The 43,845-nt window shown below is 72.0% G+C and carries 30 protein-coding genes, 1 tRNA gene and 2 rRNA genes (1 of these 33 running past the window's edge); 11 read left to right on the forward strand and 22 right to left on the reverse strand.

All coding sequences use genetic code 11. The features are described 5' to 3' along the window. From recA to AC069R_RS16880, 5 genes are all read right to left on the reverse strand, one after another. A protein-coding gene (gene recA, locus AC069R_RS16860; RefSeq protein WP_478767547.1) for a recombinase RecA crosses the window boundary here: on the reverse strand, positions 1–281 show its 5' portion. It extends 841 nt beyond the left edge of the window; 281 of the gene's 1,122 nt are visible here — the first part of the coding sequence; the start codon lies at positions 279–281; the stop codon falls past the left edge of the window. Positions 282–538: 257 nt separating this feature from the next. Further along, positions 539–1,813 carry an AI-2E family transporter gene (locus AC069R_RS16865; protein WP_478767548.1) on the reverse strand — a complete coding sequence of 425 codons (1,275 nt, stop codon included), beginning with the start codon at positions 1,811–1,813 and terminating at the stop codon, positions 539–541. Between the two features lie 135 nt (positions 1,814–1,948). Continuing rightward, positions 1,949–2,143: a DUF3046 domain-containing protein gene (locus tag AC069R_RS16870; RefSeq protein WP_397983680.1), complete on the reverse strand. Its 195-nt coding sequence runs from the start codon at positions 2,141–2,143 to the stop codon at positions 1,949–1,951. Positions 2,144–2,395: 252 nt separating this feature from the next. Next, positions 2,396–3,508 (reverse strand): 4-hydroxy-3-methylbut-2-enyl diphosphate reductase, encoded by a 1,113-nt coding sequence (locus tag AC069R_RS16875; protein ID WP_478767549.1) that lies wholly within the window; start codon positions 3,506–3,508, stop codon positions 2,396–2,398. 180 nt (positions 3,509–3,688) lie between these two features. After that, positions 3,689–5,158: a hypothetical protein gene (locus AC069R_RS16880; protein ID WP_478767550.1), complete on the reverse strand. Its 1,470-nt coding sequence runs from the start codon at positions 5,156–5,158 to the stop codon at positions 3,689–3,691. A 213-nt stretch (positions 5,159–5,371) separates the two neighbouring features. Here AC069R_RS16880 and AC069R_RS16885 point away from each other — a divergent pair, with 213 nt between their 5' ends. The 8 genes from AC069R_RS16885 (at position 5,372) to AC069R_RS16920 (ending at position 14,061) form a co-directional block, all read left to right on the forward strand. After that, positions 5,372–6,355: an ACP S-malonyltransferase gene (locus tag AC069R_RS16885; RefSeq protein ID WP_478767551.1), complete on the forward strand. Its 984-nt coding sequence runs from the start codon at positions 5,372–5,374 to the stop codon at positions 6,353–6,355. A gap of 64 nt (positions 6,356–6,419) precedes the next feature. Beyond that, positions 6,420–8,270, forward strand: a complete 1,851-nt coding sequence (locus tag AC069R_RS16890; protein ID WP_478767552.1) for an acyl-CoA dehydrogenase family protein — start codon at positions 6,420–6,422, stop codon at positions 8,268–8,270. Continuing rightward, entirely contained in the window at positions 8,267–9,364 is a 1,098-nt protein-coding gene (locus AC069R_RS16895) for a 3-oxoacyl-ACP synthase III family protein (RefSeq protein WP_478767553.1), read from the forward strand. The genes AC069R_RS16890 and AC069R_RS16895 overlap by 4 nt, the downstream gene beginning before the upstream one ends. Beyond that, positions 9,361–10,287, forward strand: coding sequence for an SDR family NAD(P)-dependent oxidoreductase (locus AC069R_RS16900; protein WP_478767554.1), 927 nt, complete (start codon positions 9,361–9,363; stop codon positions 10,285–10,287). Before AC069R_RS16895 ends, AC069R_RS16900 begins: the two co-directional genes overlap by 4 nt. Positions 10,288–10,297: 10 nt before the next feature. Beyond that, positions 10,298–11,389, forward strand: coding sequence for a beta-ketoacyl-ACP synthase III (locus AC069R_RS16905; RefSeq protein WP_478767555.1), 1,092 nt, complete (start codon positions 10,298–10,300; stop codon positions 11,387–11,389). Continuing rightward, on the forward strand, positions 11,386–11,655 hold the full coding sequence (locus tag AC069R_RS16910; protein WP_478767556.1) for an acyl carrier protein: 270 nt from the start codon (positions 11,386–11,388) through the stop codon (positions 11,653–11,655). Before AC069R_RS16905 ends, AC069R_RS16910 begins: the two co-directional genes overlap by 4 nt. After that, the gene (locus AC069R_RS16915; RefSeq protein WP_478767557.1) at positions 11,652–12,875 is read left to right on the forward strand and encodes a beta-ketoacyl-[acyl-carrier-protein] synthase family protein; all 1,224 of its coding nucleotides are present in this window, start codon (positions 11,652–11,654) and stop codon (positions 12,873–12,875) included. The genes AC069R_RS16910 and AC069R_RS16915 overlap by 4 nt, the downstream gene beginning before the upstream one ends. 181 nt (positions 12,876–13,056) lie before the next feature. Further along, positions 13,057–14,061: a hypothetical protein gene (locus tag AC069R_RS16920; protein WP_478767558.1), complete on the forward strand. Its 1,005-nt coding sequence runs from the start codon at positions 13,057–13,059 to the stop codon at positions 14,059–14,061. A gap of 129 nt (positions 14,062–14,190) precedes the next feature. On the opposite strand, the gene AC069R_RS16925 is transcribed toward AC069R_RS16920, so the two are convergent. The 3 genes from AC069R_RS16925 to AC069R_RS16935 are packed head-to-tail and all read right to left on the reverse strand — an operon-like array spanning position 14,191 to position 16,389. Further along, positions 14,191–14,499 carry an AzlD domain-containing protein gene (locus AC069R_RS16925; protein WP_478767559.1) on the reverse strand — a complete coding sequence of 103 codons (309 nt, stop codon included), beginning with the start codon at positions 14,497–14,499 and terminating at the stop codon, positions 14,191–14,193. Next, positions 14,496–15,323, reverse strand: a complete 828-nt coding sequence (locus tag AC069R_RS16930; RefSeq protein ID WP_478767560.1) for an AzlC family ABC transporter permease — start codon at positions 15,321–15,323, stop codon at positions 14,496–14,498. Before AC069R_RS16930 ends, AC069R_RS16925 begins: the two co-directional genes overlap by 4 nt. 22 nt (positions 15,324–15,345) lie before the next feature. Then, positions 15,346–16,389, reverse strand: coding sequence for an AraC family transcriptional regulator (locus AC069R_RS16935; protein ID WP_478767561.1), 1,044 nt, complete (start codon positions 16,387–16,389; stop codon positions 15,346–15,348). Positions 16,390–16,498: 109 nt separating this feature from the next. Here AC069R_RS16935 and AC069R_RS16940 point away from each other — a divergent pair, with 109 nt between their 5' ends. Both AC069R_RS16940 and AC069R_RS16945 read left to right on the forward strand, forming a co-directional pair. After that, complete coding sequence (locus AC069R_RS16940; RefSeq protein ID WP_478767562.1) at positions 16,499–21,466, forward strand: ATP-dependent helicase; 4,968 nt, start codon at positions 16,499–16,501, stop codon at positions 21,464–21,466. Positions 21,467–22,182: 716 nt separating this feature from the next. After that, complete coding sequence (locus AC069R_RS16945) at positions 22,183–23,028, forward strand: Fpg/Nei family DNA glycosylase (protein ID WP_478767563.1); 846 nt, start codon at positions 22,183–22,185, stop codon at positions 23,026–23,028. Positions 23,029–23,091: 63 nt separating this feature from the next. On the opposite strand, the gene AC069R_RS16950 is transcribed toward AC069R_RS16945, so the two are convergent. The 10 genes from AC069R_RS16950 to AC069R_RS16995 form a co-directional block, all read right to left on the reverse strand. Beyond that, positions 23,092–23,385 (reverse strand): hypothetical protein, encoded by a 294-nt coding sequence (locus AC069R_RS16950; protein WP_478767564.1) that lies wholly within the window; start codon positions 23,383–23,385, stop codon positions 23,092–23,094. Positions 23,386–23,444: 59 nt separating this feature from the next. Further along, positions 23,445–23,915, reverse strand: a complete 471-nt coding sequence (locus AC069R_RS16955; RefSeq protein ID WP_478767565.1) for a Dps family protein — start codon at positions 23,913–23,915, stop codon at positions 23,445–23,447. Positions 23,916–24,101: 186 nt separating this feature from the next. Further along, a complete protein-coding gene (locus AC069R_RS16960; protein ID WP_070026017.1) occupies positions 24,102–24,476 on the reverse strand; it encodes a helix-turn-helix domain-containing protein in 375 nt (124 codons plus the stop codon). 109 nt (positions 24,477–24,585) lie between these two features. Next, on the reverse strand, positions 24,586–25,131 hold the full coding sequence (locus AC069R_RS16965; RefSeq protein ID WP_478767566.1) for a CinA family protein: 546 nt from the start codon (positions 25,129–25,131) through the stop codon (positions 24,586–24,588). Next, positions 25,128–26,000 carry a CDP-diacylglycerol--glycerol-3-phosphate 3-phosphatidyltransferase gene (gene pgsA, locus AC069R_RS16970; RefSeq protein ID WP_478767567.1) on the reverse strand — a complete coding sequence of 291 codons (873 nt, stop codon included), beginning with the start codon at positions 25,998–26,000 and terminating at the stop codon, positions 25,128–25,130. The genes AC069R_RS16965 and pgsA overlap by 4 nt, the downstream gene beginning before the upstream one ends. Then, complete coding sequence (rimO, locus tag AC069R_RS16975; protein ID WP_478767568.1) at positions 25,997–27,469, reverse strand: 30S ribosomal protein S12 methylthiotransferase RimO; 1,473 nt, start codon at positions 27,467–27,469, stop codon at positions 25,997–25,999. Before rimO ends, pgsA begins: the two co-directional genes overlap by 4 nt. Positions 27,470–27,562: 93 nt before the next feature. Beyond that, the gene (locus tag AC069R_RS16980) at positions 27,563–28,405 is read right to left on the reverse strand and encodes a helix-turn-helix domain-containing protein (RefSeq protein ID WP_478767569.1); all 843 of its coding nucleotides are present in this window, start codon (positions 28,403–28,405) and stop codon (positions 27,563–27,565) included. 336 nt (positions 28,406–28,741) lie between these two features. Beyond that, the gene (locus AC069R_RS16985; protein WP_478767570.1) at positions 28,742–31,543 is read right to left on the reverse strand and encodes a DNA translocase FtsK; all 2,802 of its coding nucleotides are present in this window, start codon (positions 31,541–31,543) and stop codon (positions 28,742–28,744) included. A 124-nt stretch (positions 31,544–31,667) separates the two neighbouring features. Further along, positions 31,668–32,348, reverse strand: coding sequence for a two-component system response regulator (locus AC069R_RS16990; RefSeq protein ID WP_397983703.1), 681 nt, complete (start codon positions 32,346–32,348; stop codon positions 31,668–31,670). Positions 32,349–32,622: 274 nt separating this feature from the next. Continuing rightward, complete coding sequence (locus AC069R_RS16995) at positions 32,623–38,082, reverse strand: HAMP domain-containing protein (RefSeq protein ID WP_478767571.1); 5,460 nt, start codon at positions 38,080–38,082, stop codon at positions 32,623–32,625. 409 nt (positions 38,083–38,491) lie between these two features. On the opposite strand from AC069R_RS16995, the gene AC069R_RS17000 reads away from it, so the two are divergent. After that, the gene (locus tag AC069R_RS17000) at positions 38,492–41,254 is read left to right on the forward strand and encodes a SpoIIE family protein phosphatase (protein WP_478767572.1); all 2,763 of its coding nucleotides are present in this window, start codon (positions 38,492–38,494) and stop codon (positions 41,252–41,254) included. Positions 41,255–41,327: 73 nt separating this feature from the next. On the opposite strand, the gene AC069R_RS17005 is transcribed toward AC069R_RS17000, so the two are convergent. The 4 genes from AC069R_RS17005 to AC069R_RS17020 all read right to left on the reverse strand — a co-directional run. After that, positions 41,328–41,400: transfer RNA gene (locus AC069R_RS17005), tRNA-Thr, on the reverse strand. An 84-nt stretch (positions 41,401–41,484) separates the two neighbouring features. Further along, a complete protein-coding gene (locus tag AC069R_RS17010; RefSeq protein ID WP_478767578.1) occupies positions 41,485–42,147 on the reverse strand; it encodes a DegT/DnrJ/EryC1/StrS family aminotransferase in 663 nt (220 codons plus the stop codon). A 114-nt stretch (positions 42,148–42,261) separates the two neighbouring features. Continuing rightward, positions 42,262–42,378: ribosomal RNA gene (gene rrf / locus AC069R_RS17015) — 5S ribosomal RNA — on the reverse strand. Positions 42,379–42,454: 76 nt separating this feature from the next. After that, positions 42,455–43,845: ribosomal RNA gene (locus AC069R_RS17020) — 23S ribosomal RNA — on the reverse strand; the annotation flags it as partial.

Genomic DNA, 43,845 nt, shown 5'->3' on the forward strand with positions numbered 1-43,845 from the left:
TCCACGAACGCGACCTGGCCGCCGGCCTTCTGTGCGTTCGCCACGGCGTGCAGCGTCAGGGTCGTCTTACCGGAGGACTCCGGTCCGTAGATCTCCACGACGCGGCCGCGCGGCAGGCCGCCGACGCCGAGGGCCACGTCGAGCGCGGTCGAACCGGTCGAGATGACCTCGATGGGCTCCTTCGACCGCTCGCCCATGCGCATGACCGCGCCCTTGCCGAATTGCCGTTCAATCTGTGCGAGGGCGGCGTCGAGCGCCTTCTCGCGGTCGGTTCCTGCCATGGGTTCCACCCGGTTTGCTTGAGTCGATCGCTTCACGTCAAAGACGCTAGCGCCTGCCACTGACAATGCGTCCCGACGTCGGCCCGGCCTGTGGATAACCAGGGTGCATATCCACCCAAACCACAACCAAAACCCCGGTCCACAGCCGCGCCGGAGCCTTCATAAGAATGGATGTTCGATTTTCGTGTCAAGCGACACCCCGAGCGGTGCCAGAGCGAAGACGAACCGCTTGCGACCCCGAGCCGGGAAGGGCGGCGCTAGCGCCGGGTGCGCGTGGTTCTGAGGCGGGCGAGGAGGCCGGGGGTGGTCTGGGGGCGCGGGCGGTGTCCGTGTACGCGGGGGTCGTCGGTGACGTCGTAGCGCTTGACGTAGGCGCCCAGGAAGGCCTGGAGGGTGGCCACCGCGGGGATGGAGATCAGCGCGCCGACGGCGCCCAGCAGCGCCGTACCCACGATGACCGAGCCGAAGGCGACGGCGGGGTGGATGTCGACGCTCTTGGCGGTCAGCTTGGGCTGGAGCATGTAGTTCTCGAATTGCTGGTAGATCACGACGAAGACCAGCACCCACACCGCGTACCAGGGGGCGACGGTGAACGCGATCAGCATCGGCAGCGCGCCCGCGAGATAGGTGCCGATGGTGGGGATGAACTGCGAGACCAGCCCCACCCAGACACCGAGCACGGGCGCGTACGGCACGCCCAGGGCTTGCAGCAGGATGTAGTGCGCGATGCCGGAGACGAGCGCCATGAGGCCGCGCGAGTAGAGGTAGCCACCCGTCTTGTCGACGGCTATCTCCCAGGCGCGCAGCACCTCGGACTGGCGCGCGGGCGGCAGCACCGAGCACAGGGCGCGGCGCAGCCGGGGGCCGTCGGCCGCGAAGTAGAACGAGAACAGCGCGATGGTCAGCAGCTGGAAGAGGCCGCCGAGCACCTGCTGGGACACGTCGAGGACACCGGCCGCGCTGTTCTGCGCGTACTTGCGCAGCCAGTCGGAGTGGAGCAGCCCCTCCTGGACGTCGACCCGTCTGAGGTTGGCGTGGAAGGTCTGGTTGATCCAGTGGATGAGCGAATCCAGATAGTCCGGGAAGCCCTCGATCATCTTGATGATCTGGCCGGCCAGCATCGAGCCGAGCAGGGTGACGAATCCCGCGGCGGCGATGGTGAGCAGGAAGAAGACGAGGAAGGTGGCGAGGCCCCTGCGCATGCCGCGGGCGGCCATCCGGCTCACCGCGGGCTCGACCGCCAGGGCCAGGAAGAACGCGATCAGGATGTTGATCAGCAGCCCGGTGAGCTGGTGGAAGGCCCAGCTGCCCAGCTGGAAGGCGGCGATCAGCGCGAGCGCGAGCACCATGGCGCGCGGCAGCCAGCGCGGCATGCGACCGTCCGCCGCAGGACCATCCGACATGCGGCCGTCGGTCATGCGACCGTCCGGCGTGACGGCGCCCGGAGCCGGCGGCCGGTCGGTCGTCGCCGTCGGGCCGGCCGGTGCCGTGGGCCGGGTCGGCTGCTCGGTGTCCTCGTCAGTGCGTGCCACGCGCCAAGTCTCGCCCACCCCACCGACAAACGGCGCCCACCTGCGGCTTTCGTGACCGATCAGTGCCGTAGCGTCGACTTCACATCGGACTTACGGCGTATTTCGCCCAAGGCCGCCAGGGATTCGGCGACAGTCTCAGCGCCGCTCCCCCGGCACGTCCATGACCGCGCACACCACGCGCCATACGTCCTTGGCGTCCCAGCCGGCGTCCAGCGCCTCGTTCACCGTGCGGCCGCCCAGTTCCGACATCACGTGATCGCGGGCGAAGGTCTCGGCGTACCCCTGACCGAAGTGTTCCGCCATCCGCTGCCAGAAGACCGTCAACCGCATGAATCCCGCTCCATACCCGCTGTGACCTGAACGTTTCCCGCCTCTCGCACCCTCGCTCGCCCGCGTCGGGCAGGAAGCGCGTGTCTGTACGCAGCGAAGAACGCGTGTACGTAGGAAGCGTAGAACGAGAGCGGGCGTACAGAGGGGCGCGGGAGGCGGGCGGCTCTCGCCGGGGAGGCGGCACCCGGCCACCGTCGAGCCCGCGCGGATGGCGCGGGCGTGCGGCGGGGCCCCGTGGCCGGGCTCGCGAGGTCAGCGGGCGGCGGACGAGCGGGGCGCCAGGAGTGGCTCCGGGTAGGAGCGGACCTCGCGGCGGATGTGGCTCGCGGGGCCCAGGCCGTTCATGATCCGGCCGATCTCCCGCCGTCCGCGCCCGTCGGGCGTGGCGTCCACGAGGGTGATCGTCGCCGCGTCGATGTCCTGCGGGCGCAGGCTCGTCGGCGTGGTGACGTCGTGCACCCGCAGCTTGGCCTCGGCGGCCTGGGACACGGCGGTCCGGACGGCGGGTGCCGAGCGGCCTCCGGCGACCAGCAGGGTGTCGGACTGGCTCAGCGCCGCGGCGACCGCCGTGTGGAGGTCCTCCATGGTGTAGCACCACTCCGAGGGGTGCTGGCCGCGCAGCCGGGGGTACCGCCGTCGCAGCACCTTGAGGATGGCCGCCACCTCGGAGACGACGGACCCCGGTGTCACCACGAACGCGAGCCGGTCCGGATCGCCGATGGCGACGGACTCCGCCTCCTGCCGGGAGCGCACCGCGACCGGCGCGGCACCGGTGGTCCGCGCCTGCCAGGGCGGCGGTCCGGCGGCCTGGGAACCCACGACGACGATCTCGTCCCCCCGGTCCGTGAACCGGTGCAGCGCGCTGTTCGCGTTCCGTGTCGCGGGGCACGCGCGGGTCGCCGGGCACCCGCACGACTCCCAGGAGGGGGCGGCGGCCTGCGCGGGCACGGAAGCCGCGGACGGCCGGGTGTCGGCGGTGGTCGTCGGCGCCATGACGTACAGCAGCCTGCGGGTCCGCAGGACGGCCCGGAAGGAGTCGATCTGCCGGCCCGCGAAGGCCAGCGCCGCCGAGTCCTTCGCGTCCGCCGCCAGGGCCAGGCCGTGATGGCCTCCCTCGGGTCTCTCGTAGGTGACGGCGAAGACCGTGGTCGCGGCGTCGGACAGGTGTGTGTGCAGACACGCCGCCGGCAGGGCCCGGTTCCGCGGCACGAGCCCGCTGTTGCGGGTCAGTGCCGCGAGCAGGCCGTGGGCGGGGCAGTCGACCCGGCCGCGCGCGGGGTGGGTGAAGGACGTGGCGACCGTGAGAGTGCCGGGAGGGACGCGCAGGGTGGCGCGGAAGACTTCGGACAGGACGCTGCGGTTCATTTTCCTGCTGTCGTACGAAGGGATGAGTGGCCGGGGTACGGCGCTGCCATCCAACCGGCGTGATCGTCCGTCCCTCCACCGCCGATCCGGTTTTCACCCTCCCGGAGCAGTCGGGCGGGGACATGGGCGGGGTCTCGTGCTATGGGATCGGACCAGGGGCTCGGCGGCCGGTCCACGACATCAACGGTCGGTCCGCGTATGCCCCTTGCCGCTGCCGTTGCCACCGCCGCCACCGCCACCCCCGTTCCGGTGGCCCTGGCCGGTCCTGGAGTGGGCCACGCGCGCGCGGGCCAGCACCGCCGCCGCGGCGGGGTGGGCCGAGTGCGGCCGGAGCGCGGCGTGCAGGGCGCGCAGCCGGTCGTCGGCGCGGGCGCTGTGGATGTGCGGGTACACGTCGAGGAAGTCCTGCCACGTGTTGCAGGCCTGGTCGAGGTGGCCCGCCGAGAGCTGGGTCTCGGCCAGTTCGGCGGCCGCCAGCGCCGCGGACCGCCACTCCTCGGCGGGCCGGTACCGCCGGGAGAGCTGGAAGGCCCGGACGGCGGCGTTCAGATCGCCCGCGCTCCTGGCCACGACGGCCTGCTGGAGCGCGAGGGAGCCCTGGTGGAAGGCGCCGACGGAGGTGGCACCGCTCGCGGATCTCTCCAGGCACCGTTCGGCCGAGGTGAGGAGCCCGGCGGCCCCCGAGCCGCCGGCCGCCGCGCGTGCCACCGCCAACTGGCCGTAGAGGAAAGCCTGCTGGTGCGGGGGTACGTACCGGACGCCGATGTGTACGGCGTTCTCGGCGAGGTCGCGGGCCTCGGCGAACCGCCCCAGGGCGTGCGCCTGCACGCTCAGGCCGCGCAGACCGAGCGCCCGCCCTACCGGGTCGCCCGCCTCGGCCGCCAGCTGAATGCTCGTCAGGTATAAGCGCTGGGCGGCGACATGGTGGTTCATGTCGAAATGGGCGAACGCGCACAGGTAGGCGAGCTGGGCGGCCACGGTGAACAACTCCCGCCGTACGGCTGGTTTCATGTCGCATCGCAGCCAAGGCAGCAGCGTGGTCGACAGGTACTGGCGCAGCGGGACCCGGACCGCGCCGGAGCCGAAGGTGCTGTCCGTCCGCGAGAAGAGGGCGAGGAGTTCCCGCGCGGAGGCCACCTGGCTCATACCGATGCGGCCCGGCGAGTCGGAGGCGAGGGCAGAGGCGAAGACGGGGGCGGTGGCAGGGCCGGTGGCGGGATCCGGCGGCTGCGGTTCGATGGGCGGGAACGGCTCGTGCGGTCCGGCCGCCGTCGGCAGGGCGTAGGGATCGGCCAGGACGAGACCACAACGGCAGGTGCCGTGCAGTATCCGGTCCAGGCGTGCCACGGCGCCTCCTTCGCCCGTGCTCTCCCCGTCGGGGCTCGGCCGGCCGGGGGCGAGGAGCCCAGTGTCCTCCGCCCGTACCCGCCTGTCGAGGCGTCGCGAGAGGGCCAGCGCGACGAGCTGGGGCACGGGAGGGCGCGGGCGGCTGCCCGCCAGCCAGTGGGCGACCGTCGTGCGGTCGTAGTGGTACGGGGTTCCCTGGGCGGCGCCCAGGGCGTTGACCTCGCGGGCGAGCCGGGCGCCGCTCCAGCGCGCCTCGGCCAGCAGGATCCGCAGGGCCTGGTTCGGAGTACGGGGCGATCGCACGTTGCTTGTCCTGTCCCGAGCGACCGGTCGTCAGTACGAACGTTCAACGCCATTTCGCGTTCAACAGGTTCGCCCCCTTGCGGGGCCATATTCACGCGTTCGGTTCCGGCAGGCTCGAAACGCGCCAAGAGCCGCGGCGACCACAGCCCCGCGGGACCCCCCACCACCACGTGTCCCGCGCGCATCGCCCCCTTGATCGAAGGAAAGTGCCCGATGTCCACCCGTTCCACCCACGGACTTGTTTCCCGGCCCTCAGGGAAGCGTCCCGTTCATCTGTTCCCCGGACAAGGTGACTTCTCCGTCACTTCTCTGGTCCGCGCGGTACGGACCGCCGATGTCGTACGCGACGCCGTAGGCGAGGTTTTCGGAGAACTCGACGGCATAGCAGCCGAACACGATCTGCCCCTCCTTGCGGCGCGGTTGCTGGGCTCCCGGCCGCCGGGCACGCGCGAACTGGCCGAGTCGCCCGCCGGAACCCTGCAACTCGCCGCATACGGTGCCTCGATGGCCGTCCACCGGGCGCTGAGCCGTGTCTACGGGCCGCCGGCGGCGGTCGTCGGCGTCAGCTTCGGGGAGATCGCGGCGGTCGCCGCCGCCGGGGTGCTCACAGTGGCGGACGGGGCGCGCGCCGCCCTCGATCTCGCGCGGGTCCTGGCCTTCTGCCCCGGCGGGCTGACCGTGCTCGGCTGCCCGGAGGAGCAGGCCGCCAGGCTGCTCGCGGTGGCCGGGGCCGCGGACACGGTGGTGGCGGTGGTCAACGACGACCGCTCGGTGGTGGTCTCCGGTCCGCACGCCGACCTGGTCCGGGTGGAGAAGACGGCGGAGGAACTGGGCGTGTCCGCCGTCCGGCTGCGGCTGCCGTTCTCCTCGCACCATCCCGCGCTCGCCCCGCAGGCCGAGGCGTTCGCCACCCTGCTGCGCGCCTACCCCTGGTCCAAGGCCCGCTGCCCGGTGTTCTCCGCCGTGGCCCGGCGCTCCTATCCGCCGGACGACGATCCACGGCTGGGCCTGGCGGACTGCCTGGTCAAACCCGCCGTCGTACCCGCCGTGCTGCACCAGCTGCACACCTGCCGCCCGGACGTGCTCCTGGAGGCCGGCACGGGGGACGCGCTGGCGACCTCGGCGCGCCGGGTGCTGGACCCCTGCGGCGGCCCGCCGGTCCACGCGCCGCTCACGGACCTCGACTTCGCCTGGTGACACCCACCTCCCCCCTGTGACACCACCTCCACCGGTGACCCCCTCTTCCCCCGGAGGCCCACCCATGCTCACCGACACCCTGCCCGCCACCGCCTGCGCCGAACTGCACCGGATCCTGCACGGCCCGTGCCCGCCCGAAGTCCTCTCCGGGCCCCGCACCGGGACAGCCGTCGGCACCGACGCCGGCACTCACTCGTCCCGCGGCGCCCAACTGCTGCACGTACTGGGCCTCATGGGGCAGACCCTTCCGCCCCCGGAGAAGATCTTCGAGGACCCGGCGCGGCTCGCCGCCGTCCACGCCTGGGCCGCCGTCACCGACCCGCCGCTGTGCCTGGCCGCGCTGGTGCACCACACGCTCTGCCTCGGGTCCATGATCCAACTCGGCTCGTATCCCGCGTACCTGGCGGAGCGCATGGCGGCCCTGACCGCCGGCCGCGCCAAAGGCGTCTACCTGATCACCGAGGCCGGTGAGGCGAACAGCCATCTGGCGACGCGGACGTGTGCCAGGTACGACCCGGCCACCGGGGAGTTCGTCCTGGACACCCCGGATCCGGAGGCCGCCAAGTTCGGCAGCGCGGGCACGCTGGACGTCCCCCAGACGGCGGTGGTGCTCGCCCGACTGTTCATCGACGGCACCGACCGGGGGGTCTTCGGCTTCGTGGTCGACCTGACCGACGGCAGCGGACCGCTGCCCGGCATCGAGATCTCCTCGCCGATCGGCCTGGGCGCGCTGCCCCTGGACTACGTCCTCGTACGGTTCCGGCGGCTGCGGGTGCCCGCGGCCCACTGGCTGGCCGACGGGGCGGCCATCGGCGCGGACGGCACCTTCCGCGACCCGGCCGGATCCACCGAGCGCCGGCTCCAGCGCACCCTGCGCGTGGGCCAGGGGCTGTGGGCGCTCATGCCCGCCGTGGCCGCCGCGACCGCCCGCCAGTCCGCCGTACAGGCCGTCAACTACGCGCGGCAGCGCCGTACACAGAGCCGGCTGGCACCGGGCGCGCCGCTGCTGTCGTACCGGACCCAGCAGCGCGCGGTGCTCGGCGCGCTGGCCGACGCCTTCGCCCTGACCTGCGCCGCACACGGGGCCCGCGCCCTGTGGACGCGGTCCCTCGCCGCGCCCTCGGACGGCGACGGCGCCGACGCGATGGGGTTCACCCCCTGGACCGCCGTCAACCGGCCGCTCGCCGCGTACAAGGCCGCCGCCGTCCGGCTCGCCGCCGAAGTGAGCGCGGAATGCCAGCGCCGGTGCGGCTTCTCCGGCCACCTGGACGTCAACCGGCTGGCCGGCTACCACGGCTTCCACCACGCCTTCGACACGGCGGGCGGGGACAGCCGACTCATCCTGTACGACATCGGGCGCTCCCTGGTCGAGGAGAGCGCGGGCGCACCCGCACCGGCCGACGGCGCGGCGCGGCCCCCGTCCGCCTCCCCCTCCTGGTGGCCGGATCTCGCCCGCACCCACCGGGCCAGGCTCACCGCGCACCTCGCGGCGCGGCTGCGCGACCCGGAGCGCGGTGCCCCGTTCGACGCCTGGAACCCGCTGCTGGAGGACGCGGGCCTGCTCGGCGAGCTGTACGCCGACGGCCTGATGGCCGGGGACGTGGTACGCGTGCTCGGCGAGGTGCGCGACGAGAGCGCGCGCGCCGTCCTGGGCCCGCTGGCCGCCCTGCACGGGGCGATGGCCGCCCGCCGCTGGTCCGCCTCGCTGCTCGCGCACGAGACCCTGCGGCCCGCGGACGTGCGGGCGCTCACCGATGTCATCGACCACCTCTGCGACGAACTGCGCCCGCATCTCCCCCTGCTCACCGAGGCGTTCGTGCACGGCGCCGGGGCGACGGACGCCCCGCTGGCCGCGGCCGACTACAACGCGGCGCTGCGGGCCACGCTCACCTGGATCCAAGGAGCCACCACATGACGTACACCCGCCCTATCGGCGTCCTGGGCATGGGCACCTATCTGCCCTCGACGGTCCGCACCAACGCGGAGGTGGCCAAAGGCGCCGGTGTCACACCGGAATGGATCAGCGAACGCACGGGGGTCCGCGCGCGCCATGTCGCCGCGCCGGGCGAGGCCGCCTCCGACCTGGCGGCGCACGCGGTCCGCGCCGCGGTGAGGGCCGCCGGGCTCGACATGGCCGACATCGGCCTGCTGATCTGCGGCACCTCGACCCCCGACGAGCTGGGCCCGGCCACCGCCTGCCGGATCCAGACGCTGACCGGAGCCGCCCGCGCGGTCGCGCTCGACGTCAGCGCCGCCTGCTCGGGCTGGCTGTTCGCCGCCAAGGTGGCCCACGACTGGCTGCGCACGGCCGAGGAGGGCACCCGGTACGCGGTCGCCGTCGGCGTCGAAACGTACTCCCGGTTCCTCGATCCGGCCGACCGGGGCACCGCCGTCCTGTTCGCCGACGGAGCGGCGGCCGCCGTCCTCGGGCCGGTGGCCGAGCCCGGCGGGTTCGCGCAGTTCCGGCTGGGCTCGGACGGCGCGCTCGCCGACCGGGTGCTCATTCCCGCGGGCGGCAGCCGGCGGCCGGCCAGCGCGGCCACGCTCGCCGGGCGCGACCACTTCATCCGCATGGACGGCCGCGCCATCGGCCGGTTCATCACGGACGTCTTCCCCCGCCTGATCACCGACGCCCTCGACCGGGCGGGGCTGGCCCTGGAGGACGTCGACTGTGTCGTCGCCCACCAGCCAAACCCCGTACTGCTGCGGCGGATCGGCGCCGACCTCGGCATCCCCGACGACCGTCTCGTCGTCGTCGGCGACGAGGTGGGCAACATCGGCGCCGCCAGCACGCCGTACGCCCTGGCCCGCGCCGTCGACACCCGGCCGCTGAAACCCGGCGACCGGATCCTGCTGGCCGCCTTCGGCGCCGGGATGACCTGGGGCAGCGCCCTGCTCACCTGGAGCGGCGCGCCCGCCGTCGCCGCGGACCCCGCGGCCGGCCCGGAAACCGTACCGTCCGCCGTCCGCACGGCCGGACGGTCCACCTCACAAGGAGCCGCTCGATGAACGCCATGGACCACTCAACGGACATCACGGGCCGCTCGGCCAGCGCCCTGAGCCACTCGGCGGATGCCCTGGCCCACCCGGCGAGCGCCCTGGACCTGTTCCGCCTGGACGACGCGCGCGCGTTGGTGACCGGCGCCTCACGGGGCATCGGCAGGGCGGTCGCCGAGGCACTCGCCGACGCCGGATGCCAACTGGCGCTGACCGCGCGGACCCTGCCCGCCCTGGAGGACACCGTGCGCGCGGTGCAGGACCGGGGCCGCAAGGCCGTCGTCCTGGACGGGGACCTCGCCCAGCCGGGCGTCGCCGAGGCGCTGATCGAGCGGGCGAGCACGGCGCTGGGCGGCCTGGACATCGTCGTCCACAACGCGGGCACCCTGCCGACCGCGGCGGACGGCACCCCCCTGATGGCCCCCCTCCAGCACGCCCGCCAGCAGGACTGGGAGGCGGTCGTCGCCGTCAATCTCAACGCCACGGCCGCGCTGTGCCGGGCGGCGTACCCGCACCTGGCCGCGTCCTCGCGCGCCAGTCTGATCCTGATGTCCTCGGCCGCCGGGATCGTCGGCGCCCCGATGATGGAGGCGTACGCCGCGACCAAGGCGGCCCAGATATCGCTCACGCGCAGTCTCGCGGTCGGCTGGGCACGGCAGGGCATCCGCGTCAACGCCCTGTGCCCCGGCTGGGTCCGCACCGACATGACCGCCTTCGCCAGCGCGCCGGGCCCGGTGTCCGACTGGCTCACCAGCCATGTGCCGATGGGCCGTTGGGCCGATGTGGACGAGGTGGCCGGAGCCGCGGTCTTCCTCGCCGCCCCCGCCTCCTCCATGGTCACCGGGCACGCGCTCGTCGTGGACGGCGGACTGTCCGTCGCCGACGGCGGCCTGGCCGGCCACCCCAAGCCCCCCTCGCCCTTCGCCGCGGAGTGAGTGACCACCTTTGACTGAAACCCCCATCACCCTCACGCGCCCGGCGGACACCACCACCGCCGTCATCACCGGCATCGGCGCCTGCCTCCCGCCGCGTGTGGTCGACAACGACACCGTGATCGCGCGCGGCGGGCTGCGCACGGACGACACCTGGATCAGGGAGCGCACCGGTATCGCCCGCCGGCGGCACGCGGACGCCGGCACCAGCACCGGGGACCTCGCCGTCGGCGCCGGCCGGGCGGCCCTCGCCTCGGCCGGAGACCCGCGGCCCGAGATGCTGCTGCTGGCCACCGGCACGCCCGACCACCCCTGCCCGGCCACCGCGCCCGCCGTGGCGCACCGGCTCGGTCTGGACGGCATACCGGCCTTCGACCTCTCCGCGGTCTGCTCCGGCTTCCTCTACGCCCTGGCCATGGCCACCGCGCTGATCCGCGCCGGCAGCTGCGCCACCGTGCTGGTGATCGCCTCCGACACCTACACCACCATCGTCAACCCGCTCGACCGGGAGACCGCGCCGATCTTCGGCGACGGCGCGGGCGCGGTCCTCGTCACCGCGGGCCACGCCGGTGAACCCGGTGCCGTGGGCGCCGTCGACCTCGGGTCCGACGGCGGCGGCGCCGACCTCATCACCATTCCCTACGGCGGCTCCCGGCACCCCCGCCACCTGCCCGGCACCGACCCGGACGGACACTTTTTCCGCATGCGGGGCCGCGCGGTCTACGCGCAGGCGGTCCGCCACATGACCCGGTCCGCCGACTCCGCGCTGCGCGGGGCCGGCTGGGCGCCGGACACCGTACGCGCCTTCGTCGGCCACCAGGCCAACCAGCGCATCCTGGACTCGGTCGCCGACCGGCTGGGGATCGCGCCCGCGCACCGGTTCGGCAACATCGGGGAGCTGGGCAACACCGCGGCCGCCTCCATTCCGCTGGTGCTGGCCGATCCCGCGGTCCACGCCCGTGTCAAACCCGGCGAACGCGCGCTGCTGACCGCCTTCGGCGGCGGTCTGACCTGGGCCTCCGCCACCCTCAACTGGCCGGACGCCGAACCTGTTTCGGAGCATCCGGCCGACCATCCCTCCGCCTCTTCGAGGAGCGACTCGTGAACCGTGTCTACGACCGTCTCGTGACCCTGCTGCACAACAAGTTCGAGGTCCCCGCCGACCGCATCGAGCCCGCCGCCACCCTGGGCGACCTCGACCTGGACTCCCTCGCCGTGGTGGAGCTGTACGTCACCCTCCAGGAGGAGTGGGGGATCGCGCTGGACGACTCGGCGGCGTCCGCCGAGCTGACCGTCGCCGAGGTGGCCCGCGCGGTGAGCGAACAACTCGACCTGCAAGGACCGGTTTCGGACGACGGAAGCGGACGGTGAGCGACCGGATCGCCGTCACCGGGCTCGGACTGGTGACTCCGGGCGGGATCGGAACCGCCGCCACCTGGCAGAACCTGTGCGCGGGCCGGCCGGCGGCACGCACCGATCCCGCCCTGGTCGGCGGCCCGGTGACCATGTCGTGCCGCGTGCCCCCGCCGGAGGCGGGTCCGGGCCGGCTCTGGCGGTTCGACCCCGCCACCCGCTTTCTGCTCACCGCCGCCCAAGAGGCCCTGGACAGCGCCGGTTTGACGCCCGCGCGGTGGGATCCGGCACGGGTGGCGGTGGTCGTGGGCAGCGCGGCGGGCGGGGTCGGCACGCTGGAGGCCCAGCACCGCAAGCTGCTCACCGCCGGTCACGGTGTCCTCTCCCCGATGACGCTGCCCGCCTTCCTGCCCAACATGGCGGCGGGCCAACTGGCCCTGCAACTGGGCGTCACGGGCCCCTCCCTCCAGACCTCCACGGCCTGTGCGTCGGGCGCGACGGCCGCCGTCACGGCCTGCCTGCTGCTGGCCGCCGGTGCCTGCGACATCGCCATCGCCGCCGGGACCGACGCCATGGTGACCCCGCTGTGCGCGTCCGCCTTCGCCAAACTCGGCGCCCTGTCGCGCCGGGACCACGCCCCCGAACAGGCCTCCCGCCCCTTCGACAAGGGCCGCGACGGCTTCGTGCTGGGGGAGGGCTGCGGCGTGCTGATCCTGGAGCGCGAGCCGCACGCACGGGCCCGCGGCGCCGCGCCGATGGCGCTGCTCACCGGCCACGGCAGCACCAGCGACGCCCACCATCCCACGGCGCCGCACCCCGAGGGGGCGGGGCTGCGGGCGGCCACCGCGGCGGCGCTGGCCGCGGCGGGCGCGGGCCCCGACGACGTCGACCACATCAACGCCCACGGGACGAGCACCCGCCTCAACGACGCGGTGGAGGCGGCCGTGATCAGAGACCTCTACTCCCGAAGGCCCCCCTCGGTCACCTCGGCCAAGGGCGTCCTGGGGCACACCATGGGGGCGGCGGGCGCCATCGAGGCGGCCGTCACCGTGCTGACCATCGTGCACGGGACCGCGCCTCCCACGGCGAACTTCTCCGCGCCCGACGACACCACCGCCGGCCTGGACATCGTCACCGGCGCGCCCCGTTCCCAGCCGGTCCGTCTCGCCCTCAGCCACTCCCTGGGCTTCGGGGGCCACAACACGGTCCTCGCGTTCGCGGCGCCGTCGTACGCGTGACAAGGAGGCTTCGTATCTGCATGACAAGGAGCCGTCGTATGTGTGACAAGGAAAGGAGGGCAATCTCCGAGACCGTGTCCGAAGAGACCGTCAACCGCGTGAATCCGGTACCCCGCCCCTGAGAGTGGGGCCCGTCCAGGGACCGCTTGCCACGGCCGCATTCCGTCCTACGGTCTGACGCATGGCCGAAACCGGAGCTTCCCCACTCCCCTGCACGCCCCCGGCGCGCTCCCCGCTGTTCAGCGCCGAACAGTTCATGTGGCTCACCGCGCGCGTGCTGGAGCAGCGCCTTTTCGCGTACCACTTCCTGCGCGGCACCCCGGACGCGGTGGAGGCGGCGCTGGACGCCTACCGCAACGAGGACGGCGGTTACGGGCACGCGCTCGACCCCGATCTGCGCGGACCTGTGAGCCAGCCCCTGCACACCGCGCACGCCCTGCGCGTCCTGGACGCCGTCGGGCGCTGCGCCGGACAGCGGGTGGAACGCGTGTGCCGCTATCTGACGTCCGTCTCCACGGCGGACGGCGCACTGCCCGCGGTCCATCCGAGCGGGCGCGGGTATCCGGCGGCACCGCTCGTCCACGGCTCTCCGACGGCCTCGGACGCGCCTGCCCAGGGCGGCTCCCGCGGCTCGCTGGCGACCACCGGCCCCGTGGTGGGGCTGCTGCACCGCAACGAGGTGTGGCACGCCTGGCTGTTCCGGGCCACCGACTTCTGCTGGCAGGCCGTGGCAGACCTGGAGCTGCCGCGTCCTTACGAGGTGCTGGCCGCGGTGGCCTTCCTGGACTCCGTTCCCGACCGCCCGCGCGCGGAGGCCGCCGCGGACCGGCTCGGCCGCCTGGTGCGCGCACAGCGGCTCGTCGTACTGGACCCGGACCGCCCGGCGCCGCCCGGCCAGGCCGCGGGCGTGCACCATGTCCCCCAGCAGGCGGCGCACCGGGGTGTTCCGGGCGCGCGTCACTATCCGCACGATGTCGCCCAGAGCCCCGCCTCGCTCGCGCGCGCCTGGTTCACCGACGACGAGATGGCCCGCTCCCTCGACCATCTGGCCGCCGGGCAGCAGGACGACGGGGGCTGGCCGGCCCGCCGCCGTCCGTGGGCGCCGGTCCCCGCCTTCGAAGCGCGCGCCCTGGCGACGATCGAGGCGCTGTGCACCCTGCGGGCGTACGGCCGCTTCGTGGGCTGATCCGGTTCAAACCCGGTGCGGGTTCGCAGCTGGTGCCGGTTTCGGAGCCGGTGCCGGTTTCGGGAGCCGGTTAGGGGAGCCGGGGCCGGTTTCGGGGCCGATATACGTTCGGACCCGATGTACGACGGCTCAGCCGCCGAGGGCGCGGACGCCCGCCGTCACCAGTACGGCCGCGGCGACGACCACCAGGAACGGCGCGCGCAGTACGAGGGCCACGGCGGCCGCTCCCAGCCCCGCGGCCCTGGCGTCCAGCGTCAGCGCGTGCCCCCGGGCGAACGTCTGCTGTGCGGTGAGCGCGGCGAGGAGGGCGACGGGCAGCAGCGCGGCGAGCCGCCGTACGACGGGCCGTTCGATGACGTGGGCCGGTACCAGCAGACCCGCGAGCTTGACGGCGTAGCAGCCGAGCACGGTCAGCCCGATCGCGATCCAGGTGTTCACCGGCCCTCCTCCATGGCTTTGTCCTCCGAGGTCTCCTTCAAGCCGTTCGATCCCGCCGGGGTTTCGTGCGGGGATTTCCGCAGAGCGGGGCCGGCCGGCGCGCGGCCTGGGTCTCCTTTTCCGCGCCGCCCCGACATGAACAGGGCGAACGGTGCGGCCAGCGCCGCCACCAGGACCGGCACCCCGGCCGGGAGCACGGGCAGCAGGCCGAGGCCCAGCAGCACCGCGAGGCCCGCGACCGCGCGCTCGGTGGCCGTCCTCAGCATCGGCGCGAGCAGGGCCAGGAACACCGCGGGGCCGGCCGCGTCCAGCCCCCAGGCTCGCGTGTCGCCGATGGCCTTGGCGCCCAGGGCGCCGAGCAGGGTGGTGAGGTTCCACAGCACGTAGAGGGTGAGTCCGGTGACCGTGAAGCCGATCCGCGCGGCGCGCCGGGTGGGCTGCGCCAGGGTGACCGCCGTCGTCTCGTCGATCACCCACTGGGCGGCGAACGGCCGCACCGCGCGCGGAAGGGCGAGGAGCTGCGAAAGGCGCAGCCCGTAGAAGGCGTTGCGCACGCCCAGGAAGAAGGCGCCGGCCGCCGCCGTGTACGGGTTTCCCCCGGCGGCCAGGGCGCCGACGAGGGCGAACTGGGAGGCGCCGGTGAACGCCAGAAGGCTGAGCGCGCAGGTCTGGAGGAGTCCGAGCCCGCCGCCCGCCGAGGTCACCCCGAAGGCGAACCCGGACAGGCCCACGGCGACGCCGACTCCGAGGGCGTCCCGTACGACCGCCGCGTCGGGCTTGGCCGCGTCGTCCGCCATGTCCACTGGTGCTGTCTGCTGTGCCACGCGGGGACGGTACGGGCGCACATCAGACCGAGTCTTGTACGTTCTTGCGCCCCAGCGTGTTCGCGCGCCCGCGTACGCCGTCGCGCTCGCGCTGGTAGGCGCCCGGCGGCACGCCGACGATCCGGGCGAAGTGCCGGTTGAGGTGCGGCTGGTCGGTGAAGCCGACGGCGACGGCCGCCTCGGCGGGCCGGGCGCCGGTGTCCAGGAGCAGGCGCGCGCGGCGCACACGGGCGTCGGTCAGCCAGGCGTGCGGCGGCATGCCGTAGCTGGCGCGGAAGGCCCGCAGCAGCGCGAACGGGCTCGTCCCCAGCTCGGTGGCGAGCCGCTCCAGGGTCGGCGGCTCGGCCATGCGTTCCTCGAGCACGGCCCGCGCGCGTGCCGCGATCCGCGCCCCCGCCGTACGCGCCCGCCGCTCGGGCAGCGGGCCGCCGTTCAGCCGGAGCAGCCGGGTGACGACGACCCGGAGCAGGGTGTCGGCGGCCAGCGCGTTGCCCTCCTCAGCGGCGCGCAGCACCTGGTGGACGAGGCGGCCGGTGGCGGGGTCGTCGAGGACGGGACTGACGAAGCCGGGGCTGCCGCGCAGAGTGCTGGTCTCGGCCGCTATCGCCGCCACCACCTCGGGCGCCGGGTAGACCGCGCCGTACCGCCAGCCCTCCGGCACCCCGGCCCGGCCGGTGTGCGGGGTGTCCGGGTTGACCAGCGCGAGGGCCCCCGCGCCCGCGGACACGTCGGAACCGCCGTGGTGGAACACCTCGACGCCGTCCGCGATGGCGGCGATCACGAAGTTCTCGTGGGTGTGCCGGACGAACGTCTTGTGGACATACCGGGCGCGCAGCAGGTCGACGCCGGGCAGTTCCTCGTAGCACCAGTGCCGCGCCCGCTCCACGGCCTGGCCCGCCTCGCCCGCCCGCTCCACCACCCGGCCCGCCCGGTCGCGGGACGGACGGCCATCGCGGGGCGGACGGTCATCGCGGGGCGAGCGGTCATCGCGGGGCGAGCGGTCATCGCGGGGCGAGCGGTCATCGCAGGGCGAGCGGTCGTCCCGCCGTCCAGCCGTGCCTGTCATGAGTCCATTGTCCGCCGCTGCGGCCTGGTCCTGCCCCTCCCTCGCCCGCCACGACGGGGCATTTGCCCAGGTCAGCACGATTGTCAGTGGTCGGGTGCAGGATGGACGCATGGTCAGCTCCGCACACCGGGCCCTCGACGGCTTCTCCCCCGCGACCCGCGGCTGGTTCACGGGGGCCTTCTCCGCGCCCACCGCGGCCCAGGCGGGCGCGTGGGAGGCCATCCAGGCGGGTTCGGACGTGCTGGTGGTCGCCCCGACCGGCTCCGGCAAGACGCTGGCCGCCTTCCTCGCCGCCCTGGACCAGCTCGCCTCCACCCCGCCCCCGGCCGACCCGCGCAAGCGCTGCCGGGTGCTGTACGTGTCACCGCTGAAGGCCCTCGCCGTCGACGTCGAGCGCAATCTGCGCAGCCCGCTGACCGGGATCCGCCAGGAGTCCGTCCGCCTCGGTCTGCCGGAGCCCGAGATCAAGGTCGGCATCCGCTCCGGCGACACCCCGGCCGCCGAGCGCCGCGCCCTGTCCACACGCCCGCCGGACATCCTGATCACCACCCCCGAGTCGCTTTTCCTGATGCTGACCTCCGCCACCCGCGACGCGCTCACGGGCGTGGAGACGGTGATCCTGGACGAGGTGCACGCGGTCGCGGGCACCAAGCGCGGCGCCCATCTCGCGCTCACCCTGGAGCGCCTCGACGAGCTGCTGCCGAAGCCGGCCCGGCGGATCGGCCTGTCGGCGACCGTGCGCCCGGTGGACGAGATCGCGCGCTATCTCTCGCCGCGCCGCAAGGTGGAGATCGTCCAGCCGGAGTCCGGCAAGGAGTTCGACCTCTCGGTGGTCGTGCCGATCGAGGACATGGGCGAGCTGGGGGGCTCCCCGGCCACCGACGCGGCCGACGGCGGGGAACGGCCGTCGATCTGGCCGCATGTGGAGGAGCGGATCGCCGACCTGGTCCAGTCGCACCGCTCCACCATCGTCTTCGCCAACTCCCGCCGCCTGGCCGAGCGCCTGTGCAACCGGCTCAACGAGATCGCGTACGAGCGCGCGACGGGCGAGCCGCTGGCGGAGCACCACTCCCCGGCCCAGCTCATGGGCGGCTCGGGCGCGGCCCAGGGCGCGCCCCCGGTGATCGCCCGCGCCCACCACGGCTCGGTGTCCAAGGAGCAGCGCGCGCTGGTCGAGGAGGACCTGAAGGCGGGCCGGCTGCCCGCCGTGGTCGCCACCTCCAGCCTGGAGCTGGGCATCGACATGGGCGCCGTCGATCTCGTCGTCCAGGTGGAGTCCCCGCCCTCGGTGGCCTCGGGGCTCCAGCGCGTCGGCCGCGCCGGACACCAGGTGGGCGCGGTCTCCACCGGTGTGGTCTTCCCCAAGTACCGGGGCGACCTGGTGCAGGCGGCCGTGGTGACCGAGCGGATGCGTACGGGCGCCATCGAGTCCCTCAAGGTGCCCGCGAACCCCCTGGACGTGCTCGCGCAGCAGCTCGTCGCCATGACGGCCCTGGACACCTGGCAGTTCGACGACCTGCTCGCCCTGGTCCGCCGCGCGGCCCCCTTCGCCTCGCTCCCGGAGTCGGCGTTCACCGCGGTCCTCGACATGCTCGCGGGCCGCTACCCCTCGGACGCGTTCGCGGAACTGCGCCCCCGCGTGGTGTGGGACCGCGTGGCCGGCACCATCACCGGCCGGCCCGGCGCCCAGCGGCTGGCCGTCACCTCCGGCGGCACCATCCCGGACCGCGGCCTGTTCGGGGTCTTCCTCGCCGGATCCGACCCCAAGAAGGGCGGCGGCCGGGTCGGCGAGCTGGACGAGGAGATGGTCTACGAGTCCCGCGTGGGCGACGTCTTCACCCTGGGCACCAGTTCCTGGCGCATCGAGGACATCACCCGCGACCGGGTCCTGGTCTCCCCCGCGCCGGGCGTGCCGGGCCGGCTGCCCTTCTGGAAGGGCGATCAGCTGGGCCGCCCGCTCGAACTGGGGCGCGCGGTGGGCGCGTTCCTGCGCGAGGTCGGCTCGCTGGCCGAGGACGACGCCCGGCCGCGCCTGCTCGCCGCGGGCCTGGACACCTGGGCGGCGGACAACGTACTGGCGTATCTGCGGGAGCAGCGCGAGGCCTGCGGCCATGTCCCGGACGACCGTACGATCGTCGTGGAGCGCTTCCGCGACGAACTGGGCGACTGGCGGGTCGTCGTGCACTCTCCCTTCGGCGCCCAGGTGCACGCCCCCTGGGCCCTCGCGCTCGGCGCCCGGCTGTCCGAGCGGTACGGCATGGACGCCCAGGTGATGCACGCCGACGACGGCATCGTGCTGCGCCTGCCCGACGCCGACCTGATGGGCCTGGACCTGCTCGACCAGGAGTCCGTGAAGCCGGGCGCGCCCTTCCCCGCGGACAGCGAGCAGGCTCCCGTGGGCGCGGCGGACGTCGCCTTCGACAAGGGCGAGGTCGACCAGGTGGTCACCGAGCAGGTCGGCGGCTCGGCCCTGTTCGCCTCCCGGTTCCGCGAGTGCGCGGCGCGCGCCCTGCTGCTGCCGCGCCGCAGTCCCGGCAAGCGCACCCCGCTGTGGCAGCAGCGCCAGCGCGCGGCCCAACTGCTCCAGGTGGCGAGCGAGTTCGGCTCGTTCCCGATCGTCCTGGAGGCCGTCCGCGAATGCCTCCAGGACGTCTTCGACGTGCCGGGCCTGGCCGAGCTGATGGGCGACATCGAGTCCCGCAAGGTGCGGCTGGTCGAGGTCACCACTCCGGAGCCGTCCCCCTTCGCCCGCTCCCTGCTGTTCGGGTACGTCGCCCAGTTCCTGTACGAGGGCGACTCCCCGCTGGCCGAGCGCCGGGCCGCCGCGCTCTCCCTGGACTCCCGGCTGCTGGCCGAACTGCTCGGCCAGGCGGAGCTGCGCGAACTGCTCGACGCCGAGGTGCTGACCGAGCTGGAGCGCGAACTCCAGTGGCTCACCGAGGACCGCCGGATCAAGGACGTGGAGGGCGTCGCCGACGTACTGCGGCTGCTCGGCCCGCTCACCGAGGCCGAGTTGGTCGCGCGGGGCGCCGATCCGCACTGGGTGCGGGAGCTGGCCGGGGCCCGCCGGGCGATCAAGGTCCGGATCTCCGGCGCCGACCACTGGGCGGCGATCGAGGACGCGGGCCGGCTGCGCGACGCGCTCGGCACCGCGCTGCCCGTCGGCGTGCCCGAAGCCTTCACCGAACCGGTCAAGGACCCCCTGGGCGACCTCCTCGCCCGCTATGCCCGTACGCACGGCCCGTTCACCTCGGCCACCGCCGCCGACCGCTTCGGCCTGGGCGTGGCGATCACCGACGGCGCCCTCCAGCGGCTCGCCGCGAGCGGCCGGGTGGTGCAGGGCGAGTTCCATCCGGCGGGCATCGGCCAGGAGTGGTGCGACGCCACGGTGCTGCGGCGACTGCGCCGCCGCTCCCTGGCCGCGCTGCGGCACGAACTGGAGCCCGTACCGCCTGCCGCGCTCGCGCAGTTCCTGCCGCAGTGGCAGCACATCGGCAAGGGGCACGGTCTGCGCGGTGTCGACGGACTGGTGCGCGCGATCGAGCAGTTGCAGGGCGCCTCCGTGCCCGCCTCCGCGCTGGAGAAGCTGGTCCTGCCGTCACGGGTGGCGAACTACACGCCGTCGATGCTGGACGAGTTGACCGCCGCCGGCGAGGTGGTGTGGGCCGGCGCGGGCGCCCTGCCGGGCAAGGACGGCTGGGTCTCGCTCTATCTTGCGGACGCGGCACCGCTGTTGCTCCCGCCGCCGCACCCCCTGGAGCTGACGGCGCTGCACCAGTCCGTCCTGGACGCGCTGTCCGGTGGCTACGGCCTGTTCTTCCGGCAGATCGCCGACCAGGTCCGCGCCACCACCCACCCCGACGCCACCGATCCCCAACTGGCCGATGCCCTCTGGGACCTGGCCTGGTCGGGCCGGCTCACCAACGACACGCTGGCACCGCTGCGCTCCCTGCTGGGCTCGGGCCGTACGGCGGGTTCGACCGCCCACCGTGCCAAACGCGCCGTGCCGCGCGGCCGGTACGGCTCCCTGACGGCCGCGGCGCGGGCGGCATCCCGTACCGGCCCGCCGACCGTCGCGGGTCGCTGGTCCCTGCTGCCCGCGGCCGAGCCGGACCCCACCGTGCGCGCGCACGCGCTGGCCCGCACCCTGCTGGACCGGCACGGCGTGGTGACCCGCGGGGCCGTCGCCGCGGAGGGCGTGGAGGGCGGTTTCTCGGCGGTGTACCGGGTGCTGTCCGCCTTCGAGGACAGCGGCCAGGCCCGGCGCGGTTATGTGGTCGAGGGGCTCGGCGCGGCCCAGTTCGCCATGGACGGCGCGGTGGACCGGCTGCGCGCGGTGTCCAACGCGCGGGACCGCGGCGAGCCCCTGCCCGCCCCGGCGACCGGCTTCCCGGCACCCGGATTCACCGATCCGAACGGCTTCCCTGCCACCGACGGCAGCCCGCACGGCCACACCGCGTCCCCTTCCGCCGCCGACGCGGGCTTCGCCCACCCCGGTCTCGACGGCGAGTTCACCTGGCCGCCGGCCGACCCCGGCGGCCGGGAATCCCCCCGCGACCTCGCCGACCCCTTCGCCACCCCCGGCTACGGCGGCCCGCGGGGCGGGGGAGCCACCGGCTATGGCTCGGGCTCCGCCTGGGGGGACCGCGGCCCGCAGCGGAGCCGCGGCCGGGACCGCTCCGCCGACTCCCGTGCCGTCGTCCTCGCCGCGGCCGACCCGGCGAACGCCTACGGCGCGGCCCTGTCCTGGCCCGAGCCGCCGACCGGCGCCGGACACAAGCCGGGCCGCAAGGCGGGTTCCCTGGTCGTCCTGGTGGAGGGCGAGCTGACGCTGTACATGGAGCGCGGCGGCAAGACCCTGCTCGCCTGGCCGATCAGCCCGGACACCGGGGCCACGGACGACCCCCGCCTGCGGACGGCCGCCGAAGCCCTGGCCGCCGCCGCGCGCGCCGGCTCCCTCGGCACGGTCACCGTGGAACGGATCAACGGCACCGCGGCCCTGACCTCCCCCATAGGAACCCTCCTGGAATCAGCGGGTTTCGTGGCCACTCCGCGGGGTCTGCGGCTGAGAGCGTGAGCGCCGACACGGGCGACCAGCCGCGCCGGCGGCTGGGGACCGTTGGCCGCGAGGTCCGCGAGGGGTGGGTTCGGGGGGCCTGGGCTCGGGGAGCTGGGCTCGGCGGGCCGCCAGGCCCTGGAGGCGCCCGCCCCGGAGGGCCGCCGCCCCGGAGGGCCGCCAGACCGGAGGGCCGCCAGCCATCCAACACGCGCCAGGCCGTCCGGCCGCTAAACCTAAGAGGGTTCGGGCCTGGAAGTCCTGGGCGTGTGGGGGTTTTAAGCCTCGGGGCTCCAGGCCCACGGAGCCGCCACTATCGAGCCCCGCCGCCAGGCCGGGCAGCGCCAAGGACGGAAGGCTGGCCAAGGACGGGAGGCCGCCAACCGAATCATCAGCCTGGGGACCATCTGGCGGACATGCCCGTCCGAGGAAGCGGGTTGCACCAAGCCTCGGGGCCAGCCGCCCAGCCCCAGAAGGCCGCATGGACCCGTTCCGCAGACGAGTCAGGCGGCGCCCGCCGACCCCCACCACCGACGCACTCCCGACCGCCCTGCTGGACAGCCGCCCCCTGAACCACCGGCCCCCTCCTCCCCGCACACCTCCCCACCTCTCCCCCTCGGACCGCCCCCCGACCTCCACCCCCCGCTCCCCCTCGGACCGCCCCTCCGCGAGCTCCACCCCCTCTCCCACCGCCCTCCCGCCCCGCCCCCTCTCCCTCACCGTGGCACCCTTGACCCATGCCCGAAGGTGACACGGTCTGGCAGGCCGCGCGGCGGTTGCATGAGGCGCTCGCCGGTGAGGTGCTGACTCGCAGCGACTTCCGGGTGCCGAAGTACGCGACCGTCGATCTCACCGGCCGACGGGTACTGAGCACCATCCCGCGTGGCAAACACCTGCTCACCCGGTTCGAGGGCGGCCTCACCCTGCACACGCATCTGCGCATGGAGGGTGCGTGGAAGGTGTACGGCACCGGCGAGCGCTGGCGCGGCGGTCCGGGGCACCAGATCCGCGCGATCCTCGGCACCGTCGACCGGACCGCCGTCGGCTACCGCCTCCAAGTGCTCGAACTGCTGCGCACCACCGAGGAGGAGCGGGTGGTGGGCCACCTCGGTCCCGATCTGCTCGGCCCCGACTGGGACCCGCAGCGCGCACTGGCCAATCTGCGCGCGGACCCCGCCCGCCCCCTCGGCGAGGCCCTGCTCGACCAGCGCAACCTGGCCGGAATCGGCAACATCTACAAGAGCGAGCTGTGCTTCCTGCTCGGCGCCACCCCCTGGCTGCCCGTCGGCGCGCTCCCCGCGGACCGTGCCGAGAAGCTGCCGGAACTCGCCCGCCGGCTGCTGGAGGCCAACCGCGACCGCCCGGTCCGCCAGACCACGGGCCTGCGCCACCAGGACCTGTTCGTGTACGGCCGCGCGCCCCGCCCCTGTCTGCGCTGCCACACCCCGGTCCGCGTGGCCGACCAGGGCGACGGCTCCCAGGACCGCCCCACCTACTGGTGCCCCACCTGCCAGACCGGACCCGCCCCGGCGCCGGGCGCCCCCCAGCGCTGGCGCGAGCGCCACCGCCGTACCCCCACCTGAAAATCCTGAAGAACCAGACCAACCTGAAGGACAAGCCGGAAAACCTGCCGGCCCCGACGAGCCTCACGGCTCACGGATCGGACACTCCCCCGAACGACCCTGCGCGGAAAGCCCATCGGCACCGGCACCGGCCTCCCCCGCCCGCCACGCCGCCGCCCACCTCCCCGGTATCAGCACCCCCGCCGCCTTCCCCCGCGGCGCGCAGTGCACCGGCAGCACGCTGAGCCCCCACCCGCCGGCCGCGACGGCGCCCTCCAGCACCCCCGCGCCCTGTCCGAGGGCGAGCCGCAGCACGGCCCACCACCACACCGCGCCGCACACCAGCGCCACGGCCCAGCGCACCGGCCGCCCCGTCATGCCCACCACCTCCCGCCGGACGCCGGCTCGCACCCGCTTTCCGGCGGCACCGGCGGACGCTACGCGTTCTCCGCCTGGAACATCCAGTGATGCTTCTCCAGGTCGGCGGTGATCTGGATGAAGATGTCCTGGGACACCGGATCCGGTTCCTCGGTCGCGTGCACACGCTCCCGCATCCGGGTGATGACGGCGCCGAGGGCGTCCACCATCGCCCCGACCGCGTCGCCGTCCTTGATCCAGCCCGCCGGGGTGGTCTTGATGCCGCTGGTCGAGGACACCGTGGCGGCGCGGCCGTCGGGCGGGACGCCCAGCGCCGAGGCGCGCTCGGCCACCGTGTCGGAGTGGGTGCGGGCGGAGGCGACGACCTCGTCCAGCTGGAGGTGGACGGAGCGGAAGCGCGGCCCGACGATGTTCCAGTGGATCTGCTTGGCGACCAGGGAGAGGTCCACCAGGTCGACCAGGGCGCCCTGGAGCGCCTCGGCCACGGTCTTCAGGTCCGCGTCGGCCAACGGGCTTTTCACGACGTACATCCGCTTCCTCCAGCGCTCCGGCGGCCCTCACGGCCGGCATGTCCCTCCACCATGACCGCCCCAACGGACCCGGGCAAACGGACGAAGCCCCGGCCGCGCTTCCCGGTTCGCCCGAGAAGCCCGGTCGGGGCCTCGTCCATGTCTGGCTGTGTCTGGCCGTGCCCGTCGGGCGCGGCGCCGCGTGGGTCAGGCGGCGACCACGTCCACCGCCTTCGCGGGCGCCTTGATGGTCACCCGTTCCGGTGGCACACCGGTCACCGAGACGGAACCCAGCATCGGACGGACCGGCGTGGGTACGGGCTCGGTGGCCGCGGCGGACTGGGCCAGTTCGGCGAGCGCCAGTTCGTCGCTCACTTCACGCATGAGTTCCGACATCCGTACGTCCAGCGCGTCGCAGATGGCGGAGAGCAGCTCGGAGGAAGCCTCCTTCTGCCCCCGCTCCACCTCGGAGAGATAGCCGAGTGAGACTCGGGCGGACGAGGAGACTTCGCGCAGAGTACGGCCCTGGCGTTGGCGCTGCCGACGCAGCACGTCACCCAGCAGGCGACGGAGCAGAATCATCGGTGGCTCCCTCCTCGGACCGCGTAGCCGCATCCTTCTCGCCCCACCGTACCGCCTCGCGCTGCGGCCGTGCGGGGAGCGATGTCGTGTTCACTCAGGGCTGCAAACATCAAAACCCCCCGTTCCGTTCCGTATCCTGTGCCCGCTCATTCCCGAACTGTTCGCCCGCGATCCGCTCCAGGAGCAGTGCGAGTACGCTCCGTACACTCTCCCTACGGATTTCCGTACGGCTGCCGTTCAACCGCAGGGCCTCCACTTTTCCGCCACCGGCGGAAGGCGCGGCGGCCGTCAGCGGTCCGTCAGCGGCCACGAAAACCGTGCCGACCGGCTGGCCGTCCTGGGGATCGGGGCCCGCGACACCGGTGGTCGCGATGCCCCAGTCGGCGTCCAGCACCTTGCGCACCCCGGCCGCCATCTGGGCCGCGACCTGCGGGTCCACCGCTCCGCGCCGCTCCAGCAGGGCCGCGTCGACGCCCAGCAGCCGGTGCTTGAGCTCCGTGGCGTACGCCGTGACCGAGCCGCGGAACACCTTGGAGGCTCCGGGCACCGCGGTGATCTCCGCCGCCACCAGGCCACCCGTGAGCGACTCGGCGACCGCGAGCGTCTCGCCCCTCACCGTCAGTAGTCGCACCAGTTCGGTGGCCGGGGAACTCACGCTTCCGTCTCCTCCAACGCCGCCGCGCGCTCGGCGATTCCCTGCCTGCGCAGCACAATGGCTTGTCTTACATAGTCGAGACCGGTCGCAACGGTCAGCACGACCGCCGCGGCCATCACCCAGAACCGCAGGGTGGCCAGCCATCCGGTCAGCGCCAGCACATACATGCCGACGGCCACGCCCTGGGTCAGGGTCTTCAGCTTGCCGCCGCGGCTGGCCGGGATCACGCCATAGCGAATGACCAGAAAACGCATCAGGGTGATGCCGAGTTCCCGGCCGAGGATCACGATCGTCACCCACCACGGCAGATCGCCGAGGGAGGACAGGCAGATCAGCGCCGCGCCCATGATCGCCTTGTCGGCGATGGGGTCGGCGATCTTGCCGAAGTCGGTGACCAGGTTGTAGGTGCGCGCGAGATGACCGTCGAACAGGTCGGTGATCATGGCGATGGCGAAGGCGGCCCAGGCCAGCGAGCGCCAGGCCGGGTCGTAGCCGCCGTTGGCCAGCATCAGCGCCACGAAGCCGGGCACCAGGACCAGCCGCAGCATGGTCAGCAGATTGGCGACATTCCATACGCTCGCCTGGTTGACCGCCGCCGCCGTGATCTTGCCACCGCGCGCCGGCCTGCCCTCGGTCGTCGCCTCGGCGCCGGCGGCGGACCGGCCGGAAGCAGACCCGGCGGCGGCGGAACGCTCGGACCCGGACCGGTCGAAGGACCCTTCGGCAGCGGACCGCTCGGCAGCGGCTTCACCGGGCGCGGACGCGGAACCGGAGACCTCGGACGCAACCCCGTCGGCAGCGGCGGCGGTGCTCCGCGCGCCCCGCGCGCCGGAGGAGCCGCCCGCGGCGGATGCCGGGACTCCGGTCATCTGCCCGCCTCCTCACTACACGCGAGCGAGCCGGTCAGCGGCTCGGCCACCAGGTCGACACCCTCCGTACCGACCACCTTCGCCTCGACCATACGTCCGACGGCGAGGCCCTCGCCGCTCGTGAGCAGCACCTGGCCGTCGGTCTCGGGCGCCTGGTGCGCGCCGCGGCCGTAGACGCCCTCCTGTTCGTCCACCGACTCCACCAGGACGTGCACGCTCTCGCCGACGCGCTCCTCGGCGCGCTGCGAGACCAGTTCCTCGGCCAGCCGGGAGATGTGGGCCAGGCGCTCGGCCACCACGTCCTCGTCCAGCTTGTTGTCGTAGGTGGCCGCCTCGGTGCCCTCCTCGTCGGAGTAGCCGAAGACGCCGATGGCGTCCAGGCGGGCACCGGTCAGGAAGCGCTCCAGTTCGGCGAGGTCCGACTCGCTCTCGCCGGGGAAGCCGACGATGAAGTTGGAGCGCACACCGGCCTCGGGGGCCTTGGAGCGGATGGTGTCGAGCAGTTCCAGGAAGCGGTCGGTGTCGCCGAAGCGGCGCATGGAGCGCAGCACGCCGGGCGCCGAGTGCTGGAAGGACAGGTCGAAGTACGGCGCGACCTTGGGCGTCGAGGTGAGGACGTCGATCAGTCCGGGGCGCATCTCGGCCGGCTGGAGGTAGCTCACCCGGACCCGCTCGATGCCGTCGATCCCGGCCAGCTCGGGCAGCAGGGACTCCAGCAGGCGGATGTCGCCGAGGTCCTTGCCGTACGACGTGTTGTTCTCGGAGACCAGCATGATCTCCTTCACGCCCTGCTCGGCCAGCCAGCGCGACTCGTTGAGGACGTCGCTGGGGCGGCGGGAGATGAAGGAGCCGCGGAAGGACGGGATGGCGCAGAAGGAGCAGCGCCGGTCGCAGCCGGAGGCGAGCTTCACCGAGGCGACCGGGGCGCCGTCCAGGCGGCGGCGCAGCGGCGCGCGGGGGCCGGAGGCGGGCGCGACGCCCTCGGGCAGGTCGGCGGGGCCGTGGCCGGGCAGCGCGACCGAGGCGGCCGAGTCCTGGCGCTCGGCCGGGCTGATCGGCAGCAGCTTGCGGCGGTCGCGCGGGGTGTGCGAGGCGTGGATGCCGCCGGACAGGATGGTCTGGAGGCGGTCGGAGATGTCGGTGTAGTCGTCGAAGCCGAGCACACCGTCGGCCTCGGGCAGCGCCTCGGCCAGTTCCTTGCCGTACCGCTCCGCCATGCAGCCCACCGCCACGACGGCCTGGGTTCTGCCATGGTTCTTGAGGTCGTTGGCCTCAAGGAGGGCGTCGACGGAGTCCTTCTTGGCGGCCTCGACGAAGCCACAGGTGTTGACGACGGCGACGTCGGCGTCCGCGGCGTCCTCGACCAGCTGCCAGCCGTCCGCCTCCAAACGGCCTGCGAGCTCCTCGGAATCCACCTCGTTACGAGCGCAGCCGAGAGTGACGAGTGCGACGGTACGGCGTTCAGGCATGGGCTCAAGAGTACTTTGTCTCACCGACAGCCCATGTCGACGGGGTTGGCCGAACTAGGCCGACCCCGTCGGCGGGGTGCGCGGCGGGCCGGATCAGCCCGCGACGGGGTCGCCCTTGGTGTACGTCAGACGCTCCACGGCGCCGGGCCGGAAGTTGTTCTGGATCTTCTTGCCGTTGACGTACAACTCGATCGCGCCGGCGTCGCCGAGGATCAGATCGATCTTGGTGCTGTCCTGGAAGGTCTTGGACTGGCCCTTGTCCAGCAGGCCGTCGAAAAGCATCCGCCCGTTGTGGTCCTTGGCCGAGATCCAGCTGCGTCCGCTGGGCGCGCTGACCTGGACCGTCACCTTGTCCTGCGGGGCGGCGGCGATGGCGCTGTCGGTGGGTCCGGGACTCGGCGCGGTGGACTTCTGCCTGGTCGGCGCGGACGAGGCCGCCTTGCCGGCGGCGGGCGTGGAGCCCTCGGCGAGCTGCGACTTGGCGTCGCTGCCGCCGTCGCCGCCCTTGACCGCGGTGAAGCCGACGAAACCGATCACCACGACGATCGCGGCGACCATCGCCGCGGTCCAGTTGGGGCCCCGGCGCTCGGGGCGGATCCGCTCGGCCTCGAACAGGGGCGCGGCCGGGGTGGGCGCGGGCCGGCCGCCGTGCTCGGCGTCGTACTGGGCGACCAGCGGCTCGGGATCGAGATGGACGGCCCTGGCCAGGTTTCGGATGTGGCCGCGCGCATAGACGGCGCCGCCGCAGGGGCCGAAGTCGTCCGCCTCGATGGCGTGCACGATGGCCAGGCGGACACGAGTGGCGCTGCTGACGTCGTCCACGGTGAGCCCGGCCGCGATCCGCGCCTGATGGAGGGCACGGCCCACGGAGATTCGGGCTTCCTGGGACTCGTCTGGGAAGGGACGCTCGTCTTCAGGGGAGTTGCCGAGGGACACGGGGGCGCCTTTCGAGCGTGTAGCCACCTGTGCTGGAAGCTCAGTCTAGGGGGGGTACGAAAGGGTGGGGCAACCGGGCGGTTCGAACTTCTACGCCATCGGAATGGCCCGACACTCCGAGGGCTGGACAGGCGGATACCCCAGGACGGGACGCTTACCTGTCCTCTCGCTCAACTTGACGTAGGACAAAGGGAAACGGTTGCCCGCCGCTCTCTAACGGGTGGATCACGGCGGGCACGGACGGAGCATGACGGCAGGGTCGATCACGCCGGAACGGACCCGTCCCGGCGTACGGCCACCCGGCCTTCGTGATGCGGAACCGGGCGGCTCTTATTACTATCCCTCGGATTCGCCGCGAATCACGGCGAGCACGCCGTCCAGTTCGTCCGGTTTCACCAGAACGTCACGCGCCTTGGAGCCCTCGCTGGGTCCCACGATGTTGCGGGACTCCATGAGATCCATCAGCCGGCCCGCCTTGGCGAAGCCGACCCGCAGCTTGCGCTGGAGCATGGACGTGGACCCGAACTGGGTGGAGACGACGAGTTCGGCCGCCTGGCACAGCAGGTCGAGGTCGTCGCCGATGTCCTCGTCGATCTCCTTCTTCTGCTTGGTGCCGACCGTGACGTCGTCCCGGAAGACCGGCGCCATCTGCTCCTTGCAGTGCCGTACGACCGCCGCGACCTCCTCCTCGGTCACGAACGCGCCCTGCATACGGGTGGGCTTGTTGGCGCCCATCGGCAGGAAGAGGCCGTCGCCCTTGCCGATCAGCTTCTCGGCGCCGGGCTGGTCCAGGATGACGCGGGAGTCGGCCAGCGAGGAGGTGGCGAAGGCGAGCCGGGAGGGCACGTTGGCCTTGATCAGACCGGTGACCACGTCCACGGAGGGGCGCTGGGTGGCGAGCACCAGATGGATGCCGGCGGCACGCGCGAGCTGGGTGATGCGCACGATCGCGTCCTCGACGTCGCGCGGCGCGACCATCATCAGGTCGGCCAGCTCGTCCACGATCACCAGCAGGTACGGGTACGGCTGGAGCTCGCGCTCGCTGCCCTCGGGCGGCCTGACCTTGCCCTCGCGCACGGCCCGGTTGAAGTCGTCGATGTGCCGGTAGCCGTAGGCCGCGAGGTCGTCGTAGCGCAGGTCCATCTCGCGCACCACCCACTGGAGCGCCTCGGCGGCCCGCTTGGGGTTGGTGATGATCGGCGTGATCAGGTGCGGGATGCCCTCGTAGGCGGTCAGCTCGACCCGCTTGGGGTCGACCAGGATCATCCGCACGTCCTCCGGGGTCGCCCGCATCATGATCGAGGTGATCAGGCAGTTGATGCAGGACGACTTGCCGGAGCCGGTGGCGCCGGCGACCAGCATGTGCGGCATCTTCGCCAGCGAGTGCATGACGTAGCCGCCCTCGACGTCCTTGCCGAAGGCGACCAGCATCGGGTCGTCGTCCTCGGCGGACTCCGCGAGGCGCAGCACGTCGCCGAGGTTGACCATCTCCCGGTCGGTGTTCGGGATCTCGATGCCCACCGCGGACTTGCCGGGGATGGGGCTGATGATCCGCACGTCCGGGCTGGCGACCGCGTACGCGATGTTCTTGGCGAGCGCGGTGATCCGCTCCACCTTCACGGCCGGGCCGAGTTCGACCTCGTAGCGGGTGACCGTCGGGCCGCGGGTGAAGCCGGTGACGGCCGCGTCGACCTTGAACTCGGTGAAGACCTGGGTGAGCGAGGCCACTATGGCGTCGTTGGCCTCGCTGCGGGCCTTGCCGGGGCCGCCGCGCACCAGCAGGTCAAGGGCGGGCAGCGCGTAGGTGACGTCACCGGCCAGCTGCAACTGCTCCGCGCGCGCGGGCAGCTCGCGGGGCTGCTCGGGGGCCTTCTTCGTGAGGTCGGGCACGAGGGAGCCGGTGCCCTGCTCGGGGCGGGCGGCCGGTACGGGCTTGGCGGCCGGCTTGGCGACCGGAGCCGCGGCCGGCTTGGCGGTCGGCTCGGGCGCCGGGGCGGCGGGCGCCTCCGGGTCCGGCACCGGCGTGGTCTCCTCCCGGTCGCCGGTGCTGACGCCCTGGGTGAGGTCGGCGACCAGCGGGGAGGGCGGCATGCCGTGCAGGACGGCACCGTCGAGCGCGGCGGCGGCAGCGGCGGCCACGTCCACGGCGTCCATCCGGCGCCGCGGGTCCGGCTGGGGCACCGCGGAGCGCCTGGGACGGCCACGGCGGCGCGAGAGGGCCTCTTCCTCGGCCTGGTCGGGGTCGTACGCCCGTGGCCCGGCCGAGCGCCCGCGGGAGCGCGCGGGCAGCGCCTCGCGCCACTGCTCCTCGTAGCGCTCGTCGTCCTCGCCGAACTCCTCCGGCTCGTGCTCGTGCAGCACGCCGAGGCGCACCCCGAGGGCGCGCAGCCGCTGCGGGATGGCGTTCACGGGGGTGGCGGTCACCACGAGCAGCCCGAAGACGGTCACCAGCACCAGCAGGGGCACGGCGAGCATCTCGGTCATGGTGTACGTCAGCGGGGTGGCCGCCGCCCAGCCGATGAGGCCGCCAGCGTCCCTTATGGCCTGCATGCCGTCGCTGCGGGCGGGCGAGCCGCACGCGATGTGGACCTGGCCGAGCACGCCGATCAGGAGCGCGGACAGACCGATCACGATCCGGCCGTTGGCCTCCGGCTTCTCCGGGTGCCGGATGAGTCGTACGGCGATCACCGCGAGCAGTATCGGCACCAGCAGGTCGAGCCGGCCGAACGCCCCGGTGACCAGGACCTCCACCAGGTCGCCGACGGGGCCCTTGAGGTCGGCCCAGGTGCCGGCGGCGACGATCAGCGCGATGCCGAACAGCAGCAGCGCCACGCCGTCCTTGCGGTGAGCCGGGTCGAGATTCCTGGCGCCCTGCCCTATGCCGCGGAAGACGGCGCCGACCGCGTGCGCGAGACCGAGCCAGAGGGCGCGCACCAGGCGGTACACGCCCCCGGTGGGGCTGGGCGCCGGCTTCGGCGGTGCCTTCTTGGCCACGGCCTTGCGGGCGGGCGCCTTCTTCGCGGGCGCCTTTCCCGCCGGGACCCGCTTCGCGGCGGCGGCCTTCTTCGCCGGACCCTTCGCGGGAGCGGCCGCCTTCTTCGCGGGCTGCTTCTTGGCTGCGGAGGGACGTGAGGCCATGGGTGTGAGGTTACCGGGGGAGACGACGGTGGACACGTGTGCCCACAGCTTCACCCGTTCGTGTCGCCCTTGCCGGGGCGCGGAACTGACGCGGGCTCATGGGCAACGGGGGCCTCGGCACGGCTCAGTTGCTCGGCGGCACCGCGGGGCCGCCGGTGCCGGTGCCCGGCTCCAGGGCGTCGAGCGCGCGGCGCAGTCCGGTGAGCTTGCGCTCCAGATGGGCCGCCGTGGCCACCGCGGCCGCGTCCGCCGAGTCGTCGTCCAGCTGTTTGGACAGCGCCTCGGCCTGCTCCTCGACGGCCGCGAGCCGCGCGGACAGCTCGGCGAGCAGTCCGGCCGACTCCTTGCCGCCGACCGCGCCCTTGCCGCCGCCCTCCAACTGGAGCCGCAGCAGCGCCGCCTGCTCGCGCAGCTGGCAGTTCTTCATGTACAGCTCCACGAACACCGAGACCTTGGCGCGCAGCACCCACGGGTCGAACGGCTTGGAGATGTAGTCCACCGCGCCGGCCGCGTAGCCCCGGAAGGTGTGGTGCGGGCCGTGGTTGATCGCCGTGAGGAAGATGATCGGGATGTCGCGGGTCCGCTCGCGCCGCTTGATGTGCGCCGCGGTCTCGAACCCGTCCATGCCCGGCATCTGGACGTCCAGGAGAATGACCGCGAAATCGTCCGTGAGCAGCGCTTTGAGCGCTTCCTCCCCGCTCGATGCCCGCACCAGCGTCTGATCGAGCGCAGAGAGGATGGCCTCCAGCGCCAGCAGATTCTCCGGCCGGTCATCGACCAGGAGGATCTTGGCCTTCTGCACCATGGCCCGCCCTCCTCGCCCCGGCGGTACACCGGGCGCCGCCCCAGGGGACGACTCCCTTTCGCCGCCCGTCCTTGTGCCGGTCATCGTAGCCGCACCCCGCTTGTCGCCACACCCTGTCACCGCGATGTCACCGTGCACACAACGGAAACGAGGCGGGAACCCCGATGGTTCCCGGAACCCCACGTTCCCATACGTCCCCAGTCACCTTAAGCGGACAACTCCGCACACCGGCCAGGGGTTCCCCGGCTGTTCACACAGTGGTCGGCCGATCCCGTCACTTCCCCCCCATCCACTGCTGGAGCACGCCCAGCAGATGGTCCGAATCCACCGGCTTGGTCACATAGTCGGACGCGCCCGCCTCGATGGCCTTCTCCCGGTCGCCCTTCATCGCCTTCGCGGTCAGGGCGATGATCGGCAGTCCGGCGAACTGCGGCATCCTGCGGATCGCCGTGGTCGTCGCATAGCCGTCCATCTCGGGCATCATGATGTCCATCAGGACGACCGCCGCGTCGTCGTGCTGCTCCAACACCTCGATGCCCTCGCGGCCGTTCTCGGCGTACAGCACCGACAGGCCGTGCTGCTCCAGGACGCTGGTGAGCGCGAAGACATTGCGGATGTCGTCGTCGACGATCAGCACCTTCTGGCCGCCGAAACGCACCCCGCGCGCGGACTGCGGCTCGCCGTCCTGCTCGGGCGCCGCCGACCGCTGTCCGTCCCGCTGCTCGCCCTGCGGCAGGCTCCGCCTGCGCCGCCGGAAGAGGGCCGCGGGGCCGTTCTGCATCTCCAGGTACGACTTGACCTCGGCCGGCGTCTCGATCTCGGAGGCGGACAGCTGCGAGGACTGCTCCGCCTCGGAGGCCGCCAGGTCGCCGGCCTCCAGCGGGGGCACCGACTGCTGGTAGCCCTGCGGCGGCAGCTCGCTCGGGTACAGCGGCAGGTACAGCGTGAAGGTGGAGCCGCGGCCCGGTTCGCTCTGCGCGTGGATCTCACCGCCGAGCAGCTGCGCGATCTCCCGCGAGATCGACAGGCCGAGCCCGGTGCCGCCGTACTTGCGGCTGGTGGTGCCGTCCGCCTGCTTGAACGCCTCGAAGATCACCCGCATCTTGCTGGCCGCGATCCCGATGCCGGTGTCCGTCACCGAGAACGCGATCAGCTCGCCGTCCGGGTCGGTGAGCGACCCGGCCTCCAGCAACTGCTCCCGGATGTTCTGCGGCACGTCCGCGCCCGCCGGCCGGATGACCAGTTCCACCGACCCGGAGTCGGTGAACTTCACCGCGTTGGACAGCAGATTGCGCAGCACCTGGAGCAGCCGCTGCTCGTCGGTGTGCAGGGTCGCGGGCAGCTCCGGGGAGACCCGCACCGACAGGTCCAGGCCCTTCTCCGCGGTCAGCGGCCGGAAGGTGGCCTCCACGTAGTCCACGAGCTGGACGAGCGCGATCCTGGTCGGCGAGACGTCCATCTTGCCCGCCTCGACCTTCGCGAGGTCCAGGATGTCGTTGATCAGCTGGAGCAGATCGGATCCCGCGCCGTGGATGGTCTCGGCGAACTCGACCTGCTTGGGCGACAGATTGCCCTCGGCGTTGTCGGCAAGCAGCTTGGCCAGGATCAGCAGCGAGTTCAGCGGCGTGCGCAGCTCGTGCGACATGTTGGCCAGGAACTCGCTTTTGTAGCGCATGGAGACCGCGAGCTGCTCCGCACGCTCCTCCAGGACCTGCCGCGCCTCCTCGATCTCGGTGTTCTTCACCTCGATGTCCCGGTTCTGCCGGGCCAGCAGCTCGGCCTTCTCCTCCAGTTCGGCGTTGGAGTTCTGCAGCGCCTGCTGCCGGCTCTCCAGCTCCGCCGAGCGCTCGCGCAGTTGCTCGGTCAGCTCCTGCGACTGCTTCAGCAGCTGCTCGGTCTTGGTGTTGACCGAGATGGTGTTGACGCTGGTCGCGATCACCTCGGCGATCTGATTGAGGAAGTCCTTCTGGATCTGCGTGAACGGCGTGAAGGAGGCCAGTTCGATCACGCCGAGCACGGTGTCCTCGAACAGCACCGGCAACACGATCACCTGGGCGGGCGGGGCCTCGCCGAGCCCGGAGGAGATCTTCAGATAACCGTTCGGCGCGTCCGAGACCAGGATGGTGCGCTTCTCCTGGGCGGCCGTACCGACCAGCGCCTCACCCGGCCGGAACGACGTCGGCATGGAGCCCATCGAGTAGCCGTACGAGCCCAGCATCCGCAGCTCGTAGGCGTCCTTGCCGTCACCGGCGTCCTTGCCCTCCACCAGCGGCATGGCCAGGAAGAACGCGCCGTGCTGCGCGGAGACCACCGGCGTCAGCTCGCTCATGATCAGCGAGGCCACGTCCTGGAGGTCGCGGCGGCCCTGCATGAGCGCGGAGATGCGGGCCAGGTTGCCCTTGAGCCAGTCCTGCTCCTTGTTGGCGATCGTGGTGTCCCGCAGGTTCGCGATCATCTTGTTGATGTAGTCCTGGAGTTCCTGGATCTCGCCGGACGCGTCGACGTCGATCTTCAGGTTCAGGTCGCCGCGGGTCACCGCGGTCGCCACCCGCGCGATGGCGCGCACCTGCCGGGTCAGGTTCCCGGCCATCTCGTTCACCGACTCCGTCAGGTCCCGCCAGGTGCCGTCCACGTCGCGCACCCGCGCCTGACCGCCCAACTGGCCCTCGGTGCCCACCTCGCGGGCCACGCGCGTGACCTCCTCGGCGAAGCTGGACAGCTGGTCGACCATCGTGTTGATCGTCGTCTTCAGCTCCAGGATCTCGCCGCGGGCATCGATGTCGATCTTCTTGGTCAGGTCGCCCTTGGCGATCGCCGTGGTGACCATCGCGATGTTGCGCACCTGGCCGGTCAGGTTGGACGCCATCTGGTTCACCGACTCGGTGAGGTCCTTCCAGGTGCCCGCCACGCCCGGCACATGCGCCTGGCCGCCCAGGATGCCGTCCGTGCCCACCTCGCGGGCCACCTTGGTGACCTGGTCGGCGAACGAACTCAGCGTCTTGACCATCGTGTTGATGGTGTCGGCGAGCTGCGCAACCTCACCGCTCGCCTCGATCGTCACCTGCCGCGTCAGGTCACCGTTGGCCACCGCCGAGGCCACCTGGGAGATGTTGCGCACCTGCATGGTCAGGTTGTTGGCCATCAGGTTGACGTTGTCGCTCAGGTCCTTCCAGATGCCCGTGACGCCCGGCACATGCGCCTGGCCGCCGAGCATGCCCTCGGTCCCCACCTCACGGGCCACCCGCGTCACCTGCTCGGCGAACGACGACAGCTGTACGACCATGGTGTTGACGGTCGTGACCAGCTCCAGGATCTCGCCCTTGGCGTCCACCGTGATCTTCTTCGACAGGTCGCCCTTGGCGACCGCGGTCGTGACCTCGGCGATGTTGCGCACCTGGATCGTCAGGTTGTTCGCCATGAAGTTCACCGACTGGGTGAGGTCCTTCCAGGTGCCGGAGACCCCCTGCACCTCGGCCTGACCGCCCAGGATGCCCTCCGTACCGACCTCACGGGCCACCCTGGTGACCTCCTGGGCGAACGACGACAGCTGGTCCACCATCGTGTTCAGGGTGTTCTTCAGCTCCAGGATCTCCCCGCGCGCGTCCACGGTGATCTTCTGGGAGAGGTCACCGCCCGCCACCGCGGTGGCGACCTGCGCGATGTTGCGCACCTGGGCCGTCAGGTTCCCGGCCATGCCGTTCACCGAGTCCGTCAGGTCCCGCCACACACCGGCGACGCCGGGCACCTGCGCCTGACCGCCGAGCCGGCCCTCCGTGCCCACCTCACGCGCCACACGGGTCACCTGGTCTGCGAACGCGGACAGCTGATCGACCATGGTGTTGATCGTGTTCTTCAGCTCAAGGATCTCGCCCCGCGCGTCCACGTCGATCTTCTGCGACAGATCGCCGTTGGCCACCGCCGTCGTCACCTGGGCGATATTGCGCACCTGGGACGTGAGGTTTCCGGCCATGAAGTTGACGGAGTCCGTCAGCTCCTTCCAGGTGCCCGACACGCCGTCCACCCTGGCCTGACCGCCGAGCCGGCCCTCCGTGCCCACGTCCCGCGCCATCCGCGTGACCTGGTCGGCGAAGCTCGACAGCTGGTCCACCATGGTGTTCACGGTGTTCTTCAGCTTGAGCATCTCGCCGGAGACGTCCACCGTGACCTTCTGCGACAGATCACCGTTGGCCACCGCCGTCGTCACCTGGGCGATATTGCGCACCTGACCGGTGAGGTTTCGGAACGCGGTGTTGACCGAGTCGGTCAGGTCCTTCCACGTCCCCGCCGCGCCCGGCACCTGCGCCTGGCCGCCCAGCTCGCCCTCGACGCCGATCTCCCGCGCGACCCGCGTCACCTCGGCGCCGAAGGACGACAGCTGGTCCACCATCCCGTTGACGGTGTTCTTCAGCTCCAGCATCTCGCCGGCCACGTCCACCGTGACCTTCTGCGACAGATCGCCGTTCGCCACCGCGGTCGTCACGGCGGCGATGTCCCGCACCTGGGTCGTCAGGTTCCGGAACACCGTGTTGACGGAATCCGTCAGGTCCTTCCAGGTACCGGCCGCGCCCGGCACGTTCGCCTGACCGCCGAGGCGGCCCTCCGCGCCGACCTCGTTGGCCACGCGCGTGACCTCGTCCGCGAAGATCCGCAGCGTCTCGGTCATCTGGTTGATCGTCTGGGCGAGCTGCGCCACCTCGCCGCGCGCCTGGACCGTCACCTTCTGCGACAGGTCACCGTTCGCCACCGCCGTGGTGACCTGCGAGATCCCGCGCACCTGGGCGGTCAGGTTGCCCGCCATCGTGTTGACGGAGTCGGTCAGCTCCTTCCACACGCCGGCCACCTCGGGCACCTGCGCGCGACCGCCGAGGATGCCCTCGGTGCCCACCTCACGGGCCACCCGCGTGACCTCCGAGGAGAAGGCCGAAAGCTGGTCCACCATCGTGTTGACGGTGTTCTTCAGCTCCAGCATCTCGCCCGCGACATGCACGGTCACCTTGCGCGACAGATCACCCTTGGCGACCGCCGTCGTCACCAGGGCGATGTCCCGCACCTGCGCGGTGAGCCGGTCCGCCATCGTGTTGACGGACTCCGTCAGGTCCTTCCAGGACCCCGACATGCCGCGCACCCGCGCCTGCCCGCCGAGCTTGCCCTCGGTGCCGACCTCGCTGGCCACCCGCGTGACCTCGTCGGTGAACGTCGACAACTGGTCGACCAGGTTGTTGACGGTACGGCCGACCTTCAGGAACTCGCCCCGCAGCGGATGCCCGGTGCCGCCGTCCGGCGCCTGCGTCCGCAGCTCCATGCGCGGCGACAGATCGCCCTCCGCGACCGCGGTGAGCACCCGGCCGACCTCGGAGACCGGTCGTACGAGATCGTCCACCAGCGCGTTGGAGTGGTCGATCGCCGTCGCCCAGGAGCCCTCGCAGGCCCCCGTCTCCAGCCGTTCCGTGAGTTTTCCCTCACGGCCCACCATGCGCCGTACCCGCGACAGCTCTCCGGTCAGGTGCAGATTGCGGTCGGCCACCTCGTTGAAGACCGCCGCGATCTCCGACATCACCCCGTCCCCGGAGACCGTCAGCCGCTTGCGGAAATTGCCGTCACGCATCGACACGAGGGCCGCCAGCAGCCGGTTCAGGGCAGCCGTGTCCACCTCGGTGGTGCCGCCACTCCTGCCCAGGGACGGTCCGCCCTTCGCGCGCGTCTTCGTGCCACGCGTCGCTGCGCCAGACTCCACTGTGTCCCTCCCGGGGATTCGACCCTTACTGCCCTGGCGGGACGCTTCCGTACGGCACGCCGGTGCTCGGCATACCGGTTACGTCCGCGTACCGGTTACTGCTGCGTATGTCTGCCCGACGAGATCCGGCCACACCAAGGTCTGCTGCCCGCCGTTCACGGAACACACGCGGCACGACCCGACCTCCGTCAGAAGCCTGCCCAGTGTTTCACCCTGCCCGAACCAGGCCATAACAGTTCGGCAGCTTCGCACATCGTCCGCACACCCTGGGGGGTAAACACCGGCGACCGGCACCCGCTCGGACGGCGAAGGTAAGTAACCTTGCATCCGGCTGTCCAGCCGCACCGGTCCCGTCCGGCCTGGGCGGTGGCACCAGTACGAGCGGGCATCGGAGGGGCGGCCGCAGACCATGACCACCGGACTGATCCCGGGGGGACCGCCCCCGGAGCCGCAGCCGACCGACGCGACGATGCCGCAGCAGCGGGTCGAGCCGGCCGGCCCGTCCGCCCTGCCCGTCGACAACCGGCCGAGGAGTTCTGTGATCACCGCGCGCGCGGCCGCCAGTTTCGAGCCCGTAGGACGATCCGTGGCGACCGCCCGGTCCTTCGTCCGCGACACCCTCCAGGGATGGGGCTTCGCCGACATCGTCGACGACGCCGTCGTCCTCACGAGCGAACTGGTGACCAACGCGGTCGTGCACGCCGGCACCCACGCGGAGGTGCTCTGCCTGCGCACCGAGGACGGGGTGCGCGTCGAGGTCTCCGACCACTACCCCGAGCGCGAGGTCCCGCTCCAGAACTCCGCCAGCCCCATGGCCAGCCCCGACCGCGAGGGCGGCCGCGGCCTCCAGCTCTGCGCCGCCCTGGCCACCCGCTGGGGCGTCGACTACACGCCGACCCACAAGCACGTCTGGTTCCAGCTCAACCTGCCCGAACGCGCCGTCGGCACCCGCACCGCCGGCCCCGCCCTCCCCGCCGACCTGCTGCCGGTGGCCGACGGCCGGGTCCGCGTCGCCGTGCTCCAGATCGACCGCAAGGGCGCCATCACCTCGTGGAACGAGGACGCGCAGGACCTCTTCGGCCACCCGGCAGCCGAGGCCGTCGGCCGGCCGCTGACCGAACTCGCCGCCTGGCCGCACACTCCGGGCACCAGCACCGGCATCGCCGAGGCCCTCCAGCTCTCCCGCTGGGAGGGCAGCTACGGCATCCGCGGCGCCGACGGCCGCGTCGTCCAGGTGTACGCCTCCCACCTGCGGGTCCGGGACAACGGCGGCGAGCCCTCCACCGTGTGCCTGCTGGTGCGCGACGAAGAGCGCGCCGTGCTCCAGACACCCACGCGGGTCCCGGCCGGCGACCAGGGCACCGCACAGGACGGCCAGAGCACCGACCCCTTCGAGGTCTTCATCGGCTCCCCCGCCCCCGACGACCTCGACGGCCTGCTCCAGCGCACCGTGGAACGCGCCCGCGACATGCTCGACGGCGACTCCGCGTTCCTGCTGCTGGCCACCGACGACGAGACCGAGCTGGAGGTGCGCGCCTCCACCGGGCTGCCCTCCGCCCGCCAGCGCTTCGCCCGCGTCCCCGTGGAGGCCGGCCCCGGCCGCTACGGCTCCGCGCGCATGCCCGCCGTCCACGACGACCTCAGCGCCGTCCCCGGCGCCGTCCCCCTGCTCGGCGGCACCGGCATGCGCTCGGTCGTCACCGTCCCGCTCAAGGTCGAGGGCCGGCTCACCGGCTCCCTCGGCGTCGCGGCCGAGGCACCGGGCAGATTCTCCAACGAGGAGGCGCTGCGCCTCCAGTTCGCCGCCGACCGCATCGCCCTGGCCGTGGAATCGGCGCGCCTCGGCGAGCTGGAACGGCTGCGGCGCGGCTCCCTGAGCTTCCTGGTCGAGGCCTCCGACCTGCTGGCCGGCACCCTCGACCGCGACCAGACGCTGGCCCTCATGGCCCAGATGACGGTCCCCACCCTGGCCACCTGGTGCGCCGTCTACACCATCGCCGACCAGGCCTCGGACCCGTATCTGTCGTACGTGCTGCACGAGGACGAGGAACTCATCGACGGCATCAAGTCGTTGCTGTCGAAGGTCGCCCCGCCCGACCCGGTGCCGACGCCCGGCGCCCGTGTGTGGACGATTCCGGGCGAGGTCGCTCACCAGGCCGCCCTGCGCACCTCCATGCGCTCCCTGGGCCTGGCCGCGGGGCCCACGCACAGGATCACCGCGGGCATCGGCCCGACCCTCGCCACGGCCTCCGCGGTCGGTGGCGAAACGGTCGTCCTGCCGCTCGTCGCCCGTAACCGCGTCATCGGCATGCTGGTCCTCGGCAAGCCCGCCGACGAACACTTCCGCCAGGAGATCCTGGAGCTGGCCGAGGACCTGTCCCGCCGGGCCGCGCTCGCCCTGGACAACGCCCGCCTGTACTCGGAGCGCACAGCCATCAGCCAGGCCCTCCAGCGCAGCCTGCTGCCGCCCGGCACCCCGCACATCAACGGCGTCGAGGTGGAGGTCATCTACCGCGCGGCCGGCGAGGGCAACGAGGTGGGCGGCGACTTCTACGACCTCTTCCCCATCGGCGACGGCGCCTACGGCTTCGCCATCGGGGACGTCTGCGGTACGGGACCCAACGCGGCGGCGGTCACCGGCCTCGCCCGGCACGCCCTGCGCCTGCTGGCCCGCGAGGGCCTCAGCGGCCCCGCCGTCCTGGAACGGCTGAACTCGGCCATTCTCGACGAGGGCGACCGCAGCCGGTTCCTGACGCTCCTTTACGGCGAGCTGCGGCCCCAGCCGGACGGCAGCGCCGAGCTGAAGGTGGTCTGCGCCGGGCATCCGCTGCCGCTGCGCCTGCGCCAGGACGGCACGGTCACCCCGGCCGCCGAACCGCAGCCCCTGCTGGGCGTCATCGAGGACCTGGAGCTGTACGAGGAAACGGTCACCCTGGACGCCGGCGATGTGCTGCTCTGTGTCACGGACGGCGTCACCGAGCGCCGCGAGGGCTCCCGCATGCTGGGCGACGACGGCCTCGCCGACGTCCTCACCACCTGTACGGGTCTGACGGCGGGCGCGGTCGCGGCGCGCATCATGCGCGCGGTGGAGCGCTTCGCCTCCGACGCCCCGTCCGACGACATGGCCATTCTGGCGATGCGGGTTCCGGGACTGGACCCCAACGAGGGCTGAGCCGGGGCGGCTTGCGGCCGCCCCGGAACACGAAAAAGACCCCACCCGAAAGGGTGGGGTCTTTCTTTTGCCGAGCCCCCAAACGGAATCGAACCGTTGACCTTCTCCTTACCATGGAGACGCTCTGCCGACTGAGCTATAGGGGCTTGTCGTTTTCGAGGTTTCCCTCGCGGCGACAAAGAAACTGTACCCCGAACCGGCCCGTCTTCCCAAATTCGTTCGGGAGCCGGTCAGAAGGCGGGTTGGAGCAGTCCGCCGAGGGCGTTGCAGGCCGCGGCGACGCGCTGCATCTCCCGCTTGGTCAGCGAGGCGTCGACGGGCAGCGCGAGCGTCTCGTCGGCGGCCCGTTCGGTCTGCGGCAGCGATACGCACCGGCGGAATTCCGGCAGCCGGTGTACGGGCGTCTTCACCGGCACCCGGCAGTCGACTCCCCTGGCCCGCAGGGCGCGTGCGAAGGCGTCCCGGTCCGGCCGGCCGTTGCCGGGCACCCGCACCACGTACTGCTGGTAGGTGTGCCCGTCTCCGCCGTCCGGGGTCCGCACGCCCTTCAGCTTGGCGTCCAAGTAGGCCGCCCGCTCCCGCCGTTGAGCGGTCTCGTCGGGCGCCACCTCGGACTCGCCCTGTTCCAGGACCAGCAGCTCGTGCCGCTGCCCGAGGGCGTGCAGCCGCTTGATGTCGGCCCGCCGGCCGAAGCTGTGGACGACAACGACGGCCGCGGTGCGGGGAGTTACGGCCGCCTCGACCGCCGCGGGATCCAGGCAGTAGGTCACGGGATCTATGTCGGCGAACACGGGGAGCGCGCCGGCCAGGGCGACTGCCTCGGCGACCTCTGCGTTCCCGAAGGCCGGTACGACGACCTCGTCACCGGCTCCGACGCCGGCCGCCCTGAGCATTGCGGAGGTTCCCATGCAAGGGATGCTCGGTGCGCAGGGTGAACGACACGTTACGGAGAACAAAAAAAGGCCGGACCCTGAACCGAAGTTCAGGATCCGACCTTTTGAATGATTGTTCGGCGGCGTCCTACTCTCCCACAGGGTCCCCCCTGCAGTACCATCGGCGCTGAAAGGCTTAGCTTCCGGGTTCGGAATGTAACCGGGCGTTTCCCTAACGCTATAACCACCGAAACACTATGAAACTATCAACAACCGGCACATTTGGTTGTTCGTGGTTTCAGAACCAACACAGTGGACGCGAGCAACTGAGGACAAGCCCTCGGCCTATTAGTACCGGTCACCTCCACCAGTCACCTGGCTTCCAGATCCGGCCTATCAACCCAGTCGTCTACTGGGAGCCTTACCCCATCAAGTGGGTGGGAGTCCTCATCTCGAAGCAGGCTTCCCGCTTAGATGCTTTCAGCGGTTATCCCTCCCGAACGTAGCCAACCAGCCATGCCCTTGGCAGAACAACTGGCACACCAGAGGTTCGTCCGTCCCGGTCCTCTCGTACTAGGGACAGCCCTTCTCAAGACTCCTACGCGCACAGCGGATAGGGACCGAACTGTCTCACGACGTTCTAAACCCAGCTCGCGTACCGCTTTAATGGGCGAACAGCCCAACCCTTGGGACCGACTCCAGCCCCAGGATGCGACGAGCCGACATCGAGGTGCCAAACCATCCCGTCGATATGGACTCTTGGGGAAGATCAGCCTGTTATCCCCGGGGTACCTTTTATCCGTTGAGCGACGGCGCTTCCACAAGCCACCGCCGGATCACTAGTCCCGACTTTCGTCCCTGCTCGACCCGTCGGTCTCACAGTCAAGCTCCCTTGTGCACTTACACTCAACACCTGATTACCAACCAGGCTGAGGGAACCTTTGGGCGCCTCCGTTACCCTTTAGGAGGCAACCGCCCCAGTTAAACTACCCATCAGACACTGTCCCTGATCCGGATCACGGACCCAGGTTAGACATCCAGCACGACCAGACTGGTATTTCAACGACGACTCCACCCACACTGGCGTATGAGCTTCACAGTCTCCCAGCTATCCTACACAAGCCGAACCGAACACCAATATCAAACTGTAGTAAAGGTCCCGGGGTCTTTCCGTCCTGCTGCGCGAAACGAGCATCTTTACTCGTAGTGCAATTTCACCGGGCCTATGGTTGAGACAGTCGAGAAGTCGTTACGCCATTCGTGCAGGTCGGAACTTACCCGACAAGGAATTTCGCTACCTTAGGATGGTTATAGTTACCACCGCCGTTTACTGGCGCTTAAGTTCTCAGCTTCGCCCCACCGAAATGGAGCTAACCGGTCCCCTTAACGTTCCAGCACCGGGCAGGCGTCAGTCCGTATACATCGCCTTACGGCTTCGCACGGACCTGTGTTTTTAGTAAACAGTCGCTTCTCGCTGGTCTCTGCGGCCACCCCCAGCTCAAGGAGTAAATCCCATCACCAGACGTGGCCCCCCTTCTCCCGAAGTTACGGGGGCATTTTGCCGAGTTCCTTAACCATAGTTCACCCGAACGCCTCGGTATTCTCTACCTGACCACCTGAGTCGGTTTAGGGTACGGGCCGCCATGAAACTCGCTAGAGGCTTTTCTCGACAGCATAGGATCATCCACTTCACCACAATCGGCTCGGCATCAGGTCTCA

It is taken from the genome of Streptomyces sp. NPDC043952 (assembly GCF_056435325.1).

Bases quoted from the DNA above. Each gene is read 5' to 3' on its own strand.
- AC069R_RS16890 (WP_478767552.1), top strand. From the start codon at position 6,420: ATGCTCACCGACACCCTGCCCGCCACCGCCTGCGCCGAACTGCACCGG.
- AC069R_RS16945 (WP_478767563.1), top strand. From the start codon at position 22,183: ATGCCCGAAGGTGACACGGTCTGGCAGGCCGCGCGGCGGTTGCATGAG.
- AC069R_RS17010 (WP_478767578.1), bottom strand. From the start codon at position 42,147: ATGCTCAGGGCGGCCGGCGTCGGAGCCGGTGACGAGGTCGTCGTACCG.
- AC069R_RS16875 (WP_478767549.1), bottom strand. From the start codon at position 3,508: ATGAACCGCAGCGTCCTGTCCGAAGTCTTCCGCGCCACCCTGCGCGTC.
- AC069R_RS16895 (WP_478767553.1), top strand. From the start codon at position 8,267: ATGACGTACACCCGCCCTATCGGCGTCCTGGGCATGGGCACCTATCTG.
- AC069R_RS16900 (WP_478767554.1), top strand. From the start codon at position 9,361: ATGAACGCCATGGACCACTCAACGGACATCACGGGCCGCTCGGCCAGC.
- AC069R_RS16920 (WP_478767558.1), top strand. From the start codon at position 13,057: ATGGCCGAAACCGGAGCTTCCCCACTCCCCTGCACGCCCCCGGCGCGC.
- AC069R_RS16940 (WP_478767562.1), top strand. From the start codon at position 16,499: ATGGTCAGCTCCGCACACCGGGCCCTCGACGGCTTCTCCCCCGCGACC.
- AC069R_RS16885 (WP_478767551.1), top strand. From the start codon at position 5,372: ATGTCCACCCGTTCCACCCACGGACTTGTTTCCCGGCCCTCAGGGAAG.
- AC069R_RS16990 (WP_397983703.1), bottom strand. From the start codon at position 32,348: ATGGTGCAGAAGGCCAAGATCCTCCTGGTCGATGACCGGCCGGAGAAT.
- pgsA (WP_478767567.1), bottom strand. From the start codon at position 26,000: ATGACCGGAGTCCCGGCATCCGCCGCGGGCGGCTCCTCCGGCGCGCGG.
- AC069R_RS16960 (WP_070026017.1), bottom strand. From the start codon at position 24,476: ATGATTCTGCTCCGTCGCCTGCTGGGTGACGTGCTGCGTCGGCAGCGC.
- AC069R_RS16870 (WP_397983680.1), bottom strand. From the start codon at position 2,143: ATGCGGTTGACGGTCTTCTGGCAGCGGATGGCGGAACACTTCGGTCAG.
- rimO (WP_478767568.1), bottom strand. From the start codon at position 27,469: ATGCCTGAACGCCGTACCGTCGCACTCGTCACTCTCGGCTGCGCTCGT.
- AC069R_RS16935 (WP_478767561.1), bottom strand. From the start codon at position 16,389: ATGACAGGCACGGCTGGACGGCGGGACGACCGCTCGCCCTGCGATGAC.
- AC069R_RS16955 (WP_478767565.1), bottom strand. From the start codon at position 23,915: ATGTACGTCGTGAAAAGCCCGTTGGCCGACGCGGACCTGAAGACCGTG.
- AC069R_RS16985 (WP_478767570.1), bottom strand. From the start codon at position 31,543: ATGGCCTCACGTCCCTCCGCAGCCAAGAAGCAGCCCGCGAAGAAGGCG.
- AC069R_RS17000 (WP_478767572.1), top strand. From the start codon at position 38,492: ATGACCACCGGACTGATCCCGGGGGGACCGCCCCCGGAGCCGCAGCCG.
- AC069R_RS16950 (WP_478767564.1), bottom strand. From the start codon at position 23,385: ATGACGGGGCGGCCGGTGCGCTGGGCCGTGGCGCTGGTGTGCGGCGCG.